The following is a 56,897-nucleotide window of genomic DNA, read 5'->3' as shown; positions in this document are numbered from 1 at the left end:
CACGCGGGTCGCGGGAAACGGCGCTGGCGTGGAAGTCGGCGCTGTCGTTGTCCAGGGCGAAGCTCAGCACCTTGCGGGCACCGGCCCGGAGCTTCCAGATAGGGAAAGCCTTGTCGTCCAGGTTGAGCACGGCAGTGCCGTCGACCTCCAGCCCCTCGATGATCTCGCCCTTGGCCTCGACGATCTTCTCGGGGCCACCGAACTCGCCGACATGGGCGGTTCCGGCATTGTTCAGGATCGCCACGTGGGGCTTGGTCATGGCGACGGTGTAGGCAATCTCGCCAATGCGCGAAGCGCCCAGTTCGATCACTGCGGCGCTGTGCTCCGGCGCCAGCTCGAGCAGGGTCAGCGGCACGCCCAGATCGTTGTTCAGGTTGCCCCGGGTCGCCAGGACCAGACCGCGGGTACGCAGGATGCTCGCGAGCATCTCCTTGACCGTGGTCTTGCCGCTGGAACCGGTCACCGCCGCCACCGGCTGCCTGAACAACCCACGATTCAGTGCCCCAAGCTGCCCCAGGGCCAGTCGGGTATCGCGAACCACCAACTGCGGCAGCGGGCTGTCGGCAACTTCGCGCTCAACCAGCGTCGCGACGGCGCCCTTGGCCGCCACGTCATCCAGGTAATCATGACCATCGAAACGCGGCCCGGTCAGGGCAACGAACAGTTGTCCAGGCTGAATCGACCGGCTGTCGATGCTCACCCCGGAGAAGTCGGCATCGGCCGCCCTCAGGCGACCGGACAAGGCATTGGCGACAACACTCAACTTCATGGTTTCAAGCATCGGCGGCCTCCCAGGCATCCAGAGCCTTGGCGGCCTCGACCAGATCGGAGAAAGCGTGGCGCACGCCATTGATTTCCTGATAGTCCTCGTGGCCCTTGCCAGCCAGGACAAGCACATCGTCGGCACTGGCGGCAGCGATCAGCTGGGCAATCGCCAGGCCACGACCGGCCACGAAACGCACGGCATCGGGCGCGGCAAAGCCGGGACGGATGTCATCGAAGATCTGCCGGGGATCCTCGGTACGCGGGTTGTCGTCGGTCACCAGCACGCTGTCGGCCAGACGCTCGGCCAGTTCGGCCATCAGCGGGCGCTTGCCGCGATCGCGGTCGCCGCCACAGCCGAACAGGCAACGCAGTTGCCCCTTGGCGTGCGGCCGCAAGGCCAGCAGGACCTTTTCCAGGGCATCCGGTGTGTGTGCATAGTCGACCACCACCAGCGGACGCGTACCGCCGCCCAGGCGCTGCATGCGGCCGGCCGGGCCCTCCAGTTGCGGGAGTACCCGCAGGATTTCATCCAGGGCGTAGTCCAGGCCCAGCAAGGCGCCGACGGCCGCCAGCACGTTACTCAGGTTGAAGCGGCCGAGCAGCGTGCTGCGCAGATGATGCTCGCCCTGCGGGGTCACCAGCGTCGCGCGCACGCCTTCGTCACCGAACTGGGCGTCACGGCAATACAGGTAGGCACTGCTGTCCTGCAGGCTGTAGGTGATCAGTCGCGATTCGTGCTCGCGAGCAGCCAGTTGCCGGCCGAAGTCGTCGTCGAGGTTGATGACCCGGCAACGCAGGTTGGCCCAGTCGAACAGCTTGGCCTTGGCGGCACCGTAGGCCTCCATGGTGCCGTGATAATCGAGATGATCGCGCGAGAGATTGGTCAACACCGCCACGTCGAACGCCAGGGCGCTGACACGGCCCTGATCCAGGCCGTGGGAGGAAACCTCCATGGCTACAGCCTTGGCACCGGCGTTTTTCAAGTCCGCCAGGGTCGCCTGCACGGCAATCGGGTCCGGCGTGGTGAGCATGCCGCTGTTCAGCGCGCCATGAAAACCACTGCCCAGGGTACCGAGAATCCCGCAATGCTGGCCGAGCAGGTCCAGGGCCTGGGCCACCAGTTGGCTGACACTGGTCTTGCCATTGGTACCGGTGACACCGACCAGGTTCAACTGCCGGCTCGGCTCGCCATAAAAGCGCCCGGCGATATCAGACAACTGCGCGGTCAGGCCCTTGACCGGAATCAGCGGCGCATCGGTGATCGGCAGTACGGTCGCCCCCTCGGCCTCATAGGCGACCGCCGCCGCACCACGTTGCAGGGCATCGGCAATATGGCTGCGGCCATCGACCTTGCCGCCGGGCACGGCGAGGAAAAGGTCCCCGGCGCGAACCTTGCGGCTGTCGAGCGCCAGTTCGCGAATCAGCAGATCGCGGCCGGCATGGGGGAAAATCTTGTTCAGGCTCAAGGACATCAACCACGTCCTCCTTTGACAGGTTCCGGCGCGGCGATGGCCTGCTGCTGCGGAATACTCGACAGGTCATCCGGGCTGACGTTCATCAGCCGCAGGGTACCGGACATCACCTTGCTGAAGACCGGCGCCGACACCAGGCCACCGAAGTAACCGGCCTTGCTCGGCTCGTCGATCACCACCACGATGGCATAGCGCGGGTCGCTCATCGGGCCGAAGCCGGCGAACAGCGAGCGATAGGAGTTTTCGGCATAACCCTTGGTGCCGACCGAAGTCTTGCGCGCGGTACCGGACTTGCCGGCGACATGATAGGCCGGGACCTTGGCACGCCAGACCCCCCGCGGCGCCTCGATCACCTGTTGCAACATGCCCTGCATGGTCTTGGCGACCTTTTCCGGGATGACCTGGGTACCCTCGGGCATCTTATCGGTCTTGATCAGGGTCAGCGGCACGATCTTGCCGTTGTTGGCCAGGGCCGAAAACGCGTGCACCAGTTGGATGGCGGTCACCGACAGGCCGTAGCCGTAGGACAGCGTCGCGGTTTCGGCCTTGCGCCACTCACGGTAGTTCGGCAGGTTGCCCACGCGCTCGCCGGGGAAGCCGAGGCCGGTGTCCTGGCCCAGGCCGACTTTCTGCATGACACGGAAAATCGCCTCGCCACCGATATCGAAGGCGACCTTGCTCATCCCCACGTTACTGGAATTGATCAGGATACCGGTCAGGTCGAGCACCGGGCCTTCGGTCTTGGAGACGTCGCGGATAGTGTACTTGCCCAACTGCAGGGTGCCGGGATAGACCTCGACCGTGTCGCTGGGCTTCCAGCGTCCGGTTTCCAGGGCAGCACTCATGGAGATCGGCTTCATGGTCGAACCCGGTTCGAACACGTCGATCATCGCGCGGTTGCGCATCATCGCCGGCTGCAGGTTGCGACGGTTGTTCGGGTTATAGGTCGGCTGGTTGACCATGGCGAGGATCTCGCCGGTCTTCACGTCCATGATCACCAGGCTGCCGGCTTTCGCGCCGTTTTCCACCAGGGCGTTGCGCAGTTCGCGATTGGCCAGGTACTGCAGGCGCAGGTCAATGGACAACGCCAAGGGCTTACCGGCCTTGGCGTTCTTGGTTACCTGGACATCCTTGATCAGCCGACCGCGCCGGTCCTTGATCACCTGTCGCTTGCCGGGCACCCCGGCCAGCCACTCGTCGTAAGCCAGCTCCACCCCTTCGCGCCCGTGGTCGTCGATATCGGTAAAGCCGACCATATGAGCCGCCACTTCACCGGCCGGGTAGAAACGCCGGAACTCCTCGATGCCATAGACGCCCGGAACCTTGAGGTCGAGCACGGCCTGGCCCTGCTCCGGGGTCAGGCCACGGACCAGATAGATGAACTCCTTGTTGGCCTGTTGCTCCAGGCGCTCGGCCAGTTGTTTGGGATCCTGCCCAAGCGCCTGGGCCAGGGCCGGCCAGCGGTCCTTGGCAAATTGCATTTCCTTGGCGTTGGCCCACAGCGTGGTCACCGGCGTACTCACCGCCAGGGGCTCGCCGTTACGGTCGGTGATCAGCCCGCGGTGCGCGGGAATCGGGATGTGACGCATGCTGCGCGCGTCACCCTGACCGATCAGGAACTCACGGTCGATGACCTGCAGGTCGACAATCTTCCAGCTGATATAGCCGACCATGAGCGCCAGTGCGCCGAGCACCACGCGGAAACGCCACGGATAAAGGGCTCCCTCGAGCTTCATCATGGCGCCACCATCCTGACTTCGGACGGGCTGGGAATGCGCATCTTCAGTTGCTCGGTGGCCAGGGTCTCGATACGGCTATGGGCGGTCCAGGTGCTCTGTTCGAGGATCAGCCGCCCCCACTCGGCCTGGGCCTTGTCACGCACGCTCAGCTCGTTGTAGAGCGAGTTGAGCAGTTGACGGTTCCAGTGCGCGCTATAGGACACGCCGATGGCGGACACCAGCACGGCGACAAATAGCAGGAACATGAAAAAGCTCCCACCTGGAAGTGGCTTGGCGTAGAGCTTGCTCACCGCAATTTCTCCGCAACGCGCATGACGGCACTACGGGCACGCGGGTTGGCCTTGAGCTCGGTTTCGGAGGCGAACTGGGCCTTGCCGTGTACCTTGATGCGTGGTTCGAACGCCTGATGGCGGACCGGCAGATTACGCGGCAGGTTATCTTCCTCGCCCTTGACCAGACGACGCATGAACAGCTTGACGATGCGATCTTCCAGCGAGTGGAAGCTGATCACCACCAGGCGACCGCCGACTTCCAGAGCTTCCAGCGCCGCTTCGAGGCCGGCTTCGAGATCGCCCAGTTCATTGTTGACGTGAATGCGCAGGCCCTGGAAAGCCCGCGTTGCGGGGTTCTTGCCCTTCTCCCAGGCCGGGTTGGCGACCTTCAGCACCTCGGCCAGATCGGCCGTGCGTTCGAAGGGTTTGATTTCACGGCGCTCGACCACGGCACGGGCCATGCGACCGGCGAAACGCTCCTCGCCGTACTCCTTGAAGACCCGGGCAATTTCCTCCACCGGCGCGGTGGCGATGAACTCGGCGGCACTGATACCCCGCGAGGGGTCCATGCGCATGTCCAACGGGCCATCGTTCATGAAGCTGAAGCCACGCTGCGGGTCATCCAGCTGTGGCGAGGAGACGCCCAGGTCGAGCAGGATACCGTTGACCTTGCCCGACATCTGACGCTCGGCGACCTCCAGCCCCAGCTCGGCAAAGCTGCGCTGCACAACGACAAAGCGGCCGTCTTCGGCCGCTAGCGCTTGCCCGGTGGCAATCGCCTGTGGATCCTTGTCGAAACCGAGAAGCCGACCATCCGGTCCGAGCCGGCTGAGAATCAGGCGGCTATGCCCGCCCCGACCGAAGGTGCCATCCAGATAGCAGCCATCAGGGCGTACGGCGAGAGCCTCGACAGCTTCGTCAAGCAGTACGGTGATGTGGTTAAAGCCGCTATCAATAGTCACAGGATCAGATCACGCAGTTCATCAGGCATCGCGCCCGGTTGTTGAATGGCCGCCAGGTCCGCTGCAGCAACAGCATTCCAGGCGTCCTCGTCCCACAGTTGAAACTTGTTCAGTTGGCCCACCAGCATCGCGCGCTTATCCAGCTTCGCGTATTCACGCAGGCGCGGCGGCACCAGAAAACGGCCACTGCCATCGAGCTCGAGATCGACGGCATTACCAATCAGCAAACGCTGCAGGCGGCGGTTCTCCTCCCGCAGCGATGGCAGCGCACGCAACTTGGTTTCAATCACTTCCCACTCGTCGAGTGGATATACACATAAGCAGGGATCGACCGCATCGATGGTGACGATCAGTTGTCCGGAACTACGCGAATCGAGCTCGTCACGGTACCGACTCGGCATGGCGAGACGGCCCTTGGCATCGAGACTGATAGCGTTGGCTCCGCGAAACACAGCTGCGTTTCTCCAAATATTAGCGTTTTACGTCCAAAAAACCCACTTCATGCCACTTTCCTCCACTTGCGCACACTATAGGAATGCGCCCACCACACCGTCAAGGCGCGGTCTTAAGGAAAACCCTTACAGAACGGAGATTTAGGAGCGTAAAAGGAGACTTTGCGAGAATTTGGAGAGGTTTCTTCCGGGCAAACTCGATGCACCTCAGAAACTTGAGCTCAGAAGTTAAAGTGTTTTCTTAAGAGTAAGATTTTTTCGATATTACAAATGCGCTTCTGCCAGCGATTGCGGGCAGGGAGGGAAAGAAGTGGAGAGTCGATCTGTAAGCCGGGTTCTGTCGAGGACAGTCATTCCTCTACGATGGCCATCACTGGACATCTTTAGCAACCTACCCGGTTCCAGCGCGGGCCACGCCTTGGAACCCTATTTGGTCTTGCTCCGAGTGGGGTTTACCTAGCCACGAACTGTTACCAGACGTGCGGTGCGCTCTTACCACACCTTTTCACCCTTACCGGCACCGAAGTGCTTAGGCGGTTATTTTCTGTGGCACTTTCCGTAGGCTCACGCCCCCCAGGCATTACCTGGCACTCCGCCCTATGGAGCCCGGACTTTCCTCCCCCCTCCAATTTTCATGAAGGGCAGCGACTGTCCAATCGACTCTCCGCCGCGCAGGTTACCGGCACATGGCCAGAAGGACAAGCCTTAAAGCCGCCATCGCCCCGACTTACCGGGACAAGAGGCACCACCCAGGACCATTCCGACATTAATAGCAGAATGTCCCCACGCAAAAAATCGTCAGTCGTTTTTCTGCTTATCCAGCGCCACCTGATAAAGCAGGTTCTTGCGCACGCCCGTGATCTGCGCCGCCAGGGCTGCCGCGCGCTTGAGCGGCATCTCCTTGAGCAGCAGATCGAGAATGCGCATGGCTTCGGCACCGACGGCCTCGTCGCCTTCCGGGACACTCCAGCCGGCGACCAGCACCACGCACTCGCCACGCTGCTGATTGGCATCGGCCTCGACGAAACTGCGCAACTCGGCCAACGGCAGGCCCTTGAGCGTCTCGAAGGTTTTGGTCAGCTCACGTGCCAGCAGCGCCGGGCGCTCGGCACCGAACACCGCCTCCATGTCCTGCAGGCATTCGAGGATGCGGTGGGGCGCCTCATAGAAGATCAGTGTCCGTGGTTCTTCCCGCAATTGTTCGAGACGCGAACGACGCCCCACCGCCTTGGCCGGCAGGAACCCCTCGAAAATGAACCGGTCGGAAGGCAGGCCCGCCGCCGACAACGCCGCGATCAATGCACAGGCACCCGGTACCGGCACCACCCTGATCCCCGCGGCACGCGCCTGGCGCACCAGGTGATAACCGGGATCGGAAATCAGCGGCGTACCGGCGTCGGAGATCAGCGCCACATCTTCGCCCGCCTGCAGCTTGGCAATGAAACGGCTGCCTTCGTCGCGCTCGTTGTGCTCATGGCAGGCGGCCAGGGGCGTGGTGATACCGAAGTGCTGCAACAACCGCAGCGAATGCCGGGTGTCCTCCGCCGCGATCAGCGCCACCTCGCGCAGCACCTTCATCGCTCGCGCACTGATGTCATCCAGGTTGCCAATGGGCGTCGCCACCACATAAAGCGAGCCCATCGGGGAATTCAAAACACCTGGAACAGTCAAAGCGCACACCTCAAGAAGAACGGAAAAACCCATTGTAGCGCGTAGAAGCCCGGCCGATATGCTCCAGGACAGCACGATGGCCCCGCCCAGGCGAATGGAGCCGGGCCCCTGAAATGACTTGTACGACCAAAATCGACGGTTTCACGCCAGCGACATCGCGCCCCGGCCAGTGCTTGGGTACAATTCCACGCTAATTTGATCGAGTATCAGGAACACTTACATGATCGCTTGCCTGCGGCTGTTCTCTGCCCTCTGCCTCGCTGCCTTGCTGGCGGCCTGCGCCAGCTCGCCCTCCTCCAGCCTTGGCGAACTCCCACGGACCCCGGATGCCAGCATCGAGCAACTGCTCGAACAGGCCTCTTCCAGCAAGACACCGGACAAGGCCGCCCTGTTACGCCTGACTGCCGCCGACCTGGCCTATCGCCAGAAGGACACCGGTCGCGCCGCGCAGATCCTTGCCCAGGTGCCGTTGGACCAGCTCAAGCCGGCCCAGCAGGTATTCGCCAGCACCCTGGCCGCCGAACTGGCGATGACCCGCAACCAGCCCAAGGCGGCCCTCGCCGCCCTGAGCCACCCAAGCCTGGAACACCTGGGTGAACTGCCGGTGGATCAACAGATCCGTACACACACCGTGCGCGCCCGCGCCCTCGAAGCCGACGGCCAGACCCTGGCCGCCGCTCGCGAGCGCATCTTCATCGCCCCGCTGCTCAGTGGCGATGCCGCCCGCGCCAACCACGAGGCGATCTGGGCACTGGTCGCCGCCCTGCCGACCGACCAGTTGCAACCCAGCGGCAACGACGACCTCAGCGGCTGGCTCAGCCTGGCACTGGCGGTGAAAACTTCCGGGACCCTGGAACAGCAACAGGCCGCGATCGACACCTGGCGGGCACAGAACCCCAAGCATCCGGCAGCCCAGCAGTTGCCGCAGGCGCTGGTGAAACTCAAGGAACTGGCCAGCCAGCCGCTGAACAAGATCGCCCTGCTGCTGCCTAGCGAGGGCCAACTGGCCTCGGTCGGCAAGGCACTGCGCGAAGGCTTCATGGCAGCCCAGTACCAGGCCCAGCAAGCCGGCCAGAAACCACCGGCCATCGAATTCTACGACAGCTCGCGCCTGACCTCCCTCGACGATTTCTATCGCAAGGCCCAGGCTGCCGGCGTGCAACTGGTCGTCGGACCACTGGAGAAACCGCTGGTGAAGCAGCTCAGCGCCCGCCCGCAACTGCCGATCACCACCCTGGCGCTGAACTACAGTGAAAGCGCGCAGAACCCACCCCAACTGTTCCAGTTCGGCCTCGCCGCCGAGGACGAAGCCCGCGAAGTCTCGCGTCGTGCCCGTGCCGACGGCCTGCACCGCGCTGCCGCCATGGTGCCGAAAGGTGAATGGGGTGACCGCGTGCTGAAAGCCTTCCGCCAGGATTGGGAAGCCAACGGCGGCACCGTGATCGGCGTCGAGCGTGTCGACCAGCCCGTCGCGCTGGCCCAGCAGATCGCCGACCTGTTCCAGCTGCGCCAGAGTGAAGGCCGCGCCAAGAGCCTGCAAAGCACCGTGGGCGGCCAGGTTGCCGCCCAGCCTTCGCGTCGCCAGGACATCGAGTTCATCTTCCTCGCCGCCACACCGCAGCAGGCCCAGCAGATCAAGCCGACCCTGAACTTCCAGTACGCAGGGGACGTTCCGGTATACGGCACCTCCCACCTCTTCAGCGCGACCGGCGACATCAACCAGTACAACGACATGAACGGCATTCGCTTCTGCGAAACCCCATGGCTGCTGGACGCCAACGACCCGCTGCGCCAACAGGTCACCGCACAGTGGCCCCAGGCCGCCGGCAGCCTGGGACGCCTGTACGCCATGGGTGTCGACGCCTATCGCCTGGCACCACGCCTGGGCCAGCTCAAGGCCCTGCCAGACAGCCGCATCGAAGGTCTCTCCGGCAGCCTGAGCATGGACCAGGGTCAGCGGATCGAGCGCCAACTGCCATGGGCACAGTTCGTCAGCGGCCAGGTCCAGCGCCTGCCGGATACGCCACGCTGATGCCGCAAGGCTCGCACCTGGAAAGCGGCAAGGATGCCGAAAGCCTCGCGCTCCGGCATCTCGAGCAACAGGGACTGCGCCTGCTGGCGCATAACTGGTTATGTAAACGCGGCGAGCTTGATCTGGTCATGCTCGACGGCGATACAGTAGTATTCGTCGAAGTTCGTTATAGAAAAAACACCCAATGGGGTGGCGCCGCGGGCAGTATCGATGCCCGCAAGCGCAAGAAGTTGATAGTCGCGGCACAGTATTTCCTGCAACGCGAATCGCGCTGGTCCGGCAACCCCTGCCGTTTCGACGTGGTTGCCATAGAAGGCGCCCTTGACGCAGCACCCCGATTGAACTGGCTACGGAATGCCTTCGACAGCTGAACCAGACTGTCGACCCGGTTACTTTCATTCACCGTTTTTGCTCTTTGCTTTGCGGGCGGCACATGACTTGCGCCGAACGGCCCCGGAACCTCCGGGCAGTATTCGAGCCAGGCAACCGCCCCACTTAAGGTCACCTACATTGATGGACATGCAATCCCGAATTCGCCAGCTTTTCCAGGCCAGTATCGACACCAAGCAACAGGCGATGGACGTTCTTGCACCTCACATCGAGCAAGCCAGCCAGATCATGGTCAACGCCCTGCTCAACGAAGGCAAAATGCTCTCTTGCGGCAACGGTGGCTCGGCGGGCGACGCCCAACATTTTTCCTCGGAACTGCTCAACCGCTTCGAACGCGAGCGACCGAGCCTGCCAGCCATCGCCCTGACCACCGACAGCTCGACCATCACCTCGATCGCCAACGACTACAGCTACAACGAAGTCTTCTCCAAGCAGATCCGTGCCCTCGGCCAGCCCGGCGACGTCCTGCTGGCCATTTCCACCAGCGGCAACTCGGCCAACATTATTCAGGCAATCCAGGCCGCACATGATCGCGAAATGGTTGTCGTAGCCTTGACGGGACGTGATGGTGGCGGCATGGCTTCACTGCTGCTGCCAGAGGACGTGGAGATCCGCGTTCCCAGCAATGTCACCGCACGTATCCAGGAAGTCCACTTGCTGGCGATCCACTGCCTGTGCGATCTGATCGACAGCCAACTGTTCGGGAGTGAAGAATGACTGTTAATCGCCTTAGCCTGCTGGCTTTGACTTTGTGCCTGGGCCTCAGTGGCTGCAGCTCGGTATTGACCGCAACCCGCGACGGTCCGATCAATGACGACCAGGGCACCCGCACCCTGGGCAGCAAGATCGACGACTCGGTGATCGAAACCAAGGTCGCGGTCAACGTCGCCAAGGCCGACCCGGATCTGGACGCGGCCTCGCACATCGTCGTGAGCAGCTACAACGGTATCGTCCTGCTCGCCGGCCAGACCCCACGCGAAGACCTCAAGGCCAAGGCCGAGCAGGCCGCGTCGAGCGTCCAGCGGGTGAAAAAGGTGAACAACGAACTGCAGATCCTGCAACCCTCCTCGTTCGCCGCACGCAGCAACGACACCTGGCTGACCAGCAAGATCAAGACCCAGATGCTGACCGACAACACCATCCCCGGCTCACGCATCAAGGTGATCACCGAAAACGGCATCGTCTACCTGATGGGCCTGGTCACCCAGCAGGAGGCCACGCGCGCGACCAACCTGGTGCAAGGCGTCGGCGGCGTGCAGAAAATCGTCAAGCTGTTCGAGTACATCGACTGAGGGGCATCACCCCACAACGTAGGAGCCAGCTTGCTGGTGATCCGCCAGAGGCGGCCATCCAGCAAGCCTTGTGACGATAGACATATCGCTATCGCCAGCAAGCCGGCTCCCACAAGGAATGGCAAGCACTCCAACCTCTTGAAAAAAGCCCCTGCCATCTTGCGATGACAGGGGCTTTTTCGCACACAGGCCCGACGATTACTTCACAACCTTCAGGCTCGGACGCCCGCTCGGACGTGGCGGCTCCGGCCCATCGTCATCCGGTTCCACCGCATTGTCGTCCTCTTCCATCGGCGACTCGAGATCAAAGACCATGCCCTGGCCATTTTCCCGGGCATAGATTCCCAGAATGGCCCCGATGGGCACGTAGAGCGTATGGGCCACACCACCGAAACGGCCTTCGAAACTGACCGCTTCGTTATCCATATGCAGATGACGCACGGCACTTGGAGAAATATTCAGGACAATCTGCCCGTCGCTGGCAAAGCCTTGTGGCACCTGGACCGAGGGAGCCTCGGAATTGACCAGGATGTGCGGCGTGCAATCGTTATCCACTATCCATTCGTACAGGGCACGAACCAAATAAGGACGGCTGGAGTTCATTAAACAGCTCCTTGGCGCATATCGCGTTCGACACCAGACAGGCTCGCCTGGAAAGCCTCACGCGCAAACTGGCGCTCCATATAATCAAGCAACGGCTTGGCTTGCCGCGGCAATTCAATACCCAGAGTCGGCAAACGCCAGAGTATGGGCAATAGACAGCAATCGACCAGACTTTGCTCCTCACTGAGAAAGAAAGGCTTGTCGGCGAACAACGGAGACACTCCGGTCAGGCTCTCACGCAGCTCCTTGCGCGCCTGCGCACGCGCCGGCTCCTTGGTTCGCGAATCCAGGATCAGATCGACCAGCCCGCACCAGTCGCGCTGGATGCGATGCATCAGCAATCGGCTGTTGGCCCGCGCCACAGGATAAACCGGCAGCAGCGGTGGGTGCGGATAGCGCTCATCCAGGTATTCCATCACCACGGTCGACTCCCACAACGCCAGGTCGCGATCGACCAGGGTGGGCAGGCTGCCGTAAGGGTTCACTTCGGCCAGTTTCGCGGGCTGGCGTCCAGCCTCGACACTGATGATCTCGGCACTGACACCCTTTTCCGCCAACACAATACGCACTCGGTGGGAATAGTGGTCGGCGGGGTCGGAGTAACAGGCCAACCGATTGGTCACGCCCATGGCGGTCCTCCTCGCTTGTTTGAAATGGTCGAAACGCAAAAACGAACGCGCCCAAGGGAAGCCTCCCGTAACGAGTGGAGGGACAACCGGTGAAACCGTTTCGGATTCACCCCCTCCACACCAGCTCGCTACGTCTCAGAGGCACCCTTGGGCGCGCACGATTGACTGACCGCTATATTACAACGTTATCAGTGCACATCCTTCCAGTATTCGCGCTTGAGCAGATAAGCGAATACGAAGAGGAAGGCCAGGTACAGCAGAACGTAAGTACCGATGCGCTGATGCTGCAGCTTCACCGGGTTGGCCGAGTAGGCCAGGAAGGTCACCAGGTTCTTGACCTTCTCGTCGAACTGCTCTTCCGTCAAGGTACCGGTTTTCGGCACGATGGTCAGCTGGTCACACGCTTCATGAGTCAGTGGCGTGCCGGTCAGCGGATCATACTGCTTCTTGCCGTCCTCGACGATTTGCACCTGCTTGCAACCGACGACCTGGCGCCCCTGCAGCCCGACCAGGACATTCGGCATGCCGACGTTCGGGAAAACCTTGTTGTTCACACCCCATGGGCGCGCCGGGTCCTCGTAGAACGAACGCAGGTAACCATAGAGCCAGTCGGTGCCACGTACTCGCGCCACCAGGGTCAGGTCGGGCGGAGCCGCGCCGAACCAGGCCTTGGCGTCCGCCGGCTGCATGCCGATATTCATGTGATCACCGATCTTGGCACCGGTGAACACCAGGTTCTTGAGCATCAGGTCATGGGGGATGCCCAGGTCATCGGCCACCCGCTCATAACGCTGGAACTTGGCACTGTGGCAACCCATGCAGTAGTTGGCGAAGGTCCGCGCACCATCCTGCATGGCAGCCTTGTCGGAAACGTCGATATCGACCTTTTCAAGCTCGGGGCCACCATGTTCGGCAGCGAAAGACAGAACCGGCAGAGCCGCAAGCATCAAAACAGCGAATAGTTTTTTCATCAGCCAGTCACCCTTTCCGGAACCGGTTTGGTCTTCTCGAGCCGGGTATAGAACGGCATCAGAATGAAGTAGGCGAAATACAGCACGGTGCACACCTGCGACAGCAGTGTACGCCCCGGCGTCGGCGCCATGACGCCCAGCCAGCCAAGGATCAGGAAGGACACACAGAAGATCACCAGCCAGATCCGACTCAGCCACCCCTTGTAGCGCATCGACTTGACCGGACTGCGGTCCAGCCACGGCAGCACGAACAGCAGGGCGATCGAGGCGCCCATGGCGAGAACGCCCATGAGCTTGTCCGGCACCGCCCGCAGAATCGCGTAGAACGGCGTGAAGTACCAGACAGGAGCAATATGCTCCGGTGTCTTGAAGGCGTTGGCCACTTCGAAGTTCGGTTTTTCGAGGAAGTACCCTCCCATTTCCGGGAAGAAGAACACCACGGAACAGAAGATGAACAGGAACACCACCACACCGACGATGTCTTTCACGGTGTAGTACGGATGGAACGGAATGCCGTCCAGCGGTACGCCGTTTTCGTCCTTTTTCTTCTTGATGTCGACACCATCGGGGTTATTCGAACCCACTTCGTGCAACGCCAGGATATGCAGCACCACCAGGCCGAGAATCACGATCGGCAGCGCAACCACGTGCAGGGCGAAGAAGCGGTTCAGGGTGATTCCGGAAATCAGGTAGTCACCACGGATCCACTGGGTCAGGTCGTTGCCGATGACCGGAATCGCACCGAACAGCGAGATGATCACCTGTGCGCCCCAGTAGGACATCTGCCCCCACGGCAGCAGGTAGCCCATGAAGGCCTCGGCCATCAGCGCCAGGTAGATCAGCATGCCGAACAGCCAGACCAGCTCACGCGGTTTCTGGTACGAACCGTAGAGCAGGCCACGGAACATGTGCAGATAGACCACGATGAAGAACGCCGAAGCGCCGGTTGAGTGCAGCAGACGCAGGATCGCACCGTACTCGACATCACGCATGATGTACTCGACGGAGGCGAAAGCCTCTTCCGCCGAGGGGGTGTAGCTCATCGTCAGCCAGACGCCGGTGACGATCTGGTTGACCAGCACCAGCAATGCCAGGGAGCCGAAGAAGTAGAGGAAGTTGAAGTTTTTCGGTGCGTAGTACTTGCTGAGATGGTCTTCCCACATCTTGGTGGCAGGGAAGCGCGCATCAACCCAATCCATGAACTTGCTCATCACGCTTTCTCCTGATCGACGCCAACGACAATGATCGTGTCGGACTCATAGGAATGCGGTGGAACCGGCAGGTTCAAAGGCGCGGGTTGAGCCTTGTAGACGCGACCGGCGAGATCGTAGTGAGAACCGTGGCACGGGCAGAAATAGCCACCTACCCAGTCCTTGCCGAGGTCGGCGGGCGCCACTTCCGGACGGAAGGTGGGAGAGCAACCCAGGTGGGTACAGATACCGATCAGCAGCAGGACTTCCGGCTTGATCGAACGCGTCTTCGGATCGACGTAGGGGGGTTGTACCGAGTTCTTGGAGGTTGGATCGGAGAGCTGCCCCTCGATCTTCGTCAGATTTCCCAGGATCTCCTCGGTGCGGCGCACGATGAAGACCGGCTGGCCACGCCACTCGGCAATCATCTGCTGTCCCGGGTCGATCTTGGCGATATTCACTTTCACCGGTGCACCGGCGGCTTTCGCCTTGGCACTGGGAAACCATGACCCCACGAACGGGACCGCAGCCCCCACCGCTCCTGCAGCTCCTACCACGGATGTGGCTGCTACGAGAAAGCGACGCCGGCCTGCATTCACGCCGTCATTGCTCATTCAGTCCTCTCCCATCAGCTTTGTGGCCTGTTAAATCAGGCGTCTAAGTAAAAATCTATCGTTATAAAAATTTTGCCGAATGGTAATGAAAAGCCCCACCTCTGACAAGGTAATTACCCGGCACACAGTGCCCCAGGCCTTGTAGTATAGGGGGTCTACGGATGTGGCAAGTTGTCACAGCAAATATTTCGCCCATAAAAAAAGCCCGGTTCCACATGGAAACCGGGCTTCTTTTGAAGCTGGGAGCGAATTAACGCTTCGAGTACTGCGGACGCTTACGCGCTTTACGCAGACCAACTTTCTTACGCTCGACTTCACGAGCGTCGCGGGTAACGTAACCAGCTTTACGCAGGGTGCTGCGCAGGCTTTCGTCGTAGTCCATCAGGGCACGAGTGATGCCGTGGCGGATTGCGCCAGCCTGGCCACTCACACCGCCACCGATGACGGTGACGTAGACGTCGAATTTCTCGACGGTCTCGGTCAGTTCCAGCGGCTGGCGAACGACCATGCGGGCAGTTTCGCGACCGAAGAACGTGTCCAGGGAGCGGTTGTTGATGGAGATGTTACCGGTACCTGGACGCAGGAAAACGCGTGCGGTTGCGGTCTTGCGACGGCCAGTGCCGTAGTTTTGAGTCGCCGACATAATGAACTATTCCGTTAAATCTTCAGTTCTTGGGGCTGCTGAGCAGTATGAGGGTGTACAGCGCCCGCATAGACTTTCAGCTTACGGTACATGTCGCGACCCAGCGGGTTCTTAGGCAGCATGCCTTTTACCGCGGTCTCGATCACGCGCTCAGGGGCTTTTGCGATCAGCTTTTCGAAGTTGATCGACTTGATGCCGCCCGGGAAACCGGAGTGGGAGTAGTACATCTTGTCGGAGGTTTTAGCACCGGTCACACGAACCTGCTCGGCGTTGATGACGACGATGTAGTCACCGGTATCGACGTGCGGGGTGTATTCGGCTTTGTGCTTGCCACGCAGACGGCTCGCGATTTCGGTGGCCAGACGACCCAGGGTCTGACCAGCAGCGTCGACGACAAACCAGTCGCGCTTAACTGTTTCCGGTTTAGCAGTAAAAGTTTTCATTCTTTATAGCCTCAGGGGCCGCCTGTAAATAAGACGGCGGATCTTACTGAATAGTGCGTACTTTGACAAGGTCAAAGGCAGCCGGATACAGACGCTATCGGGGGCTCGGGTCGGCGCGTCCGTTCAACGGCAAGATTCTTTGGCGGCGGCGCATCACTTCCACTGCATAAAGAGGTGCGCAATTATCCAGATTGCCAAAAAAAATTCAACCTGCTTTTATGGGTGTTTTCCCACGGGAGCAGCCAATGGAATACCGTCAGCTAGGCCGGACCGACCTGAACGTGAGCGCAATTTGCCTGGGGACCATGACCTGGGGCGAGCAGAACACCGAGGCAGAGGCCTTTGCCCAGATCGAACGCGCGAAGGCGGCCGGCATCAATTTCATGGATACCGCCGAGATGTACCCGGTGCCGCCCAAGGCCGAAACCTACGCCAGCACCGAACGCATCATCGGCAACTGGTTCCGGCAGCGTGGTGATCGCGACCAGTGGGTCCTGGCGAGCAAGATCGCCGGCCCCGGCAACGGCATCAGCTACATTCGCGACGGCAACCTCAAGCACAACCGCCGGCATATCGTCGAAGCCCTCGACGCCAGCCTCAAGCGCCTGCGGACCGACTGGATCGACCTGTACCAACTGCACTGGCCGGAGCGCAGCACCAATTTCTTCGGGCAACTGGGCTACAAGCACAAGACCGACGAGGATTTCACGCCCATCGAGGAAATCCTCGAAGCGCTGGACGAACAGGTCAAGGCCGGCAAGATCCGCCACATCGGCCTGTCCAACGAAACACCGTGGGGCACCATGAAATTCCTGCTCGAAGCCGAGCGGCGCGGCTGGCCGCGGGCGGTGTCGATCCAGAACCCCTACAACCTGCTCAACCGCAGTTTCGAGGTCGGCCTGGCGGAAGTCGCCCTGCGCGAGCAATGCGGCCTGCTGGCCTATTCGCCGATGGCGTTCGGCTTCCTTTCGGGCAAGTATGAAGGTGGCGCCCGCCCGGCGAAGGCCCGCCTGAGCCTCTACAGCCGCTTCAGCCGCTACTTCAACCCGCAGTCGGAAGCGGCCTGCAGCCGCTACGTCGCCCTGGCCCGCGAACACGGCCTGGATCCGGCACAGATGGCCCTGGCGTTCGTCACCCGGCAACCCTTCGTGACCAGCAACATCATCGGTGCCACGACCCTGGAACAACTGGACAGCAACATTGCCAGCGCCAGCCTGGAACTGTCGGAGGAAGTGCTGGCAGGGATCGAGGCGATCCACAAGGATCATCCGAACCCGGCACCATAAGCCGCAACCCAGGCCAGCCCCAGCCTTGTGGCGAGCAGGCTTGCCTGCGCTGGGGCGCGGAGCGCCCCCCCCCACAACCGGCCAACGCGGTGTATCAGGAAGAATGGGGAATCCGGGGTTGCGGCTGCTTTGCAGCCGAGCGCGGCGGTGCGGCGTCCCGACAAGCCCGCTCGCCATAAAGGCTGCGGCGTGCCCCTTTTCGGTTTTTACCGGACACTAGTGACGCTCCGCGTGGGAATGCCTCCCAGGACGCTCGGTGTCCGTTCTTGTGACGCAGAGCGTCACGGGCTGCGTTTTGGGAACGATCAAACGGTCGCCCCTCACAGCGACCGTGCAATGATCTCCTTCATGATCTCGTTGGTCCCCGCATAGATCCGCTGCACCCGCGCATCCGCCCAGGCCCGGGCCACCGGGTACTCCCACATGAAACCGTAGCCGCCATGCAACTGGACGCACTCGTCGAGCACCTTGCATTGCAGGTCCGTGCCCGAGTACTTGGCCATCGCCGCGGTCGGCACATCGAGCTTGCCGTCCAGGTGCAACTCCAGGCAGCGGTCGACGAACACCCGGCCGATCTGGATCTCGGTGGCCATCTCCGCCAGCTTGAAACGGGTGTTCTGGAAGTCGGCGATCGCCTTGCCGAAGGCCTTGCGCTCACGGGTGTAGTCCAGCGTCCACTGCAATGCCGCTTCGGCCGAGGCCAGCGCCCCGACCGCCACGGTCAGGCGCTCCTGGGGCAGCTCCTGCATCAGGTAGGCGAAGCCCATGCCCGCCTGCCCCAGCAGGTTCTCCTTGGGCACCCGGACGTCCTGGAAGAACAGCTCGGAGGTGTCCTGAGCCTTCATCCCGACCTTCTCCAGCCGCTTGCCCTTGGCAAAGCCCGGCGTGTCGGCCTCGACCAGGAACAGGCTGGTGCCCTTGGCCCCGGCCTTCGGATCGGTCTTGGCGACCACGATCACCAGGTCGGCGAGAAAACCGTTGGTGATGAAGGTCTTCGAACCATTGAGGACATACTCGTCGCCATCGAGCACCGCCGTGGTCTTGACCCCCTGCAGGTCGGAACCGGCCCCCGGCTCGGTCATCGCGATGGCCGTGACCATCTCGCCACTGACCAGCCGCGGCAGGTACTTGAGCTTCAGCGCTTCGCTGCCGTAATGCAGGATGTACGGCGCGACGATGTCCGAATGCAACGAGAAGCCGATCCCGCTCAGGCCCAGCCGACTGATCTCCTCGATCACCACCGCGCTGTAGAGAAAATCCGCCGCCATGCCACCATACGCTTCCGGCAGATGGGAGCAGAGCATCCCCGCCTCCCCCGCCTTGTTCCACAACTGGCGATCGACATAACCCCGCTTTTCCCACTGTGCATGGAAGGGCAACGCCTCCTGCTCGAGGAACTTGCGTACGCTGCTGCGGAACAGCTCATGTTCGGAACTGAATAGGGTTCTGGGGATCATGCGGGCACCTTGCAGACACACTGAAGCCGGGATTGGCCCAACGAGCCTATGCCAGGGTTCTACCTCTAACCACTGGACACATCCGACAAAAAATAAGACGATCCAGCCGTTTGTTGACCACTATCCCTTATAAGAATAATCGAATCATGGCTAACACCTCCCCGACGCCCTTGCGGCGCGTCAGCATCCTGGCTACCGACCGGGTCTTCGCCTCAACCCTCATGCAAGCCAAGGACTTCTTCCATCTCGCCAGCCTGCGCTACGGCAAGCAGCTTGGCCAGGGGCTCACGCCCGCCTTCGAAACACGCCTGGTCAGCCCCGACGGTAAGCCCGTAGGCAGCTTCAGCGACGTGACCATGCCGGTGGACGGCGGCCTGGCCGATACCGACGTGATCATCCTGCCGGCGTTCTGGGACGACTTCGACAACCTCTGCCAACGCTACCCACAGGTCCTGCCCTGGCTGCGCGAACAGCATGCCCGCGGCGCCGTGCTCTGCGGCGAGGCGACCGGGGTCTTCTGGCTGGCAGAGGCCGGCCTGCTCGACGGCAAGGAAGCCACCACCTACTGGCGTTTCTTCAACACCTTCAGCGAACGCTTCCCCAACGTCCAGTTGAACCAGGACAAGCACCTGACCGATGCCGACAACCTGTACTGCGCCGGCGGCACCACCTCGGCCTGCGACCTCTACATCTACCTGATCGAGCGTTTCTGCGGGGCCAACATCGCCCAGGCGGTGGCCCGCGACATCCTCTATGAAGTACAGCGCAGCTACGCGCCGGGACGCATCGGTTTCGGCGGCCAGAAGCTGCACCAGGACGTGATCATCCTGCAGATCCAGCAGTGGCTCGAAGAGCATTTCGCCGACAAGTTCCGCTTCGAGGACGTGGCCCGCGACCACGGCATGAGCATCCGCAACTTCATGCGCCGCTTCCAGACCGCCACCGGCGACAAGCCGCTGCACTACCTGCAGCGCCTGCGCATCGAGACTGCCAAGGGTTTGTTGTCCGGCACCCGCAAGAGCATCAAGACCATCAGCTATGAGGTCGGCTACGACGATGCCAGTTTCTTTGCACGGCTGTTCCGCCAGCACACCGAATTGTCGCCGAACCAGTATCGGCAACAGTTCCAGCAGGCGGCCTGAGCCGCAGGGAGGGAGGCTGAGGGGCGTCGAGCGACGCCCCGGACGCTGTCCTAGGGCTTGTGCGCCCGCGACAGGAATTCGTGGGACTGCATCTCCAGCAGACGGCTGAGGGTCCGCTGGAATTCGAAGGTCAGGCGACCACCGGTGTAGAGATCCTTGAGCTCGACTTCCGCCGAAATGATCAGCTTGACGTTGCGATCGTAGAACTCGTCGACCATGTTGATGAAGCGACGGGCAATGTCGTCGGTGGTGACACTCATCTGCTCGACGCCGCTGAGCAGCACGGCGTGGAAGATCTTGCCCAGCTCGATGTAGTCGTTCTGGCTGCGCGGACCGTCGCACAGTTCGCGGAAATCGAACCAGGCCACGTCATCGCAGGTGCGCAGGGCACGGATCTCGCGGTTCTCGATGATCAGCACATCGTTTTCCACCGCCTGGGTGCACTCCGGCGTCAGCGCGCGGAAGCTCTGGCGCAGGCTTTCGTGGGCCGCTTCATCGAGCGGGAAGTGATACAGCTCGGCCTGCTCGAGGTGACGCAGGCGATAGTCGACGCCGCTGTCGACGTTGACGATCTCGGTGTTCTGCTTGATCAGGGCGATCGCCGGCAGGAAGCGCGCACGCTGCAGGCCGTCCTTGTACAGGCCGTCCGGGACGATGTTCGAGGTGGCGACCAGAGTCACGCCGTTCTTGAACAGCTCTTCCATCAGCGTGCCGAGGATCATCGCGTCGGTGATGTCGGAAACGAAGAATTCATCGAAGCAGATCACCCGGGTCTCGGCGGCGAAACGCTTGGCGATGATGGTCAGCGGGTTTTTCTCGCCGCCCAGGGTCTTCATTTCCTCGTGCACGCGCTTCATGAAGCGATGGAAGTGCGTACGGGTCTTTTCCTTGAAGGGCAACGCTTCGAAGAAGGTGTCCACCAGGTAGGTCTTGCCGCGACCCACGCCACCCCAGAAGTACAGGCCCTTGACCGGTGCCTGGTCCTTCTTGCCGAACAGCTTGCCGAGCAGGCCCGGTTTGTTCTGCGAGGCCGCGACCAGATCGTCGTACAGGCGCTGCAAGTGGCGCACAGCCGTTTCCTGGGCCGCGTCATGAAAGAACTCGGGACGTTTCAGATCAGCTTGATATCGTTCTAGGGGCGTCATAATTTCGTTAGCGAGGTAACAAAAACGGGCCGTCACTTTAGCGATGGCCCGGGGGAATGGCAATCGGCCCTTGGTCGGGCCGGGCGCTGGATCAGTCCTGAACCGGCGTGAGTGCCACGCGCAGGGCCTCGATGGCCGCGTCACGGGCCGCTTCGTCGGCGAACTCGGGGCTGTCGGCGACACATTCACCTTCCAACCAGACGCTGAAACGAGGGCGCCCGCTGCGAATCTCAAAATTGCCAGCCTGAACCGGCCCTCCCTGGCTGCGAATGTCCAAGACTTGTCCGGACTGCAACTGCTTGGTCACTGCGCCAGCGGCCTTGCCATCGGCAAACTTGCGCGACAGCAGCAGTTGCTCGCCGTCGGCCGCCAGCAGGCGGAAGCGGAAGCTGTCGTCCTCGCGGAAGCTGACGAAGCGCGCGGCCTTGGGGGCCTTCTTCTTGCTCGTCTCGGCCACCTGCACCTGATTGACGAACGACCGCAGACCGACCGCTTCGCGCAGTTGCGCGAGGAACGGCGTAGCGACCTTGCGGGCCTTCTGCGCGCCGGCCTGGAGGATGTCTTCCAGGTCCGCCGGCCGGGCAATCAGCTCGTGGTAACGCTCGCGCTTCTCGCCCAGTTCGGCATCGAGCAACTGGAACAGACGGTTCTTCGCTTCGCCCCAGCCCAGGCCGCCCAGCAGCTCGTCACGGAAACCGTCAGCCTGCTCGGTCGTGGCGAACGCCTGGTACAGGGTGAACAGGTGCGAGTTGTCCGGGTCCTTCGCTTCACCCGGCGCGCGCGAGTCGGTGACGATGCGCGAGATGGCGTCTTTCATGTCCTTGGCGCTGGTGAACAACGGAATGGTGTTGTCATAGCTCTTGGACATTTTCCGGCCATCCAGGCCCGGCAGCGTCGCCACGCTTTCCTCGATCAACGCCTCGGGCATGACGAAGAATTCCTTGCCCTGGCCGAACAGGTGGTTGAAGCGCTGGCCGATGTCACGGGCCATTTCCACGTGCTGGATCTGATCGCGACCGACCGGCACCTTGTGCGCGTTGAACATCAGGATGTCCGCCGCCATCAGCACCGGGTAGCTGTACAGGCCCATGGTGATGCCGGCATCCGGGTCTTCACCGGTCTCGACGTTCTTGTCCACCGAGGCCTTGTAGGCATGCGCGCGGTTCAGCAGACCCTTGGCCGCGACACAGGTCAACAACCAGGTCAGCTCGGGAATTTCCGGGATGTCCGACTGGCGATAGAAAGTCACGCGATCCACATCCAGCCCACCGGCCAGCCAGGTCGCGGCGATTTCCAGGCGCGACCGCTGGATGCGCAGCGGGTCGTCGCACTTGATCAGCGCGTGGTAGTCGGCCAGGAAATAGAAGGAATCGGCATTGCTGTCACGGCTGGCCAGGATCGCCGGGCGGATGGCGCCGGCATAGTTGCCCAGGTGCGGAGTGCCCGTGGTGGTGATGCCGGTGAGGATACGCGTACGAGTCGTCATGGGTAATCGCTTAGTCAGACTGCTATCAATTCGAGAGGCGCGGCAGGAGCAGATCCTTCAGATCGGTCAGCTTGCCATGAAAAAAGTGTCCGCATTCTGCCACTTTCAGCAGCTCATGGGGACGGTCGAGGGCGGCGGACCAGTCGTAGACCACCTGTGGGTCGATCACCTCGTCGGCTTCCGGCTGGATCAGTGTCAGCGGGCAGCCTTCGGGCAGGCGATCGTCAGCGCGTAGGCGCATCACCGCCGCCGCCACCATGAACAGGTGCTTGAGTGACTGACCACGGGCTTCCAGGCGACCGCCGAGGCTGGCCGCGACGAAACCGCCGAAGGAGAAACCGAACAGCGTCAGCGGCAGGTCGGGATGTTTCGTCAGCAACCACTGCGCGGCGGCCTCGGCGTCATCGACTTCGCCGCTGCCCATGTCGTGGCTGCCGGCACTGGCGCCAACGCCCCGATAGTTGAAACGCAAGGTGATCAGCCCGGCGTCGCGGGCGGTGCGTTGCAGGGTCGAGACGACCTTGTTGAGCATGGTCCCGCCCTGCACCGGGTTGGGATGGCAGATCAGCGCCAGGCCACGGGGCTCGGGGTTGTCCAGGTACAGGGCTTCCAGTTGACCGACCGGGCCGTCGATGAAAAAAGCGGTTTCACGCATAAGCAAGGAATGAACTCCGTGACCTCTCTAGGGGTCGACTCGTCTAGCTAAAAGTCTGTGCCTGACAGCTTGCGACCAGAAGATCGCGGTATACAGCGCAGGTCCGAGCCGTTAACGTAAAGCAAAGCCGTTTATAGAGGAAGGACTCGTGGAACACTCGCTCTTAGTTTGGTTGTTGCCGACTCTCGCCCTGGTTGCCGGTGTCGCCATCGGTTTCCTGGTCGCCCGTCTGGTCCCGAGTGCCGCGCCCAGCAGCACGCAGCGTCAGCTGGACGATATCCAGGAACGTTTCGACACCTATCAAAATGAGGTGGTCACCCACTTCAACAGCACCGCTGCCCTGGTCAAGAAACTCACCCAGAGCTACCAGGAAGTGCAGGACCATCTCGCCGAGGGCGCCAACCGCCTGGCCCTGGACGAGCTGACCCGTCAACGCCTGCTGGCCGCCCTGCACTCCGAAGCGTCCCAGACGCCACGGGAACGCCTGACCCCGCCACGGGAAAACCAGGAGCCGCCGCGTGACTACGCGCCCAAGGCACCCAACTCGCCCGGCATGCTCGACGAGCATTACGGCCTGAAGAAGTAACTCGACTTCAGCGCTACGAAAAAGCCCGCCCGATCTGTGATCGGGCGGGCTTTTTTACATCCGGAGTCAGTCAGGCCTTCAAGGGTACTGCTGGACGGGCTGACCGTACACCGGCCCCTGCGGCTGCTGATACTGCTGCTGGTAACCCTGCTGCTGTTGCGGATACTGGCCCTGCTGCTGCGGCTGGCCATACTGCTGGCCAGGAATGGCACGCAGGTTGACTTCCACCCGGCGGTTCTGCGCCCGGCCATTGACATCGGCGTTGCTGGCGATCGGGTTGTCCGGGCCGGCACCACGGGCCGACAGGTTGGCACCGTTGACGCCCTGCGAGGTCAGGTAGTTGGCCACGCTCTGCGCCCGGCGCTGGGACAGGTCCATGTTCAACTGGCGGCTGCCGGTGCTGTCGGTGTAACCGACGATCTCGATCTGGTTCTGGTTGAACTCCTTGAGCGAGTTGGCCAGGTTGTTCAGCGGCTGGTAGAAGCTGCTGGCAATGGCGTCGGAGTTGGTGGCGAAGGTGATGTTGCCCGGCATGATCAGCTTGATTTGATCACCTTGACGCTGTACCTGGACGCCGGTATTGGCCATGCTTTGCCGCAGTTTCTTTTCCTGCTGGTCGGCGTAGTAGCCATAACCGGCAGCGCCCGCACCGGCGACCAGGGCACCGATCAGCGCGCCCTTGCCACGGTTATTGTGGTCGATGGCGGCACCGGCGACGGCACCGGCCAACGCGCCCAGGCCACCATACTTGACGGTTCTGCTCATGCCCGAGGAGCCACCCTGCTCCACCTGTCCCTGGTTGTCATACGGGTTTTGCGTTGCACAGCCGGACAGCAGGGCAACGGTGGTAGCGACGATAATCAAACGACGCGAGGTGAACATGGATCTAGCTCCTACTCATTGAAGGTGCAGAGGCCGTTGGCGATAGACCTGTGCTGGCGTTTGAACACGACGGACGGCAAAAATTCCATGAAAGCTATCAACCGCGAACGAACGGGTTGTCACGCATCTCGTCGCCCAGCCGGGTGTCGGGACCATGCCCGGTGACCACTGTCGCCTCCTCGTCCAACGTGTACAGCCGCTGCTTGATCGAACGGACGATGGTGGCCTGGTCGCCACCCCAGAGGTCGGTCCGGCCGATACCACGGCGAAACAGCGTATCTCCGGCAATCAACAGTCTAGCCTCGGAAAACCAGAAGCTCATGGAGCCCGGCGTATGTCCCGGCGTATGCAGGGCCACCCCGCAGCCACAGGCCAGCTCCTCGTCATCGGCCAGCCACTTGTCCGGCGACGGCACCGGCGTGTAGGGCACGCCGAACATCCGGCACTGCATCTCCAGGTTGTCCCAGAGGAACTGGTCGTCCTTGTGCAGGTGCAGGGTGGCGCCGGTCTTCTCCTTCAACTGGCCGGAAGCCAGGAAGTGATCCAGGTGCGCATGGGTATGGATGATGCTGACCACCTTCAGGCCCAGCGCGTCGAGTCGTGCCAGGATCAACTCATGGTTGCCGCCCGGGTCGACGACAAGGGCCTTTTTCGTGATCGGGTCACCGATGATCGTGCAGTTGCACTGCAACGGGCCGACGGGGAAGGTTTCGCGGATCAGCGCGGGTTTTGCGGCGTCCATGGGCTGCTCCTGCAACAGGTTCGACAGACAATGAAAAGCCCCTGGCGATTCAGGTGCCAAGGCACGGGAACCGCCAGGGACCCTGTTGCGAAAAGTATAAGGAGTCGCTCCTGCCTCCTTCAAGAACGCGGCCCGGCCGCCATGTCGCGGGCCGATTCGCCGCGGTAGCCATTACCGAACGTCGCCTGCAACTGCTCGACGCTGCGTACCAGCAGTTGCCGGAGTTCAGGCAGCCAGTGCGGATCGTCGAGCACCCGGGCAATCGCGGCGGCATCGCCATACAGCAACTCGCGCTCAAGCGCACCGGCACGCTGCGACAGCGCCTGCGCCCCCATGGTGCCGGAGCTGCCCTTGATCGCATGCAGCACGGCGGCCAGGGCCGGTCCGTCGCGCTCCTGCAGATGGGCGGGCAACAGCGACAACTGCTTCTCCAGTTCCGCGCCGAAACCGTAGAGGACGGTGCAGATCAGTTCGATATTGCCGCCGAAACGGGCCATGATCGACTGACGCGCCTCCAGCACCGTATCCGCCGCCGCTGCGGCTTCGAGCACTTTCGGCTGCACCGTTTCGCGCCCGGTCTGCACCCGCAGGGTCAGTACCAGTTCCTCCAGGTCGATGGGTTTGCTGACATGGTCGTTCATCCCCGCCGCCAGGCAGGCTTCGCGATCGCTGCTGGAGGCGTTGGCGGTCATGGCCAGGATCGGCAGCGCGGCAAAGCCGGGTTGCCGGCGAATGCGCCGGGTCGCCTCCATGCCGTCGATATCCGGCATCTGGATGTCCATCAGCACCGCATCGAAAGGTATCGAACTGGAGAAAACCTGGCTGACCCCCTCCAACCCGCCCTCGGCCAGGACCACCTGCGCGCCCTCGCCCTTGAGCAGTTCGTCGGCGACCTGGCGGTTGAGCGCATTGTCCTCCACCACCAGCAGACGCATGCCGGTCAGACGTCGCTGACGCACCGGCTCCTGCCGCGCCTGCGGAACCACCTCGCTGCTGAACGCCCGCTGCACCGCATCAGCCAGTTGCAGGGGTGTCACCGGCTTGGTGAGGAAGCCGACGAAAGGTGCATCGCCCTCGTGGTGCACATCCGCCAGCACCTCACGACCATAGGCGGTGATCATGATCACCATCGGCGGCGGCACGCTCTGCTCCTGCAGGCTGATCAGGCGGGCGGCACTGAGGCCGTCCATGTCCGGCATGCGCCAGTCCATCAGCACCACGTCGTAGGGTTCGCCACGCATCTGCGCATTGCGTACGCTCTCCACTGCCCGCGTGCCACCATCCACCGTATCCGCCGTCCAGCCCAGGGAGCGCACGGTACGCAGCAGCAGCTCACAGGCCATGGAGTTGTCGTCGGCCACCAGCAGACGCATCCGCGAATCCACGCCGGGGCAGGACAACCGCAACGGCTCGGTACGGGCCACGTCGAGGGTGATGTCGAACCAGAACCGGCTCCCCCTGCCCTCTTCGCTCTCGACCAGCAACTCGCCCCCCATCAGGCCGACCAGCCGCTTGCAGATCACCAACCCCAGCCCCGTACCACCAAACCGGCGGGTGGTCGACGCCTCCGCCTGGGTAAAGACCTCGAAGATCCGTTGCAACTGCTCGGCGTTGATGCCGATGCCGGTGTCGCACACCTCGATCCGCAGCGCTACCTGACCTTCCAGGCGCTGCAACTGGCGCACGCTGACCACCACCTGGCCATGCTGGGTGAACTTCAGGGCATTGCCCGCCAGGTTGATCAGCACCTGCTGCAGACGCATGCTGTCGCCGACCAGGCTGGCCGGCAGTTCGGAATCGAGGTCGAACATCACCTCGACTTCCTTGCTCCCCTGGTTGCCCGCCAGCACCACGGCCAGGTCGCGCATCAGCGCTTCGAGTTCGAAGGGGTGCAGGTCCAGGCGCAACTTGCCGGCCTCGATCTTGGAGTAGTCGAGAATATCGTTCAGCAGCCCGAGCAACGACTTGGCCGCCGTCTGGGCCTTGACCACATAGTCGCGCTGACGGGCATTGAGTTCGGTGTGCTGCACCAGTTGCAGCATCCCCAGCACCGCGTTCATCGGCGTGCGGATTTCATGACTCATGTTCGCCAGGAAGAACGACTTGGCCGCACTGGCGCTGTCGGCGCGGTCCCGGGCCTGCAGCAGATGCGCCTCGAGTTCGCTCTGAGTGGTGATATCACGGTTGATCCCGGTCACGCGCAGCGCCCTGCCCTGGGCATCACGCTCGACTTGCGCACCGGCCTGGAGGATGCGGATCCGGCCATCCGGCGCCAGCACCCGGAAGACCGGGTCGTAAACGCCCTCGCCAGCCACCGCCACGGCCAGTTGCGCGGCCACCGCCTCGATGTCATCGGGATGCACGCGCTCATACCAGTGCGCATAGGTCAGGCCATTGTCCCTCAGGCTCAATGGCTGGCTGTAGAACTCGAACATCCGCTCGTTCCATTGCAGCGTGTCGTCCGCCAGATTCCACGTCCAGATGCCCAGTTCGGCCACATCGGCGGCCATCAGCAACTGATCGCGGATCAGCCGCGTCGCCTGCAGACTGAGGTCCAACTGATGCTCGGCCGCCCGGCGCTCGGTGATGTCGATCGCGATGCCCAGGAAACCGGTCGGTGTGCCAGACTCATCGCGCAACGAGGTCACCACCAGGCTCACCGGGACATGGGTGCCGTTCTTGTGCACGTAGGTCCATTCGCGGATTTCCGAGTGCTCGAACTCCGGCTTGTGGGCAAACACGCGGAAACCTTCGATGGTTTGCCCATACTCCCTGCTCAACTCGACGCTGCGTTCGATGATTTCCTGCTCGAGATGCAGGATCGCCGGCGTGGCCTTGCCCACCAATTCCGCGGCGCGATAACCGAGCATCTGCTCGGCGCCTTCGTTGAAGAGGCTGATGACGCCATCCAGGTCGGTGGCGATGATCGACACCTTGGACGCCGAACGCAGCACGCTGCTGAACAGCAGGTTGATACGCCGCAACTCCGCCGTCCGCTCGACCACCTGCTCTTCGAGATTGGCATTGAGCTCAAGAATCCGTGCCTCGGCGACCTTGTGCGCGGTGATGTCGCGCAGAATCTTCGAGGAGCCGATCACCGTGCCGCTGTCATCGCAGATCGGCGAGACATTCGCCGAGACATTGATGCTGCGACCGTCCTTGGTGTGACGCACGGTGTCCAGGTTGACGATCGTCTCGCCGAGGGCGATGCGCCTGAGGATCTCGGCCTCTTCCGCCGCCTGCCCAGGTGGTACGATCAGCTTCAGCAACGACTGGCCGACCGCTTCCTGGGCGGTGTAGCCCAGCAGCTTGCGCGCGCCGCGGTTCCAGTTGGTCACGACACCGTCCAGGGTCGTGCCGATGATCGCATCCGCCGAACTTTCGACGATCAGCGCCAGGCGCCCCTGCTCGGCCAGCACCTGCAGACGCCGCTGGGCACTGACCCCGGCAATCGCGGCCAATGCCGCCACCAGCACGCTGGCCAGAGTACCGAGCAGGAAAACCACCAGCGGCGAAACCTGATGCAGACGCTCGATGAACAACGGCAGGGCCTGCAGCTCGATCTGCCAGCGGCGACCATAGATCTCCCGTTCCAGAGTCTGGCTCAGCAGCCCTGTCGCCTCCGCGTCCGCGCCACGGGCCGTCTGGTAGAACTCCACCGCCGGCCCCGGGCCGGTGATATCGCGCAGGCGCAGGTTGACCGCTTCGCTTTGCGGCACCAGGCCATTCAGGACACTTTCGATCATCAGCGGTGCATAGCTCCAGCCCATGACTTCCGCCTCCCGCTCCGCCTCGGTCTTCGGCACGATGCCGTTCCTGTAGATCGGCAGCAGGATCAGGAAGGACTGCTTCGGCTTGCCCACCGCCTGCACCAGCGTGATCGGCGAAGTGAGCCGCACCTCGCCGGTACGCGCGGCCAGCCGCGCCGCTTGCGCCCGGTCAGGTTGCGAGGCGATATCCAGACCAAGGGCCACCGCCTGATCGCGGTTGGGCTCCAGGTACTGGATGACATACAGATCCCCCTCATGGGGAGCGAACTGGCGAATGCTGAAATTGGGCGAGCTGTCGTCGCGGGCACGCTGCAGGAATGACTCCAGGTCCTGCGCCGGAACCCGCCGGATGAAACCGAACCCGCGGGCTCCGGGAAACTCGCTCGGTACATCACGGGTCAGGCTGTAGCGATGAAACGTCTCGCGCGTCAGGTTCTCCTCGCCACTGGCGACAATGGCGCCACGGGTTCCGCGCAAGCCGTACTGATACTGCTGCAGTCGACCGACCACCGCCTCCACCGCACCGTCGGCAGCACTGGCAAGGGCGTCCCGGGCGCGCTGCTCGTTGAGGTTCTGCAGAACCTGGCAGCCGACGAAAGTCGCGACCAGGCCGATGACCAGGAGCGCGACGGCGCGCCCATTCAGCGCATACAGATGGAATCGGTTCAACTCAGGCTCCCTCGGGCAATGGCGGTTGGGCGGGGCAGTGCGTGCCGATCAGTGACTCATGTCGTCGTTGACCAGGAAGCCAGCAGCGTGCGTATCTGGGCGAACGGCACCGGCCGGCAATACAGATATCCCTGCATTACCCGGCAGCCCAGTTCCAACAACAACTCGGCCTGCTGCCAGGTTTCCACGCCTTCGGCCACCAGTTCGAGGCCCAGCGCCTGGCCCAGCTTGATGATCGCCTCGACAATCGCCAGGTCGCTCTTGTCGGTGAGCATGTCGCGCACGAAGCTCTGGTCGATCTTCAGTACATCGATAGGAAAGCGCTTGAGGTAGGCCAGACTCGAATAGCCCGTGCCGAAATCATCGATGGCCACGTGCACGCCCAGTGCCTTGAGCGCCATCAGGGTTTCGCGGGCATTGTCGGTGTCCCGGGCCAGCACCCCTTCGGTGATTTCCAGCTCCAGCCACTGCGGGGCGAGGCCGGAATCGAGCAGGATGTCCTTGACCATCCCCAGGAACGACGACTCGCGGAACTGCACGGCACTGATGTTGACGCTGACGCAGACCGCAACCCCCTGCTCGTGCAATTTGCGCGTGTCCTTGCACGCCTGGAGCATCACGTATTTGCCAATCGGAATGATCAGCCCGGTTTCCTCGGCCAGCGGGATGAAATCCGAGGGCGAAACCAGATTGCCGCCGCCATCGCGCCAGCGGATCAGCGCCTCCATGCCCACCACTCGATGTTCACGGACATCGACCTTGGCCTGGTAGAAGACCTCGAACACCCCGTCGTCGATGGCCGCGCGCATGTGCCGCTCCAGCAAATGCCGGGCGCGCATGCCGCTCTCGATGGCCGGCGAGAAGAACTGGTAGCGATTACGTCCGGCCTGCTTGGCCTGGTACATCGCGGAGTCGGCATGACGGTAGAGCGACTCGAGGTCTTCGCTGTCCTCCGGGAACACTCCGATGCCGATACTGACACTCAGATCGTAGCGGTTGCCTTGCAGCGAAAAGGGGTTGGAGATGGTGGTCAGCACCTGCTCGGCAAAATCCCCCACCGCCTCGAAACTGTCGACCTCCGACAGCAGGATGATGAACTCATCCCCACCCTGCCGGCTGAGAGTGTCCATGCTGCCGAGGATCAGCGACAACCGGGTGGCGACGTACTTGAGCATCTGGTCACCGACCGAATGCCCCATGGAGTCGTTGATGGCCTTGAAGTTGTCCAGGTCCAGCAGCAGCATCGCCAGCCGCCCATGATTGCGCCGGGCCATTTTCAGCGCCTGCTCGGCCCGGTCCTGCAGCAGCATGCGGTTGGGCAGACCGGTCAGGACATCATGATTGGCCAGGCGCTTGGCCTCGTTGCGCAGGGTGAGATGGGCGTTGATGTGGGCCCTGGCCACCGGCAGGTTGAGAGGTTTCTGGATGAAATCGATGCCCCCGTAGCCCAGGGCCTGCAGCTCATAGTCGACCTGGGCATGGGAAGTGACGAAAATCACCGCGGCATCGGACAGCTTGGGATCGGCCTTCAGCGCCCGACAGACTTCGAAGCCGCTCATGTCCGGCATCTCTATGTCGAGCAACACCACATCCGGGCGAAACTGGCGGGCCACCCGCAAGGCTTCCTCACCACTGCTGGCGACATACACCTGCGCCAGGTCCCGCACCGACTCACTGAGAATAAGCGCATCGGTTGTCTGGTCATCGACTATCAGCACAACCGGAGCGGGATTGAAGGAGGTTTCACGCATTCCTTGCTCCCAGACATTCCTTGGTAACTCATGATCGAAGGGCGCCGGAGGTTTCCCGCCCCTTGGGCCTCACAGAAGGTGCGGCGCGTCAGGCGCCGCAAAGGAAATCACACGCCTATTGGTTATAGCGCAGACAAAGCGTATAGCCACCCCCAGGATGGGGATTACGCCGAGAAATGCAGGAGCCGGCCTGTGGGCGCTGGCGGTGCATCGGGGGGGAAGAAGTCGAAAGTGAAACCACTCTCGCCAGCAGGCCGATCGCCTCCCGCTGGCAAGTGGCGGGAAATTTCAGCGCGGCTCGCCCAGCAGCCCCAGCTCCTGGGCCCGCGCCACGGCCTGGGTTCGCCGTTCCACACCCAGCTTGCTGTTGATATGGCTGGCATGGGTTTTCACGGTATGCAGCGAGATGAACAATTGATCGCTGATTTCCTGGTTCGAGCAGCCCTGGGCAATCAATTGCAGAACCGCCAACTCGCGGGCACTCAATTGTTCGCTCGAATGGGTAGGTTCGCGTGCCACCTGGACCGGCAACAGCCCCAGCAGACTCTGGCGCAGGGGCGTATCCGGCCCTGCCAGCAACTGCTCGCGCATCCACTCAGGATGGCTGGCGCTCAAGGCCTGGAACGGCAGCAAGGCCCCACCGGTCCCCGCCGCCACGGCTCGGGCGAACAGCGACCGGGCCTGGGCATCCTGCGACTCGGCGAGGGCCAGCACCACCTGTTGGTTCCAGGCCAGGATGCAAAGCAACTGGCCACCACTGGCCTGCCCCTGCGCCACCAGCTTGCCCAGCCGCTGTCGGGCGGCCTCGGGCCGGCCCTGGCGGGCATCGAGTTGTGCCTGCTGCAATTCGATGTGCGCCGGCAACTGGGGATGAAACTCGGGTGCGGCGGCCGGCTGCTCACCGGTGTAGGTCTGCCCGAGGCGGCCGAGCCAGGCCTCGGCCAGATCGACACGCCCTTGTGCCAGCCACAGCTCGCATTTGACCAGGGTGATCATCGCCAGGTAATAGATCGGCGGCACGTCCCAGATATGCATCAGCCGCTCGGCTTCGGCCAGCTCGGCAAAGGCCTTGGCAAAGTCGCCGCCCTGGCCTTCCTGGCAGGCGATCACGCAGTAGCCGATCAGCACGCTGACATCACGACAGGCCCGCGCCTCCTGCAATCCGGCCAGCAGGCGCTGGCGCGAGGCCTGCGTTTGCAGGCGCAGGTTCAGCAGGTAGCCCTCATACATCGTCAGCCGCGCCCGTGCCGCGTATACACGTTGCGCGGACAGGCCCTGCAGGCGCCGCAAGCCCTGCCGCACCTCATCCAGCGCTCGCGACACCTCGCCGCGCGCCTGCAGCACCCGCGCCCGGTCGTAATGGGCCAGCGCCTCGAACAGGGGGTTGCCGACCCGCTGTGCCAACTCCAGCGACTCCCGGTTCAGGCTCCGGGCCCGCCACAGGTCGCCCTCGGCAATCGCCAGGTTGGACAGCGTCGACAGACACAACAGGCGCTGCCCGTAGCGCTTGTGCGGCAGGCTGAGCAAGGCCTCGCCGCAATAGGCCAGGGTCCGCTCGCGATCACCGCGACCACGGGCGATGATGCCACTCAGGGCCAGCCACTGGGCCAGCATGGACTTCTGCGCGGTGGCCGAAGGCGCCGGCAGGAAGTGACTCAGGTGGCTGGCCAGTTCCTGCGCCGCATCCAGTTGGCAGGCCAACCCCAATGCCCAGGCGTACAACACGATCAGCCTGGGCGAACTGATCAGCAGGCTGTCGGGCAGGTCCATTTTCCAGCGCAGCAGCATGCCGATGTTCTGCTCGGCCAGCAGTTGCTCCTCGGAGAGGTTCTGCACCAGATTGGCCGCCACATCCAGATGCCCGGCGCGCAACGCCTGCTCCACCGCCTCATCGAGCAGACCCTGGGCGCTGAACCAGCGACAGGCGCGCAGGTGCTGGGTAGCGGGTGGAACCAGGGTGTTGGGGGCGGGCCGGCTGCGCAGCAGATCGGAGAACAGGTGGTGGTAGCGAAACCAGTGGCCGTGCTCGTCCAACGGCACGAGGAACACCTGGTGCGACTGCAGGTAATCGAGAATCTGCCCGCTGTCATGGGACTCGCGGATCGCATCGCACAGCTCTCGGCAAAAGCGCTCCTGCGGCGCAGTATCGTAGAGAAAGGCCTGGACGTGCGCCGGCAGGAAGTCGATCACCTCCTCCAGCAGATAGTCGCGGATCAGCCCCTCCCCGCCATGCAGGACCTGGGACAGTTCCTCGTCGTCGGACTGTGCCGCCAGCAGCCAGAAGCGCAATCCGGCGACCCAGCCTTCGCTGCGTTCGATCAGGGTCTGCAGAGCCTCGCCGCTCAACGAGTTGCGGTGCCGGTCGAACAGCGCCATGGACTCGCCGAGCGTCAGCCGCAGGTCCTGTTCGTTCAATTCCAGCAATTGTCGCGACAGGCGCAGGCGCGCCAGGTGCCATTCCGGTCGCTGGCGGCTGGTGACCAGCACCAGCAGCCCCGGCGGCAGGTGGTTGAGGAAGAATTGCAGGCAACGGTCGAGCACCGGCCCCTGGGCCAGGTGATAATCATCGAGCACCAGCAGCAAGGGCGTGTTGCTCGACAACTGCAGCGCCAACTCATCGAGCAGCCCGTCCAGCCACTCCTCGAAGGCGAACGGCTGGTGACGCTGGCGCATCTTCAACAGGCCCAGCGCCCGCCCGCCCAGGTCGGGGAAATACTGTTGCAGGCCATCGAGCAGACGCTCCAGGAAACGCCCCGGATCGCTGTCGCGCGGGCTGAGCCCCAGCCACAGGCTTTGCCAGTGCCACGGCAGGCTCTGGCAGAACTCCACCGCCAGTGAACTCTTGCCAAAACCGGCCGGGGCGCTGATCAGCAGGAGGCGACCGTGCAGACCCTCTCCCAGACGTTCGCACAGACGAGGTCGCAGCACATGCCCCTCAGGCAACGGCGGTCGGTAGAAGCGTCCTTCCAGTGCTGGTATGGCCGGGCCCACGGGGCCCTGCATACGGAACAGATCAGTCATGGCCGGCTCTTGTCTAAGGCTGTTATCGGCAAGGCACATCAACGCAGACTAGCGGGAACTGTCCGCGTACTGAAGGCTTTTTTAGCGCAAATGTGTCGAAATGCCTTCATATTGAAATATCTAGCCACAGTTTTCACCGGCAAAAAAACGCCCCGAACCTGTCGGGGCGTTCTGACAGAGGATGCGCCTCTGTCCTACGACCAACCTCAGCGAACGCCGTCCTGGCGCAGCGCTGCCGGGGTGAAATCGCTGGTGCTGGCGGTGAAACCGAAGTCATACGCCTGCTTCTCTTCGTTCTTCATGCCCAGCGCCAGGTAACGGCCGGACTGCAGGTCGTAGAGGGTTTCCAGGGCGTACCACGGCACCTGCTTGTCGTAGTAGTTCTCGGCATGGGCCTCGGCCACGCGCCACAACTGACCACGACCGTCGTAGTGGTCGATCACCGCCGCCTGCCAAGTGTCCTCGTCGATGTAGAAATCACGCTTGGCGTAGATGTGGCGCTGGCCTTCCTTCAGGGTCGCGACCACATGCCAGACCCGGCGCAGCTCGTAGCGGGCCAGGTCCTGGTTGATGTGGCCGGCCTTGATGATGTCGGCGTACTTGAGCTTCGGATCGTCGAGCCGGTAGCTGTCGGAGGCGATGTACATCTCCTTCTTGCCTTCGAGCTTCCAGTCGTAGCGATCCGGCGCGCCGTTGTACATGTCGAGGTTGTCGGAAGTGCGCAGGCCGTCGGCCGCCGTACCCGGGCCATCATAGGAAACCTGCGGGGCACGCCGCACGCGACGCTGGCCGGCGTTGTAGACCCACGCCGAACGCGGTTCCTTGACCTGGTCGAGGGTTTCGTGGACCAGCAGCACGCCACCGGCCAGACGCGCCGGCGCGGTCACCTTCTGCTTGAAGTAGAACAGGATGTTGCCCGGGTTGGCCGGATCGTAGTCCTTCATCTTGTCGCGGAAGACGAACTGGTCCTGGAAATACACCAGGCTGAACGAACCGTTGGCCTGCGGCGTGGCCTGGGTCACCAGGCGGGTCACGCTGCCGCCGCGATAACGGGTGATGTGGTTCCAGATCACTTCCACGCCGCTTTTCGGAATCGGGAACGGGATCGCCGTCTTGAAGTTTTCCAGACCGTTGCCGCCACTGACCAGATTGGTCTTGGTGGCGTTTTCCTTGATCGCGGCAAACACGTCATCCGGCACGGTGGCACCGCGGTGGGACGGATACACCGGCATCTTGAAGGTGTCCGGGTAGCGCTTGATCATCGCATACTGGCCTGGCGCCAACTGATTCTTGTACTGCTCGACGTTCTGCGCGGTGATGATGAACAGCGGCTTCTCGCTGGCATAGGGGTCGGAGAGGAACCCCTTGCTGTCGACGCTGCCGATGTTCTTCGGCATCGGTTTCCAGGCCGGGATGGTGCCCGCCGCGTTACCGGCCATTTCCGCGCCCATCGGGGTCAGGCTGGTGCCGAGCTTGGCCGCTTCGTCGGCCGATACCGCCGCCATCACGCTGCTCGCCAGCATGGACAGTCCGAGTACGCCGACCTGCAACAGATTCTTGGTCATCTTCATGTTCTTGTTCTTCCTGAAGTTCAGCCTGCTTAGAAGTTCACACCGACGCTCAGCGCCACGAAGTCACGGTCATCCACCGTGCTGTAGTCGCCACCGAAGAAGTTGGTGTAGGCCAGGCTCGCGGTGTAGGTGTTCTGGTACTCGGCATCGAGGCCCAGGCTGACGGCCTTGCGACCTTCCTCGAAGTTGCCGCCAGGGCCTGGCGAGTAGCCTTTCACGTCGTGGGACCAGGCCACGTTCGGCTTGAGGTTCACCCCGGCGAACACATCCGGGTACTCCCAGATGGCCCGGGCGCGATAGCCCCAGGAGGTGGCGGTGGTGAAGCCGTCGTTGTTGCAGTTGGCACTGCGATTACTCGCATCGGCGCCTGGCCCTGCACCGTTAATGGTGTTGCCGTTGAGCGTTGAACAAAATCCATTGGGCAAGGTGCCCGGGCCGAAAACGGGGTCTCGACCGTAACGGACATCGTGCTTGCTTTCCAGGCCACCCACATGGGTGACGCCGACTTCGCCCACCAGGGTCAGGCGGCTGGCGCCCATGACCTGATCGAAGAAGTGTGTGAAAGTCGTCTGGAACTGTGTGATTTCCTTACGGTTGTAGCCGTGAACAGTTTGACCGGGCGTCCCCTTGATAATGGAGGCATTACCCAGGCCCAGCGCCGTCAGTGGCGTTACGCCCGCATAGAGAATGTCGGTTGAGTTGATCTGAACGGGTGCATTCGGGCGATAGCTGAGCTCGCCGCTCCAGGCAGTACCTGTAGGCAATGTGGTGGAGAAGCTCAGACCGTAGAGACGAATGTCTTCGGGATATTCAATGAAATAATTGGAGTTACCCGCGACCACCAATGGGCGTAGCTGTGCCGGCAACCCCGGAGTTGCTCCGGTATAGGCCGATTGTGGCGCCCCTTGTGCACTGAAGATCGGCGCACGACTGTGATAGTTCATGAAATAAGCGCCGAACTCCGTGTCCAAGGGTTCGAAGTTGTAATGGAAAGCGACGCCGAACTGGCCACTATCACGTGCATCGCGATCGGCGCCACGACGGACGAGAACGCCCTCGCTATTGACATCCACGCCATTGGCGATCAGAGCCGGTGTCAATGCAGCAGGCAGTGTGCGGGAGCTGTTGAGTACACGCAGATTATCCTTGCAGCCGTCGGATACAATGTCCGGCTGGGAGAAGAACGTACCGCAGTTATCCGTCACCGTCTGGTCCCACTCCAACTGGTAGAACGCCTCGGCCGACAGGTTGTCGGTCAGGCTCTGGGACACATAGAACATGTTGACCGGAATCAGGCCTTCCTTGATCTCGGCCCCCGGACGACGGAAGGCCGACACATCGATCGGGTTGATCGAGTTGATGCCGCCACCGATGAAGGTACTTTCACCCCAGCTCACGACCTGCTTGCCGAAACGCACGGAGCCCGGCAGATCGGCAATGGAATAGTTGTGGTAGACGAAGGCGTCGAGAATCTGCCCGCCGGAAGACTTGGCGCCTTCCTTGCGGTTGTCGTTGCTGACGTTCTTGAATCTCAGGTCCTCGTCTTCCAGCTTGAAGTCATACCAGTACTTGCCACGCACGAACACGCCGGTATCGCCGTACTTCAGTTCCAGGTCGTGGATCCCCTTGAAGATCTTCGAGAAGGTATCCCCGGCCTTGAAGTTCAGGTGCCCGTCATCGGAGGTCTGCGACAAGCCCTTGCCGCCATTGTTGACACCGATCAGGTTCCTGTTTGGATTCTGGGTCGACCAACTGGCCCCCAGCGACAGCGACGAGTCGAAGCTGCCCTCGATTTCACCGATGTTGAAACTGACACCGAATGCGGGGCCAGCGAGCGTAGAGGCGAGGCTGACGGCGACGGGCAACTTCGCCCGACGCCAGAACTGGTTTACTGAGATCATCGACGCTACTCCATGTGCTTTATTTTTATGGCAGTGAGCACTTTCAAGAACGCCTCGTCATACGGAAAGCCTGCTTCCCTGTCTCGTTCGAGGTGGCACGTTCATAGCGCGTGCCTGCTCCGTTATTGAAAATCCCTGGGCGGACTATAGCCAGCAGGTAGTACTGCTTGATCCCTCTAAAGTGTGATTTGCAGTCGCAACCACTCTGGCACAGCCGTTTGGCCCGCCTCGCCACAATCGGCTTGGCAAGCATGGCCGAAAAAAATCATTTGGCAAGGCAAGCGCTTGCTTGGTGGGGGATCGCCACGCCCTCGCGGGCGTGGCGAGAAGGCATTACAAGGTGGAAAGGAAGGCGCTGTTGCTCTCCTGCCATTCGACGATGTCGAGACGGATGCGTTTCTTGTCGAGCTTGCCGACGCTGGTCTTGGGAATTTCAGTAACAACGGCGATCTGGCTCGGAATCGCCCACTTGCTCAGGTGGCCAAGCTCGACGAACGGCTTTAGGTGCTCCTTGAGTTCCCGCGCATCGAGCTGATGCCCCTCGTGCAGCACCAGCAAGGCAAAGGGGCGCTCGCCCCATTGCGGGTCGGCGATGCCCACCACGGCCACTTCGCGGACTCCCGGATGGCGACTGACCAGGTCTTCCAGGGCCAGGGACGACACCCATTCACCGCCGGTCTTGATCACGTCCTTGATCCGGTCGCGGATGTCGATCACGCCCATGCTGTCCAGGGTCGCGACGTCACCGGTGTGCTGCCAGCCGCCGGTCCAGAGCTGGGCGCCCTTCTCCGGCTCGTTGAAATAGCCTTCGCTCAGCCATGGCGCACGCAGCACCAGTTCACCCTGGCTTTCGCCATCGGCCGGGAGGAAGTTGCCCTCATCGTCAATGATCGCCGCCTCGACCAGCGGGCCCGGCACGCCGGCCTTGATCCGGTAGGTGGTGCGCTCGTCCTCGCTGCCGGCCAACAGTTCCTCGTTGAGATGGGCACAGGACACCAGTGGTCCGGTTTCCGACATGCCGTAGGCGGCCGTCAGCTGGATGCCACGGTTCTTGGCCGTTTCGTACAGCGTGCGATTCAGGGCGCTGCCGCCGATGACCATCTTCCAGCCCTTGAAGTCGGTGCCCTGCGCCGCCTTGGCATTGAGCACCATCTGCAGGATGGTCGGCACGCAGTGGGAAAAGGTCACCTTTTCCCGCCGCCACAGCTCCACCAGGTACTCCGGGTCATAGCGGCCGGGGTAGACCTGCTTGAGCCCGAGCATGGTCGCCACGTAGGGTAGACCCCAGGCGTGCACATGGAACATCGGGGTGATCGGCATGTACACGTCGCTGGTGCCCAGCAGGCGCACGCTGTCGACACTGCCCATGACCGTCGCCACGCCCATGGTGTGCAGCACCAGTTGCCGATGGCTGAAATACACGCCCTTGGGATTGCCGGTGGTACCGGTGGTGTAGAAGGTGGTGGCGACGGAGTTCTCGTCGAAATCCTGGAAGTCGTAGACCGGGCTGGCCGCCGCCAGCAGTTGTTCGTACTCGCCGACCAGGTTCGGCAGATCGGCCGTGGTCGCGTCGGTATCGGTGAGCAGCAGGGTCTTCTCCACGGTGGTCAGTTGCCCGGCAATCGCCTGGTACAGCCCGACGAACTCGCTGTTGACCAGCACGAAGCGGTCATCGGCGTGGTTCATGGTGTAGAGGATCTGCTCCGGCGACAGGCGCACGTTGATCGTATGGATCACCGCCCCCAGCATCGGAATGGCGAACATGCACTCCAGGTAGCGATGGCTGTCCCAGTCCATCACCGCCACGGTATCGCCAGCCTTGACGCCAGCGGCGGTCAGCACGTTGGCCAGGCGGGCGACCCGCTCGGCCAGGGTCGGATAGCTGTAGCGCACCTTGTCGCGGTAGACGATTTCGCGGGTCTTTTCATAGCGGCTGCCGGACATCAGCAGCCGCTTGATCAGCAGCGGGTATCGATAAGCCCCTTCGGCGGGCGGAATTACGCGTGTCTGCAACATGGAGTTCCCTTTCTCTGACTGCACGGTCGTGGCTGGCTAAAGATAGGCACTCTAGAGACGCCGCGCACTCTCTAAATCAGCCAAAGGGATGATTTGCAGACGGACGTGATTAATGGCCATGGGACATTTACGCCGGAAACCGCGTGCAACCATTGGCCAAGGCTTGCGGCTTCGACAACAAAGGGCATTGAGTCCGATATTTCGCCGCTTGCTCGGGGAGAACCCGCAGGATCATGTCGCCCGCCTGAACCCCTTCGGCGAACTCAATGCATCTCGCTGAACGCCAGCTTCACCCCAATGGCGATCAGCACCGCGCCCATGGTCCGGTCGAACCAGTGGCCCATGCGGGCGAAGCCGGCGCGGACCCGCGGCTGGCTGAACAGCCTCGCCACCAGGCAGAACCACAGGGCGGTGGCCGCGGCCAGGTAGACACCGTAGCCGGCCTGGATCATCAGCGGCGTGTGCGGATTGATCACCACGGTGAACAACGACAGGAAAAACAGCGTCGCCTTGGGGTTCAGACCATTGGTCACGAAGCCCGCGACATAGGCCCCAAGCGCCGTGCGCTCGCCAGCCTCCCTGGCCAGTGATTCGGTGCTCGCTGCCGCCGGCCTGGCCCGGATGGCCTTGAAGCCGATGTACAGCAGGTAGGCCGCCGCCAGCCATTTCAGTACGTTGAACAGCACGATCGACTGCGACACGATCAGGCCGATGCCCAACAGCGAATAGCCGACATGCAGGAAGATCGCGCTGCCGACGCCCAGGGCGGTCCAGGTACCGGCACGGCGTCCGTGGGTCACGCTTTCGCGCACCACCACGGCAAAGTCGGGCCCCGGGCTGGCCACCGCCAGCAGGTGGATCAGCGCAACGGTCAAGAATTCGGTCAGGTACATGGTCACGCCCGTGGACTCCTCGGTAACTGGTCAGGTCATCTGTTAGGCTGGCTACCTTACGCGTTCCCCCGACAGCACAAAAGGTACAGTTGATGAGCCACCCTCGCCGCGCGGTATTTCTCGATCATCCCTCCCTGGACCTCGGCGATCTCGACCTCGAACCGCTGCGCAACTGCTTCGATGAATTGCGCCTGTGCAGCCGGACCACGCCGCAGAATCTGCTCGAACACCTGGCCGGGGCAACCGTCGCCATCAGCAACAAGGTGCCGCTGGATGCCGCGACCCTGGCAGCCTGCCCCGATCTGAAACTGATCCTGGTGTCCGCCACCGGCACCAACAATGTCGACCTGGTCGCAGCCCGGGAACGCGGCATCACCGTCAGCAACTGCCAGGCCTATGGCACGCCGTCGGTGGCCCAGCATACGCTGATGTTGCTGCTGGCCCTGGCGACCCGCCTGAACGACTACCAGAAAGCCGTGGGCGAAGGCCGCTGGCAGCAGGCGACGCAGTTCTGCCTGCTGGACTTCCCGATCGTCGAGCTGCAGGGCAAGACCCTCGGCCTGCTCGGCCATGGCGAATTGGGTGGCGCGGTAGCCAGGTTGGCCGAGGCCTTCGGCATGCGGGTGCTGCTGGGACAGATTCCCGGCCGGCCACAGCGTGACGACCGCATCCCCCTGGCGCAGTTGCTGCCACAGGTCGACGCCCTGACCCTGCACTGCCCATTGAACGAACACACCCGCCACTTCATCGGCGCCGCCGAACTGGCCCTGCTCAAGCCGGGCGCCTTCGTGGTGAATACCGCGCGGGGTGGCCTGATCGACGAGCAGGCACTGGCCGAGGCCCTGCGCAACGGCCATCTCGGCGGTGCCGCGACCGACGTGCTCAGCGTCGAACCGCCCAGCGCCGGCAACCCGCTGCTGGCCGGCGACATTCCACGCCTGATCGTCACCCCGCACAACGCCTGGGGCAGCCGCGAGGCCCGGCAGCGCATCGTCGGCCAACTGGCGGAAAATGCCCTGGGCTTTTTCGCCGGGGCAGCGCTGCGGGTCGTCAATTGATAGACTGCCGAACTTTTTTCAGGGAGCAGACCATGGATCCGCGCAGTGAAGTACTGCTTCGTCAGGCCGAATATTTCCAGGGCAACCTGCTGCTGGTCGGCCTGCCCGCCGATGACCTGCTCGGCCACTTGCCCAATGCCCGCGGCTGGTGCTGGCATGCCGGTGACCAGGCGGCGCTGGAGGCACGTTTCGCCGGGTGCAGCCACTTTGGCGTGAGTCCGCCGGAGGCAGCGTTCGACGCCGCCGTGGTGTTCCTGCCCAAGTCCCGCGAACTGGCCGACTACCTGCTCAATGCCGTCGCCTCGCGGCTGCCCGGCGGCGAGGTTTTCCTGGTCGGTGAAAAGCGCGGCGGCATCGAAGGCGCGGCCAAACAGCTGTCGACACTCGGCAAGCCACGCAAGCTCGACAGCGCCCGGCATTGCCAGCTGTGGCAGGTTGGTGTCGCCGAGGCACCACAGGCCAAACCGCTGGAGAGCCTCGCCAGGCACTACCAGTTGGAACTGGCCGATGGCCCGCTGACGGTGGTCAGCCTGCCGGGCGTGTTCAGCCATGGCCGTCTCGACCGTGGCACGGCCCTGCTGCTCGAACACCTGGACAACCTGCCCGGCGGTCCCCTGCTCGACTTCGGCTGCGGCGCCGGTGTCCTCGGCGCGGCGGTGAAGCGTCGTTACCCGGACAACCCCGTGGTCATGCTCGACGTCGATGCCTTCGCTGCGGCCAGCAGTCGCCTGACACTGGCGGCCAATGGGCTGGAAGGTGAAGTGCTGACCGGTGACGGCATCGATGCCGCCCCCCTCGGATTGAGCACGATCCTGAGCAATCCGCCGTTCCACACCGGGGTTCATACCGATTACCAGGCCAGCGAGAACCTGCTGAAAAAATCGGCCAAACATCTGCGAAGCGGCGGCGAACTTCGCCTCGTGGCGAACAGCTTCCTGCGCTACCAACCGCTGATCGAGGAGCACCTGGGCAACTGCGTGACGCGGGCCGAAGGCGACGGTTTCCGAATCTACAGCGCCAGGCGCGGCTGAAAAATAAACGCTTGCGCAATGGATTTTGCCTAGGCAGAATCCGCTCCGTCCTAGGGGAGTAGTCTCCCACGAGCGCCACGCTCGTCCGGCATGCGTCAACATACTTGGTCCTCAGACCATGGCGCATGCGACCCACGGTTCGCACAGACGAACCCGGGGTTTGACAAGACCTATGACACGCACACCTTACCCGGGGCGGGAAGGCTGTACGTGTCATAGCCGTGTCGACCCGCCCCTTAGGAAAACCTGATGCTGGATTCTCTTCTCGTTCCCACCGCAATCGTTGCCTTGGCCGAAATCGGCGACAAGACGCAATTGCTCGCGCTCATCCTGGCAGCTCGTTTTCGCAAACCCTGGCCGATCATCGCCGGTATCGTCGCCGCGACCCTGGCCAACCACGCGGCAGCCGGCGCGGTAGGTGCCTGGTTCGGCAGTTTCTTCTCGGATGCGGTGTTGCACTGGGTGCTGGCCGCGAGCTTCACCGCCACCGCACTGTGGACCCTGGTCCCGGACAAGATGGACGATGACGAAGCCAGCACCAGCCGCCAGTTCGGTCCGTTCCTGACCACGCTGATCGCGTTCTTCCTGGCGGAGATCGGCGACAAGACCCAGGTCGCCACGGTCATGCTGGCGGCCCAGTATCCGGAACTGTGGCTGGTGATCATCGGCACCACCCTGGGCATGCTGATTGCCAACGTACCGGTGGTGCTGGCCGGCAACTTCGCCGCCGACAAGCTGCCGCTGACCCTGATTCGCCGCCTGGCCGCCTCGGCGTTCTTCATCCTGGCGATCGTTGCGGTGTACAAGGCGATGCAGAGCAGCGGCTGGATCTGAAGACGGTGCCCTCCCCCTGCTGGATGACCAGACCAGGGGAGAGGGTTTATGTGGCGAGCGGACTTGCCCGCGCTGGGCTGCAAAGCAGCCCTGAACCTGGCCTACTCGTACGATCGGAAAGAACGAGGCAGCAGGTTTGCGACTGCTACGCAGCCGAACGCGGGCAAGCCCGCTCGCCACAGGTACTGCTCAACCACGAGTCCTGCTCAACCACTGGAACAGATCCTCAGGACTTGCGGGCCTGCTGGTACAGCGGCATGACCTTCGGAATGGCCGCCTGCAACGAGGCGATCCGGCTGCTGGAGGCCGGGTGCGTGCTCATGAACTCCGGCGGTGCGCCTTCAGAGGCCTTGCTCATCTTGTTCCACAGGCTGATGGCCGCGTTCGGGTTGTAGCCCGCGCGGGCCGCCAGTTCCAGGCCGATCAGGTCCGCCTCGTTCTCATTCTCGCGGCTGTTGGGCAGGGTCATGCCGTAATTCGCCACGGTATCGGCCAATGCCAGGCTGTCCTTGCCCAGGCCGAACAGGGCTCCCGCCCCCTGCTTGGCCATTTCGATGCCGTAAGCCTTGGACATCGCTTCGCGCCCGTGCTCACGCAAGGCGTGGGCGATTTCATGGCCCATCACCGCGGCGATCTCGTCGTCAGTCAGCTTGAGCTGATCGATCAGGCCACTGTAGAAGATGATCTTGCCGCCAGGGCCGCAGTTGGCATTGAGCTCGTCGCTCTTGATCAGATTGACTTCCCATTGCCACTGGGCCGAATCCGGACGGAACGTCGGCGCCTGGGCGATCAGCCGGTTGGCGATGGCCTGGACCCGCTTGGCATTGGCACTGGTTTTGTCCAGCACGCCCGTTCCCTTGGCCTCGCCCAGGGTCTTCTGATACGACTGGGCGTACATCTGATTGACTTCCTGGCTCGACAACATACTGAACATATATTGTTGGCGCTGAACGCCAACGGCACCGCCGCTGGTGGTATTGACCGCCTGGCACCCGGCCAGCAGCAGTCCCGTCGTCAACGCACACAAAACCAATCGTTTAGTCATGAACACTCTCCCTGAAAACTGCCGGCTATCCTAGGCGGTGATTTGTATCGACGCCAGATACAAAACTTCTGTCGTTCCGGATTTCAGACGAGCTTCAACATTTGTAGGAAAAAATTCACGACTCATTGCTCGGCGCGGCTGGCAGGGCCTGGAGACTTATTCATTTACGACATGGGCGCACTCAAAACGGTCATTTCCAGCCACGCCCCTCATGCCCGAACAAATCCTTGCCGATACAACCGGACAGACGTCATCTCCCGCGTCCGGAGCTCCCATGAAATTCAAGTCGATCCAGTTTTCCGTCGCGGCCCTGGCCGGCGCCATCGTTCTCAGCGTGGTCGCCGCCCTGGTGATCTACGCCCTGGTCTCCGGCGCCAAGACCCAGGAGATGGTGCAACAACGCACCCAGGAGCAGTTCGAACAGGTGATCGAACAACGGCTCAATGCCCTGGCCCGAACCCAGGTCAGCCAGATCCAGCGCGAGCTCGAGGCCCCCCTCCTGATCGCATCCGGGCTGGTGCATGTCAACGCCCTGCTCGGCACCGCGGACGCCGACGGCAAACCGGTCCTGGGCATCAGCCGTGAACAGTTGATCAGCCTGATCAAGGAAAACGTCGAGCAGAACCCGAAGGTGCTCGGCGCCTACATCGGCTGGGAAAAGAACGCCCTGGATCACAACGACGCGGCCTATGCCGACAATGCCAAGGCCGGTGCGGCCAAGGACGGGCGTTTCCTGCCCTGGTGGTTCCGCAATGACGATGGCAGCCTGGGTTTCTCGACCCTGGTCGACGTCGACGACCAGAAGGTGCTCTCCACCGGCGTGCGCGCCAGCGAGTACTACCTGTGCTCCAAGGAAACCCGCAAGACCTGCGTGATCGACCCGGCCCCCTACAAGGTCGGCGACAAGATGGTGATGCTCGCCTCCTTCATCCAGCCGATCCTGGTCAATGGTGCGTTCCAGGGCATCGTCGGCGCCGACCTGTCGGTGAACTTCATCCAGGACATGCTGGTGGCGGCCAACCAGAAACTCTACAACGGGGCCGGCAACATGGCCCTGGTCGGGACCAACGGACGCCTGGTGGCGTACACCAAGGACACGAGCAAGTTCGGCGAGAAGGTCAGCGACATTCTCGATGCCGACAAGGTCGCCACCCTGGGCAAACTCAACCGTGGCGAAGTGACCTACAACGTCGACAAGAGCAAGGGCCTGATCGAACTCTACCTGCCCTTCGGCATCGGCCAGAGCGATGCGCGCTGGACCCTGATGATGCAACTGCCGTTGAACGCGGTGATGGCCGACCTGCAGAAACTCCAGGGCGAACTGGACGAGCAACGCAAGGCCGACGTGTTCGGCATGGCGGTGGTCGGTCTGATCATCGCCGCGCTCGGCCTGCTGGTGATCTGGCTGGTCGGCCACGGCATCGCCCGGCCGCTGCGGCAGATGGTGGCGATGCTCGACGACATCGCCCAGGGTGAAGGCGACCTGACCCGCCGCCTGAGCAGCGACCGCGCCGACGAACTGGGCTCGATCGCCAAGGGCTTCAATACCTTCCTGGTGAAACTGCAGGCGATGATCACCCAGGTGGTGACATCAGTGCAGAGCGTCAGCGACTCCTCGGAGCACACCGCCGACATCGCCATCCGCACCAACCTCGGCGTGCACAAGCAAATGGCCGAGATCGACCAGGTGGCGACCGCCGTGCAGGAAATGACCGCCACCGCCCAGGACGTGGCCCGCAACGCCACCCAGGCGGCACAGGCCGCCAGCCACGCGGACACGGCCGCCAGCGACGGCATGCGCATCGTGCGCGATACCTCCGCCGCCATCGGCGACCTGGCCGTGGAAATCGGTCGTGCCGTCGGTGTGGTGCAGACCCTGGCCAAGGACAGCGAGAACATCAACGCGATCCTCACCGCGATTCGTGGCATTGCCGAGCAGACCAACCTGCTGGCGCTCAACGCGGCCATCGAGGCAGCCCGGGCCGGTGAGCAGGGGCGTGGCTTCGCCGTGGTCGCCGATGAGGTGCGCAACCTGGCCCAGAAGACCCAGCAGGCCACCGAAGAAATCCAGTCGATGATCCAGCAGCTGCAGCAGGGTACCCGCGAAGTGGTCAAGGTCATGGAGGACAGCCAGCACAAGACCGACGAAAGCGTGCAGCATGCGGCCAAGGCCGCCGAGGCACTGGAAACCATCACCCAGGCGGTGTCGGTGATCAACGACATGAACACCCAGATCGCCAGTGCGGCCGAGGAACAGAGCGCGGTGGCCGACGACATCAACCGCAACGTGATCAACATCGGCCAGGTGGCGAATGAGGTGGCAGGCGGCGCCGACGAGTCGAGCACGGCCAGTGCGCAACTGACCAAGCTGGCGGAGCAGCAGCGCCGGCTGATCAACCAGTTCAAGGTCTGATACCACCCGGTGTGATGACTTGCACTAAACCTGCTGGTAGACCGATCGTTCCCACGCTCTGCGTGGGAATGCCCCCTGGACGCTCGGCGTCCGCTCTTGTGACGCACAGCGTCACAGGCTGCGTGCCCACGCGGAGCGTGGGAACGATCATCAACGAGCGCAGGGCCTCAACCCGGCGTCAGGCACTCCGGCGCATTGAGCTTCGGATCATTCACCAGGTTGGCCAGCAGACGCTCGCGCAACGGCATCTGTGGACTCGCCAGCAACCCCTGCAACACGTGCAGCGGAGTGTCTTCGGCCAACCAGGCGGCCTGTCCGGCCTCGTCGAGGATCAGCGGTCGACGCTGGCTGGCCGCCGCTTGCGTGACCACTGCGGTACTCAGCCAGACCTGCTCCTGCACCGGGTAGGCCTCCCAGACCGCCGCGAAGAACAGGCTCGAGCCCTCGGCCGGTGTCAGCCAGTACGGGCGCTTGCGCTGGGTGCCACGCCATTCGTAGAAACCGTTGGCCGGCAACAGGCAACGCCGCTCGCGAAACGCCTGGCGGAACATCGGCTGCTCGGCCAGGGTTTCGGCCCGCGCATGCGCCGGTGTGCGCGACAGGTCGGTCAGCCAGGCCGGCGTCAGTCCCCAGCGGGCCCTGGCCAGTTCGCGCTGCCCGGCGTTGGCACGCAGGATCAGCACCGAATCGTTGGGCGAAATGTTCCATTGCGCCTGCTGATCGGCGGGAAAACCGGGCAGTGCCGCAAAGGCGGGGTTCCAGCGAAACAGGGCAAAACGTCCACACATGGGGCAATACGACTCGTTCTGTAAACTCGATCAGGGGTCTGCGGGCCACTAGCAGAGCAGCACCCCGGCAAGCGGCTCCGCCTCGTCGCCAGGCAGCGGCAATGCGGCATTGTACGCGGCGATCAGTTCGCGTGCGTACTGTGCCTGCTCATCCTCCACGGCCAGGGCCAGCAGGCCGAACACCGGTAACTCGCCGACACCACCCAGCAGGTCGCGCCCGACCAGGTGCGCCTCCACGCCCTCACTGGCGAGCATGCCCAGCAGCAGCTCGCCTTCCATCAGGTTTTCCGGCTCATAGATGCGCTGCATCGGGGCGCTCCCATCACTCGTTTTCCGTGTGCACGTCGAGCATCCACTCCTGACCGTCGGTCTGCAGAGTGAACACGATCGGTCGACAACACACCGGGCAGTCCTCGATATAGGTCTGGTCGCCGCCGGAAAGATCCAGCACGGCCTCGGCCTCTTCACCACAATAGGGACAGGAGTAGTACTCAGTTTCCAGCATCGCGGCCTCCGAAGGTGACTTGTGCGTATAATTGCCGGTCTATTTGCAAGGCTGATTTTTGTCCGAGCCTTATTTTTCCAATCGGGCTTTGTTATTTATCACTCAACCCTCTACTTACCCTAGCCGTTTCCAACAAGAGAGCATGATGGGCGAATTCGATGCCATCCGACCTTACGACGACTCCGAGGTGCCAGCCGTGCTGGCCCGGTTGCTCGGTGACAAGGCTTTTCTGGATATTCTCACGCACTTCCGTTTCCCCCGCCTGGTCGGTGCCTTTGGCTGGCTGCTCAGGCCGCTGATCGCCTATCGGCTGCGTCGTGAGTTCGCCGACGTCAAATGCGTGGCGACCCTGCAGGACAAGATCGAGGTCTACGTCGACAACACCATCGAGCGGGCCACCGACGGCGTGACCTATACCGGCGTCGAGCAGTTCAGGTCCGGCACCGCCTATCTGTTCCTGGCCAACCATCGCGATATCGTCATGGATCCGGCCTTCGTCAACTATGCCGTCTACCATGCCGGCCTGCCGACGCCGCGCATCGCCATCGGCGACAACCTGCTGCAGAAGCCGTTCGTCAGCGACCTGATGCGCCTGAACAAGAGCTTCATCGTGCATCGCTCGATCAGTGGACGTCGGGAAAAGATGGCGGCCTACCAGTTGCTGTCGGCCTACATCAACCATTCGATCCGCCACGACTGCCAGTCGATCTGGATCGCCCAGGCCGAAGGCCGGGCCAAGGACGGTGACGACCGCACCGAGTCGGCCATCCTGAAGATGTTCCACATGAGCCGCAAGGACGAGCCGTTCGCCGAGGTCATCCAGTCGCTGAACCTGACCCCGGTGTCGATCAGCTACGAATACGACCCCTGCGACCTGGCCAAGGCCCGCGAGCTGTACATTCGCGCCACCACCGGCAGCTACAGCAAGGCGCCGGGCGAGGATGACGTGAGCATCGCCAAGGGCATCACCGGCTACAAGGGGCGGGTGCATGTGAACTTTGCCGCACCGCTGAGCGGGGTTTTCGAAGACACCAAGGTGCTGGCCCAGGAAATGGACCGGCAGATCCTCGGTGGCTACCGGCTGTTCCCGGTGCATTACCTGGCCTATGCGCAGTGGAGCGAAGCCGATCCGCAACTGCAGGTTCCGAAGGCCGCCGAGCTGTTCCCGGCCGAGGAACTGGACAAGGCCCGGGAGCAGTGGCAAAGCCGTCTGGACGCCTGCCCCGCCGAACACCAACCGTACCTGGTGCAGCAATATGCGACCCCGGTGCGCAACCAGTACCGCGTCAAGGCCGGACTGCCGCTATGATGGCATGAGGGGGCAGGCCGGGCTGGCAAGCCCCCCAGAGGGGCGGCATCCATCCGGACTGCCCCCAGAAAGCTGCCCCCTACCCAACCCTTGGGGCATCCGTGGGAGCCGGCTTGCTGGCGATCCGCCGAAGGCGGCCACTCACCGCGCAAGCGTGCCCAAGTGGCAGCCGCCCTAAAACCGGGTGCTGATCCAGGACACCAGCAGCGCCACCCCCAGGCAGGCAAACCCGAACCGGTAGAAAAACCGGTTGGCCCGCACCACCCGCGAGTCGAGCAGCAGCAACGGCTGATCGATCGAACGCCCTTCGCTCTGCATTTCCAGCTTTTCCAACGCCCGCTGCTCCCGGCGCCGCGTGAGCTGCAAGAGCCACGCACCGGGGCACGCCACCAGCAAGGCGAACAGATTGAGCCATTTGCCCGGATGCCCGGCGAATACGCTCCAGATCAATTGCAACGACATCATGAACCCTCGGATGAACCAGCGCCTGCCCAACACCCGGACGAACGGCGGATAGCCGTCGCCGCGCACGCTGGTATGGGAACACCCGTGCGTTACAGTTTCCTGTGTCCGGCTCCCTACAATTTACGGATTAATTTGCGCTGTCACCTGAACGTCACCTTAACAGGCCACCCTGTCGCCCTCGAACATTCACGGAGCTTGTCATGCTGCACGCCAACAACCAGGATCGCCTTTACCTGATCGCCCCCAGCGATGAACAGGAAGCCCTGGTGGACGCCATGTCGTTCAACGTCCAGGACCGCCATTGGCTGGTCTATTGCGCCCTCGGCGGCCATCAGCACGCCGACCTGCCCGAAGCCGACCTGACCACCGGCGTGAGCCTGCTGGACTTCCACATCGAAGCCGCCTGACCCTGAGCGGGCAGCAAACAGACAGGCAATAAAAAGCCCGGCTGCCAAAGCCGGGCTTTTTATTGCTGCGCCGGGTTACTGGCTCAGCAAGCGGCCGATACTCGGGTCCTTGAAGACCCGGGTCAGCGCGTCGCTCAACACGTCGCTGATCAATTTGGTGTTGGTCTGCTCGTTGGGGGCCATGCCAAAGCGCTGGTTCAGCGATGCGCCATACTGGCCGCTGTAGCGCTGGTTGGCGTTGGTCACGTCGGAACGGAAGTTGGCGCCGATGGTTGCCTCGGTCACGTAGGTGGTGTCCTTCGGCGACTGGTAGGTCAGGTCGGACAGGGTCACGGTCAGGGTCGGTGCGTTCATCGCGCTCGGCGTCGGGGTGAAACCCAACAGACGAACGGCGGCTTCAGCCTGGGCCTGCAGCCTTGGCACCAGGTCGGCGCCCTGGACGGTGATGGAACTGGTTTCAGGGTAGAGGCCACCGCGGGTACCCAGCACCGGCGAACGACGACCGTCGACGACCCTTACCACCACCTGCTGACCATGTCCCACCGGGGCGAGCTGGGTAGTCAGCGTGGGTTGCGGGCTAAGCTGCTGAGGACTGTTGGCACAGCCGACCAGAGTCAGGCTGGTCACAGTGATCAAACCGAACAACAGGCGTTGCAACATGCGCATCTCTCCAAGGACTAGGCTGTGTACGAAATTGTTTGAAACGCAGGTTGGGCAAGCAAAAACCGGCGAGGAACGGCCGGGGTCGCGCCCGACTTTACTGCAGCAAGTGGGCATTCCGAGCCGGTTTTTAACGCCGCATAACCCAGTTTCAAGCGATTTCGTACATAGCCTGGGCACAATCAGGCCATCAGTATAGCCGTGCACATGCGCCGCTCACCAGACATCGCCCCGCAGCCGGCTGTGGATACCGCGAACCGGACGAGTCATGTCACATTTAATTCATCGCTCTTACATAGGCGCGTAACCGCCCTGCTCCAGTATCCGCAACATAACGGGACAACAGGTAACGTGACGATGGAATTCTTCTGGCAACTGTTCTTCCCTCGCAAGCCCAAGCGCTGCTTCGCCCGGCTCGGTGACGACGGCCGCTGCCAGGGTTTCAAGCAGTGCGACCTGCCGCCGTCGGGCGATGGCTGGGTCGAAATCGAGGAAATTCGCCTGGCCTGGATGCACCAGCCACTGCCTGCCGGGGCCCGCGTCAGCCCACGTACGCAACATCCGCGACGGGCGCAGCCGTTGACCGTCTGACCAAACGGCTAATAAAAGTCATTCAGCAGGGTCATTTCTGCGCATTTCTTGGTTACAATCTCCCCCCGATTATAAGGACGTCTCCTGATCGGGCCTCGCAGTATCGCTGATGCATACGCATCGGTCCCCCGCACCGCCCACAGAGAGCCGCCCACACAGATCGAGTGAAGTCGGCGTGCTTGCTGCTGCACCTACCGTTTTACCGAATCTGCCAGAGCTGCCTTTGTGCTCGTTCACTGAGCTGTTTGCCCGTACGCCAGCCTTGCTTCCCGGCCGGCATTTGCTTCGCGGGCCCGGTGACAGGCCGCGGCAGCCCTTTTTTGAGGTTCACGTCTTCAAAAGAGCGTGAAAAAACGGGTATTCACTACTTCACGAGAGTGTGGCGAGCAAATGAAAAGTTTTGCCTCTGGAAATGCACCATTAACGTCCTTGACGACTCGATCACATGGGGCCCGATATTCCCAGGCAGGTGCTTGAAGCCTGTCCGCCTACGAATTTGGTTGCACGATCGGATGCTCTCGACCATAAGTCGAATTGCCGGAGGTCGCCTGAAATGCGTTCATACGCAACTCACGCCCGCCGACAGCGTCCGCTGAAGTTGCAAAAAATTGCGAAAAATCGGACATGGCGAACCTGGCCATGAGTGACAGCGGGCTGACCTTGCCCTGTCAATTCCTGGCGGCCATGCCGTCAATGTGGTGCTGCAGATTTTGGAGACGCGTTAATGGCGCATAACGAAGCAGTCGATGTGGTCCTGGTTGGGGCCGGCATCATGAGTGCGACCCTCGCGGTGCTGCTCAAGGAGCTCGACCCCGCGATCAAGCTGGAAGTCGTCGAGCTGATGGACTCCGGTGCCGCGGAGAGTTCCAACCCATGGAACAACGCCGGTACCGGTCACGCCGGGCTGTGCGAGCTGAACTACACGCCACAGGCTGCCGACGGTTCCGTCGACATCAAGAAAGCCGTGCACATCAACAGCCAGTTCGAAGTGTCCAAGCAGTTCTGGGCCTACCTGTCGAAAAAAGGCACCTTCGGCTCGTGCAAGTCATTCATCAGCCCGGTGCCGCACCTGAGCTTCGTCCAGGGTGAAAAGGATATCGGCTTCCTGAAGAAGCGTTTCGAAGTGCTGCACCAGCACCACGCCTTCGCCGAGATGGAATACACCGAAGACCGGGCAAAGATGGCCGAGTGGATGCCCTTGATGATGCCGGGCCGTCCGGCCGATCAGCCGATCGCCGCGACCCGCGTGCTCAAGGGCACCGACGTGAACTTCGGCGCGCTGACCAACCAGTTGCTCAACCATCTGACCAGCGCCCCGGACACCCAGGTCAAGTACTGCAAGCGCGTGACCGGCCTCAAGCGCAACGGCAACGGCTGGACCGTGAGCATCAAGGACGTCAACAGTGGCGGCAGCCGTGAGGTCGACGCCAAGTTCGTCTTCCTCGGCGCCGGTGGCGCGGCCCTGCCCCTGCTGCAGGCCTCGGGCATCGAGGAAGGCAAGGGCTTCGGCGGCTTCCCGGTCAGCGGCCAGTGGCTGCGTTGCGACAACCCGGAAGTGGTCAAGCATCACCAGGCCAAGGTCTACAGCCAGGCGGCCGTGGGCTCGCCACCGATGTCCGTACCGCACCTGGACACCCGCGTGGTCGATGGCAAGAAATCCCTGCTGTTCGGGCCTTACGCCGGTTTCACCACCAAGTTCCTCAAGCACGGCTCGCTGTTCGACCTGCCGAGCTCGATCCGTCCCGGCAACATCGGCCCGATGCTGGCCGTGGCCCGCGACAACATGGACCTGACCAAGTACCTGATCAGCGAAGTGCGTCAGTCGATGGAACAGCGCCTGGAATCCCTGCGCCGCTTCTACCCCGAGGCGAAAGCCGAGGACTGGCGCCTGGAAGTGGCCGGCCAGCGGGTGCAGATCATCAAGAAGGACCCGAAGAAAGGCGGCGTGCTGCAGTTCGGTACCGAACTGGTCGCAGCGGCGGACGGTTCGCTGGCCGCCCTGCTCGGCGCCTCGCCAGGCGCCTCGGTGACCGTGTCGATCATGCTGGAACTGATTGAACGCTGCTTCGCCGACAAGGCCAAGGGTGAATGGGCCGCCAAGTTGCAGGAAATCTTCCCGGCGCGGGAAAAGGCCCTGGCCACCGATGCGGCGCTGTATCGCCGGATCAACGCTCAGAACAACATCAGCCTGGAGCTGGTGGAGCCGAGCAGCGAGACCGAAAGCTACGCTTGAGGTTGCGCGCCATGAAAAACGCCCCGGCCTGTCGAGGTCCGGGGCGTTTTTTTCGGCTGTGAAAAACTCAGCCGCGAGCGTTGTTGATCAGCTCGATGTAGTCCGGCGCGTGACGCTGGTCCTGGATCAGGGCCACGAAATCCTGGCCGTGCTCATCCTTGCCGTCGAGGTCGTAGCCGGCTTCCTTGAAGAACACAAGGAACCGCTCGAAGTCGTCGATACGTAGGCCGCGATAGGCCTTGATCAGCTTGTGCAGGGAAGGCGAAGTCGCATCGGCCGGTTCGAAGTCGAGGAACAACTTGATCTGCGCATCGCCGATCTCGTCACCAATCACCTGTTTCTTGTCTTTGCGCATTACCGACTCCAGCCACAGATTTTACACGGGGCGGGCAGTTTACCCCCGCATCTGCTCCGCTCTCAACGAGTACGAACTGATCCGGTATGCAGGTCGGCCCAGATGTGGCCGTTGGCGTAGCTCAGGAACTGACAATACACCGTGTCGTTGCGCAACAGGTCCATGACAGCCCGGTACTGGCTCAGCGGGTAATACAGGTTCAGGGTCTTGCCCGCTTCGTCGAACGTCGGTTTTTTCAGGCTCTTGCTCTCACCGTCGAAACTGAGCAGCACCTGGCTGACGGTCGCCCCCTTGCTCAACGGCTTGCCCTTGAGGCGCACCAGCAGCGCCGAGGTCACCGGAATGGGTTGCTGGTTGGACTGGCGCTGGCTGCCGATCACCACCGAATATTCGGTGACCTGCAACAACTGTTGCTGTTCAGGCTCGGCGCTGCGCAGGGACAGGTCATCAGGAGGCAGGTATTGCCCGTGCAGGGGGCCGTCCGGCGCGGCGTCGACGGTCAGGGGCAGTCCGGCGAACAGCAACAGGGTCGCGGCATGGCGGATCGAAACGGGCATGGCAGGCTCCAGAGCGCTTGGCAGGGCACTCTAGCACAGAGCGACGCAACGCTTACCCGGCGATAAAAACTGTGCTTCAAAGCCCGCGCCCGGCGTCTAGCAGCTTGTAGTCCCGCAACCCGCGGGAAGTGACTGCGAGCCCGAGCATGCAAGCGCTGTTGAACGAAATCCTCGATGAAGTGCGTCCCCTGATCGGCCAGGGCAAGGTGGCCAATTACATCCCGGCGCTGGCCGACGTACCGGCCAACCAGTTGGGTATCGCCGTGTACGGCAACGACGGCGAGCTGTACCACGCAGGTGACGCGCAGACGCCCTTCTCGATCCAGAGTATTTCCAAGGTGTTCAGCCTGGTCCAGGCAATCAACCACTCCGGTGAAACCATTTGGGAACGCCTGGGCCACGAGCCGTCCGGCCAACCGTTCAACTCGCTGGTACAGCTGGAATTCGAACGCGGCCGGCCGCGCAACCCGTTCATCAACGCTGGCGCCCTGGTGATCTGCGACATCAACCAGTCTCGTTTCGCCGCTCCGGCCCTGTCGATGCGCGACTTCGCGCGACGGCTGTCCGGCAACATGCAAGTGATGGTCGACGGCAAGGTCGCCGACTCGGAATACCAGCACCGCGCCCGCAACGCCGCGATGGCCTACCTGATGCAATCGTTCGGCAATTTTCACAACGATGTGGAGACGGTCCTGCGCAGCTACTTCAGCCATTGCGCCCTGCGCATGAACTGCATCGACCTGGCCCGCGCCTTCGGTTTCCTGGCCAATGACGGTTTCTGCAAGCACAGCGGCGAACAGGTCCTGACGCCACGCCAGACCCAGCAGGTCAATTCGATCATGGCCACCAGCGGGTTGTACGACGAGGCGGGCAACTTCGCCTACCGGGTCGGCCTGCCGGGCAAGAGTGGCGTGGGCGGCGGGATCGTCGCAGTGGTACCGGGACGCTTCACCATCTGCGTGTGGTCGCCCGAACTGAACACTGCCGGCAACTCGCTGGCGGGCATGGCGGCACTGGAACTGCTGAGCCAGCGGATCGGCTGGTCGGTGTTCTGAACCAGGGCCGTGCGCGATGCACGGCCCTGATATCGGCGGCGGTTACTGGGCGCCCTGCTTGTCGATCAGCGCGGCCAGGGCCTCGTACTCCTGCGCGGTCAGATCGGTCAGCGGGGTACGCACCGGGCCTGCATCGTAACCGGCAATCTTCGCACCGGCCTTGACGATACTCACGGCGTAGCCGGCCTTGCGGTTGCGGATGTCCAGGTACGGCAGGAAAAAGTCGTCGATCAGCTTGCCGACAGTGGCGTGGTCGTCACGGGCAATGGCGTTGTAGAAGTCCATCGCGGTTTTCGGCACGAAGTTGAACACCGCCGACGAGTAGACCGGTACGCCCAGGGCCTTGTAGGCAGCCGCATAGACTTCCGCGGTCGGCAGGCCACCCAGGTAGCTGAAACGATCACCCAGGCGGCGACGGATCGACACCATCAGCTCGATGTCGCCCAGACCGTCCTTGTAGCCGATCAGATTCGGGCAA

At 62.6% G+C, this 56,897-nt stretch carries 52 protein-coding genes, 1 other RNA gene, 1 pseudogene and 1 riboswitch (1 of these 55 running past the window's edge); of the genes and pseudogenes, 17 read left to right on the top strand and 37 right to left on the bottom strand.

Annotation, left to right across the window (positions count from 1 at the left end; translation table 11 throughout):
• From K675_RS0117785 to rsmI, 8 genes are all read right to left on the bottom strand, one after another.
• Positions 1-781, bottom strand: partial view of a UDP-N-acetylmuramoyl-tripeptide--D-alanyl-D-alanine ligase gene (locus K675_RS0117785; protein ID WP_017904838.1) — the 5' portion only. The gene continues 599 nt to the left of window position 1, outside the view; only the first 781 of its 1,380 coding nucleotides appear in the window; the start codon lies at positions 779-781; the stop codon falls past the left edge of the window.
• Entirely contained in the window at positions 774-2,237 is a 1,464-nt protein-coding gene (locus K675_RS0117780) for a UDP-N-acetylmuramoyl-L-alanyl-D-glutamate--2,6-diaminopimelate ligase (protein WP_017904837.1), read from the bottom strand. Before K675_RS0117780 ends, K675_RS0117785 begins: the two co-directional genes overlap by 8 nt.
• Positions 2,237-3,973: a peptidoglycan D,D-transpeptidase FtsI family protein gene (locus tag K675_RS0117775; RefSeq protein WP_198291659.1), complete on the bottom strand. Its 1,737-nt coding sequence runs from the start codon at positions 3,971-3,973 to the stop codon at positions 2,237-2,239. Before K675_RS0117775 ends, K675_RS0117780 begins: the two co-directional genes overlap by 1 nt.
• On the bottom strand, positions 3,973-4,266 hold the full coding sequence (ftsL, locus tag K675_RS0117770) for a cell division protein FtsL (protein ID WP_017904835.1): 294 nt from the start codon (positions 4,264-4,266) through the stop codon (positions 3,973-3,975). The genes K675_RS0117775 and ftsL overlap by 1 nt, the downstream gene beginning before the upstream one ends.
• Entirely contained in the window at positions 4,263-5,210 is a 948-nt protein-coding gene (gene rsmH, locus K675_RS0117765; protein WP_017904834.1) for a 16S rRNA (cytosine(1402)-N(4))-methyltransferase RsmH, read from the bottom strand. The genes ftsL and rsmH overlap by 4 nt, the downstream gene beginning before the upstream one ends.
• On the bottom strand, positions 5,207-5,662 hold the full coding sequence (gene mraZ, locus K675_RS0117760; protein ID WP_017904833.1) for a division/cell wall cluster transcriptional repressor MraZ: 456 nt from the start codon (positions 5,660-5,662) through the stop codon (positions 5,207-5,209). The genes rsmH and mraZ overlap by 4 nt, the downstream gene beginning before the upstream one ends.
• A gap of 310 nt (positions 5,663-5,972) precedes the next feature.
• Positions 5,973-6,326: RNase P RNA component class A (gene rnpB, locus K675_RS31885), an RNA gene on the bottom strand.
• Between the two features lie 134 nt (positions 6,327-6,460).
• Positions 6,461-7,303 carry a 16S rRNA (cytidine(1402)-2'-O)-methyltransferase gene (gene rsmI, locus K675_RS0117755; protein WP_017904832.1) on the bottom strand — a complete coding sequence of 281 codons (843 nt, stop codon included), beginning with the start codon at positions 7,301-7,303 and terminating at the stop codon, positions 6,461-6,463.
• A 250-nt stretch (positions 7,304-7,553) separates the two neighbouring features.
• Here rsmI and K675_RS0117750 point away from each other — a divergent pair, with 250 nt between their 5' ends.
• From K675_RS0117750 to K675_RS0117735, 4 genes are all read left to right on the top strand, one after another.
• Entirely contained in the window at positions 7,554-9,365 is a 1,812-nt protein-coding gene (locus K675_RS0117750) for a penicillin-binding protein activator (protein WP_017904831.1), read from the top strand.
• Positions 9,365-9,736 carry a YraN family protein gene (locus K675_RS0117745; RefSeq protein WP_017904830.1) on the top strand — a complete coding sequence of 124 codons (372 nt, stop codon included), beginning with the start codon at positions 9,365-9,367 and terminating at the stop codon, positions 9,734-9,736. The genes K675_RS0117750 and K675_RS0117745 overlap by 1 nt, the downstream gene beginning before the upstream one ends.
• A gap of 142 nt (positions 9,737-9,878) precedes the next feature.
• Complete coding sequence (locus tag K675_RS0117740) at positions 9,879-10,472, top strand: phosphoheptose isomerase (RefSeq protein ID WP_017904829.1); 594 nt, start codon at positions 9,879-9,881, stop codon at positions 10,470-10,472.
• Positions 10,469-11,047: a BON domain-containing protein gene (locus K675_RS0117735; protein ID WP_026145299.1), complete on the top strand. Its 579-nt coding sequence runs from the start codon at positions 10,469-10,471 to the stop codon at positions 11,045-11,047. The genes K675_RS0117740 and K675_RS0117735 overlap by 4 nt, the downstream gene beginning before the upstream one ends.
• 198 nt (positions 11,048-11,245) lie before the next feature.
• On the opposite strand, the gene K675_RS0117730 is transcribed toward K675_RS0117735, so the two are convergent.
• The 7 genes from K675_RS0117730 to rplM all read right to left on the bottom strand — a co-directional run bounded on the left by K675_RS0117730 (position 11,246) and on the right by rplM (position 16,140).
• The gene (locus K675_RS0117730; RefSeq protein WP_017904827.1) at positions 11,246-11,650 is read right to left on the bottom strand and encodes a ClpXP protease specificity-enhancing factor; all 405 of its coding nucleotides are present in this window, start codon (positions 11,648-11,650) and stop codon (positions 11,246-11,248) included.
• On the bottom strand, positions 11,650-12,279 hold the full coding sequence (locus tag K675_RS0117725) for a glutathione S-transferase N-terminal domain-containing protein (protein ID WP_017904826.1): 630 nt from the start codon (positions 12,277-12,279) through the stop codon (positions 11,650-11,652). The genes K675_RS0117730 and K675_RS0117725 overlap by 1 nt, the downstream gene beginning before the upstream one ends.
• Before the next feature lie 188 nt (positions 12,280-12,467).
• The gene (locus tag K675_RS0117720; RefSeq protein WP_017904825.1) at positions 12,468-13,250 is read right to left on the bottom strand and encodes a cytochrome c1; all 783 of its coding nucleotides are present in this window, start codon (positions 13,248-13,250) and stop codon (positions 12,468-12,470) included.
• On the bottom strand, positions 13,250-14,461 hold the full coding sequence (locus tag K675_RS0117715; RefSeq protein ID WP_017904824.1) for a cytochrome b: 1,212 nt from the start codon (positions 14,459-14,461) through the stop codon (positions 13,250-13,252). Before K675_RS0117715 ends, K675_RS0117720 begins: the two co-directional genes overlap by 1 nt.
• Positions 14,461-15,054, bottom strand: a complete 594-nt coding sequence (gene petA / locus K675_RS0117710) for a ubiquinol-cytochrome c reductase iron-sulfur subunit (RefSeq protein WP_026145298.1) — start codon at positions 15,052-15,054, stop codon at positions 14,461-14,463. Before petA ends, K675_RS0117715 begins: the two co-directional genes overlap by 1 nt.
• Positions 15,055-15,304: 250 nt before the next feature.
• Positions 15,305-15,697, bottom strand: coding sequence for a 30S ribosomal protein S9 (rpsI, locus tag K675_RS0117705; protein ID WP_017904822.1), 393 nt, complete (start codon positions 15,695-15,697; stop codon positions 15,305-15,307).
• Positions 15,698-15,711: 14 nt separating this feature from the next.
• Positions 15,712-16,140 (bottom strand): 50S ribosomal protein L13, encoded by a 429-nt coding sequence (gene rplM / locus K675_RS0117700; RefSeq protein ID WP_017904821.1) that lies wholly within the window; start codon positions 16,138-16,140, stop codon positions 15,712-15,714.
• 245 nt (positions 16,141-16,385) lie between these two features.
• Between rplM and K675_RS0117695 the strand changes: the two genes are divergently transcribed.
• Complete coding sequence (locus tag K675_RS0117695; protein WP_017904820.1) at positions 16,386-17,426, top strand: NADP(H)-dependent aldo-keto reductase; 1,041 nt, start codon at positions 16,386-16,388, stop codon at positions 17,424-17,426.
• A gap of 320 nt (positions 17,427-17,746) precedes the next feature.
• Here K675_RS0117695 and K675_RS0117690 read toward each other — a convergent pair whose 3' ends face one another.
• Positions 17,747-18,883 carry an acyl-CoA dehydrogenase family protein gene (locus tag K675_RS0117690; RefSeq protein WP_017904819.1) on the bottom strand — a complete coding sequence of 379 codons (1,137 nt, stop codon included), beginning with the start codon at positions 18,881-18,883 and terminating at the stop codon, positions 17,747-17,749.
• A 221-nt stretch (positions 18,884-19,104) separates the two neighbouring features.
• Between K675_RS0117690 and K675_RS0117685 the strand changes: the two genes are divergently transcribed.
• Complete coding sequence (locus K675_RS0117685) at positions 19,105-20,025, top strand: GlxA family transcriptional regulator (RefSeq protein WP_198291658.1); 921 nt, start codon at positions 19,105-19,107, stop codon at positions 20,023-20,025.
• Positions 20,026-20,075: 50 nt separating this feature from the next.
• On the opposite strand, the gene zapE is transcribed toward K675_RS0117685, so the two are convergent.
• The 3 genes from zapE to K675_RS0117670 all read right to left on the bottom strand — a co-directional run bounded on the left by zapE (position 20,076) and on the right by K675_RS0117670 (position 23,311).
• Positions 20,076-21,170 carry a cell division protein ZapE gene (zapE, locus tag K675_RS0117680; protein ID WP_026145296.1) on the bottom strand — a complete coding sequence of 365 codons (1,095 nt, stop codon included), beginning with the start codon at positions 21,168-21,170 and terminating at the stop codon, positions 20,076-20,078.
• 91 nt (positions 21,171-21,261) lie between these two features.
• A complete protein-coding gene (locus tag K675_RS0117675; RefSeq protein WP_017904816.1) occupies positions 21,262-22,656 on the bottom strand; it encodes a tryptophan--tRNA ligase in 1,395 nt (464 codons plus the stop codon).
• Between the two features lie 25 nt (positions 22,657-22,681).
• Positions 22,682-23,311 (bottom strand): alpha/beta hydrolase, encoded by a 630-nt coding sequence (locus K675_RS0117670; protein ID WP_017904815.1) that lies wholly within the window; start codon positions 23,309-23,311, stop codon positions 22,682-22,684.
• Positions 23,312-23,459: 148 nt separating this feature from the next.
• Between K675_RS0117670 and K675_RS0117665 the strand changes: the two genes are divergently transcribed.
• Positions 23,460-23,897, top strand: a complete 438-nt coding sequence (locus K675_RS0117665) for a YhcB family protein (protein WP_026145295.1) — start codon at positions 23,460-23,462, stop codon at positions 23,895-23,897.
• A gap of 78 nt (positions 23,898-23,975) precedes the next feature.
• On the opposite strand, the gene K675_RS0117660 is transcribed toward K675_RS0117665, so the two are convergent.
• The 9 genes from K675_RS0117660 to K675_RS0117620 form a co-directional block, all read right to left on the bottom strand.
• On the bottom strand, positions 23,976-24,779 hold the full coding sequence (locus tag K675_RS0117660) for an OmpA family protein (RefSeq protein WP_017904813.1): 804 nt from the start codon (positions 24,777-24,779) through the stop codon (positions 23,976-23,978).
• Positions 24,780-24,876: 97 nt separating this feature from the next.
• On the bottom strand, positions 24,877-25,521 hold the full coding sequence (locus K675_RS0117655) for an MBL fold metallo-hydrolase (protein WP_017904812.1): 645 nt from the start codon (positions 25,519-25,521) through the stop codon (positions 24,877-24,879).
• A gap of 119 nt (positions 25,522-25,640) precedes the next feature.
• Positions 25,641-29,960 carry a hybrid sensor histidine kinase/response regulator gene (locus K675_RS0117650; RefSeq protein WP_017904811.1) on the bottom strand — a complete coding sequence of 1,440 codons (4,320 nt, stop codon included), beginning with the start codon at positions 29,958-29,960 and terminating at the stop codon, positions 25,641-25,643.
• Positions 29,961-30,016: 56 nt separating this feature from the next.
• Positions 30,017-31,711: a putative bifunctional diguanylate cyclase/phosphodiesterase gene (locus tag K675_RS0117645; protein WP_017904810.1), complete on the bottom strand. Its 1,695-nt coding sequence runs from the start codon at positions 31,709-31,711 to the stop codon at positions 30,017-30,019.
• A gap of 288 nt (positions 31,712-31,999) precedes the next feature.
• Complete coding sequence (locus K675_RS0117640) at positions 32,000-34,732, bottom strand: LuxR C-terminal-related transcriptional regulator (protein WP_017904809.1); 2,733 nt, start codon at positions 34,730-34,732, stop codon at positions 32,000-32,002.
• A 206-nt stretch (positions 34,733-34,938) separates the two neighbouring features.
• Positions 34,939-36,303 (bottom strand): DUF1329 domain-containing protein, encoded by a 1,365-nt coding sequence (locus K675_RS0117635; RefSeq protein WP_017904808.1) that lies wholly within the window; start codon positions 36,301-36,303, stop codon positions 34,939-34,941.
• 29 nt (positions 36,304-36,332) lie between these two features.
• Positions 36,333-38,204 (bottom strand): DUF1302 domain-containing protein, encoded by a 1,872-nt coding sequence (locus K675_RS0117630; protein WP_017904807.1) that lies wholly within the window; start codon positions 38,202-38,204, stop codon positions 36,333-36,335.
• 333 nt (positions 38,205-38,537) lie between these two features.
• Positions 38,538-40,220, bottom strand: coding sequence for a fatty acid--CoA ligase (locus K675_RS0117625; RefSeq protein ID WP_017904806.1), 1,683 nt, complete (start codon positions 40,218-40,220; stop codon positions 38,538-38,540).
• Between the two features lie 263 nt (positions 40,221-40,483).
• Entirely contained in the window at positions 40,484-41,113 is a 630-nt protein-coding gene (locus K675_RS0117620) for a LysE family translocator (RefSeq protein WP_017904805.1), read from the bottom strand.
• 92 nt (positions 41,114-41,205) lie between these two features.
• On the opposite strand from K675_RS0117620, the gene K675_RS0117615 reads away from it, so the two are divergent.
• The 3 genes from K675_RS0117615 (at position 41,206) to K675_RS0117605 (ending at position 44,036) form a co-directional block, all read left to right on the top strand.
• Entirely contained in the window at positions 41,206-42,171 is a 966-nt protein-coding gene (locus K675_RS0117615) for a 2-hydroxyacid dehydrogenase (RefSeq protein ID WP_017904804.1), read from the top strand.
• Between the two features lie 32 nt (positions 42,172-42,203).
• The gene (locus tag K675_RS0117610; RefSeq protein WP_017904803.1) at positions 42,204-43,202 is read left to right on the top strand and encodes a class I SAM-dependent methyltransferase; all 999 of its coding nucleotides are present in this window, start codon (positions 42,204-42,206) and stop codon (positions 43,200-43,202) included.
• A gap of 40 nt (positions 43,203-43,242) precedes the next feature.
• Positions 43,243-43,364, top strand: a riboswitch (yybP-ykoY riboswitch).
• An 87-nt stretch (positions 43,365-43,451) separates the two neighbouring features.
• On the top strand, positions 43,452-44,036 hold the full coding sequence (locus K675_RS0117605; RefSeq protein WP_017904802.1) for a TMEM165/GDT1 family protein: 585 nt from the start codon (positions 43,452-43,454) through the stop codon (positions 44,034-44,036).
• A 226-nt stretch (positions 44,037-44,262) separates the two neighbouring features.
• Here the strand turns inward: K675_RS0117605 and K675_RS0117600 are convergent, their stop codons facing one another.
• The gene (locus K675_RS0117600; RefSeq protein WP_026145294.1) at positions 44,263-45,081 is read right to left on the bottom strand and encodes a M48 family metallopeptidase; all 819 of its coding nucleotides are present in this window, start codon (positions 45,079-45,081) and stop codon (positions 44,263-44,265) included.
• Between the two features lie 211 nt (positions 45,082-45,292).
• On the opposite strand from K675_RS0117600, the pseudogene K675_RS34210 reads away from it, so the two are divergent.
• Positions 45,293-46,636, top strand: a pseudogene (locus K675_RS34210) (HAMP domain-containing protein); the annotation flags it as partial.
• Between the two features lie 15 nt (positions 46,637-46,651).
• A complete protein-coding gene (locus K675_RS34205) occupies positions 46,652-47,494 on the top strand; it encodes a methyl-accepting chemotaxis protein (RefSeq protein WP_420066343.1) in 843 nt (280 codons plus the stop codon).
• A 167-nt stretch (positions 47,495-47,661) separates the two neighbouring features.
• On the opposite strand, the gene K675_RS0117590 is transcribed toward K675_RS34205, so the two are convergent.
• Genes K675_RS0117590 through K675_RS0117580 form a run of 3 tightly spaced genes read right to left on the bottom strand, consistent with a single transcriptional unit; the run spans position 47,662 to position 48,787 of the window.
• On the bottom strand, positions 47,662-48,282 hold the full coding sequence (locus K675_RS0117590) for an SOS response-associated peptidase (protein ID WP_017904799.1): 621 nt from the start codon (positions 48,280-48,282) through the stop codon (positions 47,662-47,664).
• Between the two features lie 48 nt (positions 48,283-48,330).
• Positions 48,331-48,591, bottom strand: coding sequence for a putative signal transducing protein (locus K675_RS0117585; RefSeq protein ID WP_017904798.1), 261 nt, complete (start codon positions 48,589-48,591; stop codon positions 48,331-48,333).
• A 13-nt stretch (positions 48,592-48,604) separates the two neighbouring features.
• Entirely contained in the window at positions 48,605-48,787 is a 183-nt protein-coding gene (locus K675_RS0117580) for a CPXCG motif-containing cysteine-rich protein (protein ID WP_010452524.1), read from the bottom strand.
• Positions 48,788-48,932: 145 nt separating this feature from the next.
• Between K675_RS0117580 and K675_RS0117575 the strand changes: the two genes are divergently transcribed.
• Positions 48,933-50,096, top strand: a complete 1,164-nt coding sequence (locus K675_RS0117575) for a 1-acyl-sn-glycerol-3-phosphate acyltransferase (protein ID WP_017904797.1) — start codon at positions 48,933-48,935, stop codon at positions 50,094-50,096.
• 174 nt (positions 50,097-50,270) lie between these two features.
• On the opposite strand, the gene K675_RS0117570 is transcribed toward K675_RS0117575, so the two are convergent.
• Positions 50,271-50,561 (bottom strand): hypothetical protein, encoded by a 291-nt coding sequence (locus K675_RS0117570; RefSeq protein WP_026145293.1) that lies wholly within the window; start codon positions 50,559-50,561, stop codon positions 50,271-50,273.
• Between the two features lie 200 nt (positions 50,562-50,761).
• On the opposite strand from K675_RS0117570, the gene K675_RS0117565 reads away from it, so the two are divergent.
• Positions 50,762-50,968 (top strand): hypothetical protein, encoded by a 207-nt coding sequence (locus K675_RS0117565; protein ID WP_017904795.1) that lies wholly within the window; start codon positions 50,762-50,764, stop codon positions 50,966-50,968.
• A gap of 75 nt (positions 50,969-51,043) precedes the next feature.
• On the opposite strand, the gene K675_RS0117560 is transcribed toward K675_RS0117565, so the two are convergent.
• A complete protein-coding gene (locus K675_RS0117560) occupies positions 51,044-51,628 on the bottom strand; it encodes a YajG family lipoprotein (protein WP_017904794.1) in 585 nt (194 codons plus the stop codon).
• A gap of 357 nt (positions 51,629-51,985) precedes the next feature.
• Here K675_RS0117560 and K675_RS0117555 point away from each other — a divergent pair, with 357 nt between their 5' ends.
• Together K675_RS0117555 and mqo are read left to right on the top strand one after the other, a co-directional pair.
• Positions 51,986-52,219: a hypothetical protein gene (locus K675_RS0117555; protein WP_017904793.1), complete on the top strand. Its 234-nt coding sequence runs from the start codon at positions 51,986-51,988 to the stop codon at positions 52,217-52,219.
• Between the two features lie 724 nt (positions 52,220-52,943).
• The gene (mqo, locus tag K675_RS0117550) at positions 52,944-54,452 is read left to right on the top strand and encodes a malate dehydrogenase (quinone) (RefSeq protein ID WP_017904792.1); all 1,509 of its coding nucleotides are present in this window, start codon (positions 52,944-52,946) and stop codon (positions 54,450-54,452) included.
• Positions 54,453-54,519: 67 nt separating this feature from the next.
• Here mqo and K675_RS0117545 read toward each other — a convergent pair whose 3' ends face one another.
• A complete protein-coding gene (locus K675_RS0117545; protein ID WP_017904791.1) occupies positions 54,520-54,807 on the bottom strand; it encodes a PA4642 family protein in 288 nt (95 codons plus the stop codon).
• Between the two features lie 62 nt (positions 54,808-54,869).
• Positions 54,870-55,364, bottom strand: a complete 495-nt coding sequence (locus K675_RS0117540) for a hypothetical protein (RefSeq protein WP_017904790.1) — start codon at positions 55,362-55,364, stop codon at positions 54,870-54,872.
• A 146-nt stretch (positions 55,365-55,510) separates the two neighbouring features.
• On the opposite strand from K675_RS0117540, the gene glsB reads away from it, so the two are divergent.
• Positions 55,511-56,419, top strand: coding sequence for a glutaminase B (glsB, locus tag K675_RS0117535; protein ID WP_017904789.1), 909 nt, complete (start codon positions 55,511-55,513; stop codon positions 56,417-56,419).
• A gap of 42 nt (positions 56,420-56,461) precedes the next feature.
• Here the strand turns inward: glsB and K675_RS0117530 are convergent.
• Positions 56,462-56,897 (bottom strand): dihydrodipicolinate synthase family protein (locus K675_RS0117530; RefSeq protein ID WP_017904788.1); only part of this gene is annotated, 436 nt, incomplete at its 5' end.

The organism is Pseudomonas fuscovaginae SE-1 (assembly GCF_000364705.1).
GTDB classification, from domain to species: Bacteria; Pseudomonadota; Gammaproteobacteria; order Pseudomonadales; family Pseudomonadaceae; genus Aquipseudomonas; species Aquipseudomonas fuscovaginae_A.
Note: the sequence above shows the minus strand (reverse complement) of the source record. Positions and strands in the feature narration are given on the sequence as shown.

Coding starts and splice junctions, on each gene's coding strand:
- K675_RS0117625 (WP_017904806.1), bottom strand. CDS start 40,220: ATGTTGCAGACACGCGTAATTCCGCCCGCCGAAGGGGCTTATCGATAC.
- K675_RS0117570 (WP_026145293.1), bottom strand. CDS start 50,561: ATGATGTCGTTGCAATTGATCTGGAGCGTATTCGCCGGGCATCCGGGC.
- K675_RS0117635 (WP_017904808.1), bottom strand. CDS start 36,303: ATGAAGATGACCAAGAATCTGTTGCAGGTCGGCGTACTCGGACTGTCC.
- K675_RS0117640 (WP_017904809.1), bottom strand. CDS start 34,732: ATGACTGATCTGTTCCGTATGCAGGGCCCCGTGGGCCCGGCCATACCA.
- K675_RS0117720 (WP_017904825.1), bottom strand. CDS start 13,250: ATGAAAAAACTATTCGCTGTTTTGATGCTTGCGGCTCTGCCGGTTCTG.
- zapE (WP_026145296.1), bottom strand. CDS start 21,170: ATGACGCCCCTAGAACGATATCAAGCTGATCTGAAACGTCCCGAGTTC.
- K675_RS0117540 (WP_017904790.1), bottom strand. CDS start 55,364: ATGCCCGTTTCGATCCGCCATGCCGCGACCCTGTTGCTGTTCGCCGGA.
- K675_RS0117740 (WP_017904829.1), top strand. CDS start 9,879: ATGGACATGCAATCCCGAATTCGCCAGCTTTTCCAGGCCAGTATCGAC.
- K675_RS0117695 (WP_017904820.1), top strand. CDS start 16,386: ATGGAATACCGTCAGCTAGGCCGGACCGACCTGAACGTGAGCGCAATT.
- K675_RS0117675 (WP_017904816.1), bottom strand. CDS start 22,656: ATGACGACTCGTACGCGTATCCTCACCGGCATCACCACCACGGGCACT.
- K675_RS0117715 (WP_017904824.1), bottom strand. CDS start 14,461: ATGAGCAAGTTCATGGATTGGGTTGATGCGCGCTTCCCTGCCACCAAG.
- K675_RS0117630 (WP_017904807.1), bottom strand. CDS start 38,204: ATGATCTCAGTAAACCAGTTCTGGCGTCGGGCGAAGTTGCCCGTCGCC.
- K675_RS0117655 (WP_017904812.1), bottom strand. CDS start 25,521: ATGGACGCCGCAAAACCCGCGCTGATCCGCGAAACCTTCCCCGTCGGC.
- mqo (WP_017904792.1), top strand. CDS start 52,944: ATGGCGCATAACGAAGCAGTCGATGTGGTCCTGGTTGGGGCCGGCATC.
- K675_RS0117560 (WP_017904794.1), bottom strand. CDS start 51,628: ATGTTGCAACGCCTGTTGTTCGGTTTGATCACTGTGACCAGCCTGACT.
- K675_RS0117745 (WP_017904830.1), top strand. CDS start 9,365: ATGCCGCAAGGCTCGCACCTGGAAAGCGGCAAGGATGCCGAAAGCCTC.
- K675_RS0117565 (WP_017904795.1), top strand. CDS start 50,762: ATGCTGCACGCCAACAACCAGGATCGCCTTTACCTGATCGCCCCCAGC.
- K675_RS0117610 (WP_017904803.1), top strand. CDS start 42,204: ATGGATCCGCGCAGTGAAGTACTGCTTCGTCAGGCCGAATATTTCCAG.
- K675_RS0117580 (WP_010452524.1), bottom strand. CDS start 48,787: ATGCTGGAAACTGAGTACTACTCCTGTCCCTATTGTGGTGAAGAGGCC.
- K675_RS0117660 (WP_017904813.1), bottom strand. CDS start 24,779: ATGTTCACCTCGCGTCGTTTGATTATCGTCGCTACCACCGTTGCCCTG.
- K675_RS0117590 (WP_017904799.1), bottom strand. CDS start 48,282: ATGTGTGGACGTTTTGCCCTGTTTCGCTGGAACCCCGCCTTTGCGGCA.
- K675_RS0117750 (WP_017904831.1), top strand. CDS start 7,554: ATGATCGCTTGCCTGCGGCTGTTCTCTGCCCTCTGCCTCGCTGCCTTG.
- K675_RS0117585 (WP_017904798.1), bottom strand. CDS start 48,591: ATGCAGCGCATCTATGAGCCGGAAAACCTGATGGAAGGCGAGCTGCTG.
- K675_RS0117645 (WP_017904810.1), bottom strand. CDS start 31,711: ATGCGTGAAACCTCCTTCAATCCCGCTCCGGTTGTGCTGATAGTCGAT.
- K675_RS0117555 (WP_017904793.1), top strand. CDS start 51,986: ATGGAATTCTTCTGGCAACTGTTCTTCCCTCGCAAGCCCAAGCGCTGC.
- petA (WP_026145298.1), bottom strand. CDS start 15,054: ATGAGCAATGACGGCGTGAATGCAGGCCGGCGTCGCTTTCTCGTAGCA.
- K675_RS0117775 (WP_198291659.1), bottom strand. CDS start 3,973: ATGAAGCTCGAGGGAGCCCTTTATCCGTGGCGTTTCCGCGTGGTGCTC.
- K675_RS34205 (WP_420066343.1), top strand. CDS start 46,652: ATGATCACCCAGGTGGTGACATCAGTGCAGAGCGTCAGCGACTCCTCG.
- rpsI (WP_017904822.1), bottom strand. CDS start 15,697: ATGTCGGCGACTCAAAACTACGGCACTGGCCGTCGCAAGACCGCAACC.
- glsB (WP_017904789.1), top strand. CDS start 55,511: ATGCAAGCGCTGTTGAACGAAATCCTCGATGAAGTGCGTCCCCTGATC.
- K675_RS0117690 (WP_017904819.1), bottom strand. CDS start 18,883: ATGATCCCCAGAACCCTATTCAGTTCCGAACATGAGCTGTTCCGCAGC.
- K675_RS0117620 (WP_017904805.1), bottom strand. CDS start 41,113: ATGTACCTGACCGAATTCTTGACCGTTGCGCTGATCCACCTGCTGGCG.
- K675_RS0117545 (WP_017904791.1), bottom strand. CDS start 54,807: ATGCGCAAAGACAAGAAACAGGTGATTGGTGACGAGATCGGCGATGCG.
- K675_RS0117600 (WP_026145294.1), bottom strand. CDS start 45,081: ATGACTAAACGATTGGTTTTGTGTGCGTTGACGACGGGACTGCTGCTG.
- K675_RS0117670 (WP_017904815.1), bottom strand. CDS start 23,311: ATGCGTGAAACCGCTTTTTTCATCGACGGCCCGGTCGGTCAACTGGAA.
- K675_RS0117615 (WP_017904804.1), top strand. CDS start 41,206: ATGAGCCACCCTCGCCGCGCGGTATTTCTCGATCATCCCTCCCTGGAC.
- K675_RS0117605 (WP_017904802.1), top strand. CDS start 43,452: ATGCTGGATTCTCTTCTCGTTCCCACCGCAATCGTTGCCTTGGCCGAA.
- K675_RS0117730 (WP_017904827.1), bottom strand. CDS start 11,650: ATGAACTCCAGCCGTCCTTATTTGGTTCGTGCCCTGTACGAATGGATA.
- K675_RS0117725 (WP_017904826.1), bottom strand. CDS start 12,279: ATGGGCGTGACCAATCGGTTGGCCTGTTACTCCGACCCCGCCGACCAC.
- K675_RS0117685 (WP_198291658.1), top strand. CDS start 19,105: ATGCAAGCCAAGGACTTCTTCCATCTCGCCAGCCTGCGCTACGGCAAG.
- rplM (WP_017904821.1), bottom strand. CDS start 16,140: ATGAAAACTTTTACTGCTAAACCGGAAACAGTTAAGCGCGACTGGTTT.
- K675_RS0117575 (WP_017904797.1), top strand. CDS start 48,933: ATGGGCGAATTCGATGCCATCCGACCTTACGACGACTCCGAGGTGCCA.
- K675_RS0117780 (WP_017904837.1), bottom strand. CDS start 2,237: ATGTCCTTGAGCCTGAACAAGATTTTCCCCCATGCCGGCCGCGATCTG.
- rsmI (WP_017904832.1), bottom strand. CDS start 7,303: ATGGGCTCGCTTTATGTGGTGGCGACGCCCATTGGCAACCTGGATGAC.
- K675_RS0117735 (WP_026145299.1), top strand. CDS start 10,469: ATGACTGTTAATCGCCTTAGCCTGCTGGCTTTGACTTTGTGCCTGGGC.